Source organism: Simplicispira metamorpha (genome assembly GCF_004341365.1).
GTDB lineage: Bacteria > Pseudomonadota > Gammaproteobacteria > Burkholderiales > Burkholderiaceae_C > Simplicispira > Simplicispira metamorpha.
Genome location: NZ_SLXH01000025.1, coordinates 1 through 55,951 on the forward strand (window position 1 = coordinate 1; position 55,951 = coordinate 55,951).

Below are 55,951 nucleotides of genomic sequence, written 5' to 3' on the forward strand. Positions count from 1 at the left end.
GGTTGTTCCTTATCGACCAGCGCTTTCAGGAGCTTGGCCACGGCCAGGGGCTGCAGCTCGGCGTCGGTTTCGACCAGGATGGCGCGGTCGGCGCCGATGGCCATGGCCGTGCGCAGGGTTTCCTGGCATTTGGCGTCGCCGCACGAGACGGCGATGACCTCGGTGGCCACGCCTTTTTCTTTCAGGCGCACGGCCTCTTCGACGGCGATTTCGTCAAAGGGGTTCATGCTCATCTTGACGTTGGCGATGTCCACACCCGTGTTGTCCGATTTGACGCGGACCTTCACGTTGTAGTCCACCACGCGCTTGACGGGAACGAGAATTTTCATCAGAGGGTTTCCTTGTGGATAGCGAAAGTGAAACGGGGCACACGCGCCTGCATGGCAGGCGTTACTCGTTGGAGATGCCCTTGTCGCGGATCAGTTGGCCCCAGCCCGGCCAGGGTGGTGGTGCGGGAAAAAGGCATGGGGCGTACTGTCAGTGGATGGTGATGGGGGTGACGGCAGGGCAATCAGTCCAGCCGGGCGCCAGCGGCCTCGACCAGGTGTTTCCAGATCGGCAGGTCGCGCTGGTAGTTCTGCTGGAACTCCTGCGGGCTGTTCATCAGCGGCAGAAAGCCAGCGCCGGAGATGCGTTCCAGCACCTTGGGGTCTTTGGCCACTTCGCGCAGGTGGGCGTAGAGCTGGTCGATCACGTCTTTGGGCGTGCCTGCCGGTGCGCCCACGGCCACCCAGCCAAAGATGGAGTAGGCATCGTCCTGCACGCCCTGCTCAAAGATGGTGGGCACCTTGGGCAGGATGTCCATGCGCTGCGTGCCGGTCACGCCGATGGCCTTGACGCGGCCCGCGTCAATGAAGGGCTTGGTGTTGAGCGCGCTGGAAAAGCACAGCTGCAACTGGCCGCCGATCAGCTCCTGGATCATGGGCGCCTCGCCCTTGTAGGCGACGTGAACCATGTCGGCATCCATGGACTTGCTCATGTACGCGCCCGCCAGGTGGGCATACGAGCCCGTGCCCCAGGAGCCATACGAGAGCTTGCCCTTGTGGGATTTGGCATAGGCCAGCAGCTCTTTCATGTTGTTGGCGGGCACCGAGGGGTGTACCACCAGCGTCACCGGGGCGGCGGCAATCTGCGTCACCAACGCCAGGTCTTTTTGCGGGTTGTAGGGCAGCTTGGTGTACAGAAACTGGTTGATCAGCATCGAGGTGCTGAGCGACAGCAGCAGCGTGTGGCCGTCAGCGGGGGCCTTGGCCACGGCATCGGTGCCCAGAATGCCTGCGGCGCCGCCCTTGTTGTCCACCACCACGGGCTGGCCGATGCGCTTGGACAGGGCCTCGCCCACAGTGCGGGCGATGATGTCGGTGGCGCCACCGGCGTTGAAGGGCACCACCAGCCGGATCGGCTTGGTGGGCCAGGCGGTCTTGGCCGACTGGGCCAGGGCCGGGCCCAGCAAGTGGGCGCCGCCCAGTGCGGCCATGCCTTGCAGCAGGCTGCGGCGTTGGGGGGATGAAAAGCGCATGTGTGTCTCCTTTTTTATGCCAAAACAGGCCCTGACCCTTGCGTGGTGGGCGCGAGCAGCTATCAATTTTGAATGGCTTACAGCGGCGGCAGCGTCAGCACGCCCTTGTCGCGCAGGGCCTGCAACTCGCTCTCTGGCAGCTGCAAGAGCTGCTGCAACACCTCGCGCGTGGCCTCGCCCAACGTGGGCGGAGCGCGGCGAATCGGCAGGCGCTGGCCGTCCAGGCGGTAGGGCGGCGCAAACACATGGGTGGTGCCCGCCACCGGGTGGGGCATTTCTTGCAGCAGACCGCCCCGGCGGGTGCGCTCGCTGGTCAGGGCTTCGTGCAGACCGGCGACGCGGCCACAGGGAATGCCAGCCGCCGTGAGGCGCTGCAACAGCAGGTCGCGCGGAAAGCTGGCAATCAGCTCCTTGAGCATGGGCCCCAGCGCCAGGCGGTTTTTGGCGCGCTCGACGTTGGTGGCAAAGCGCGGGTCTTCCACGATGTCGGGGCGCTCGATGACCTGGCGGCAGAACTTGTCGAACTGGCTGTTGTTGCCCACGGCGATGATGAGCGGGCCATCAGCGGCGTCGTACATACCGTAGGGCACGATGGACGGGTGGGCGTTGCCGTAGCGCTGCGGGTCGTGGCCCAGCAGCATGGCGTCCAGGCCGTAGTAGCCGGTGATCATCAGGCCGCAGTCGTACAGCGCCATTTCGATGTGGCGGCCCTGGCCCGTGGTGCTGCGCCGGAACAGGGCGGCCAGCACGGCCTGGGCAGCGTACATGCCGGTCATCATGTCCACGGCGGCCACGCCAAATTTCAGCGGCGGCTGGCTGGCCTCGCCGTTGAGGGCCATCAGGCCCGCCTCGCCCTGGATCACCAGGTCGTAGCCGGGGCGCTTGGCCTCGGGGCCGGAGCTGTCGTAGCCCGCCACCGAGCAGTAAATCAAATCCGGCTTGATGGCCTTGAGCTGCGCGTAGCCCAGACCGAGTTTTTCGGCGCCGCCGGTCTTGAAGTTCTGTATCACCACGTCGCACTGGGGCAGCAGGTCGTGGATGATTTTCACGCCCTCGGGCGTTTGCAAATCCACCGTGATCGACCGCTTGTTGCGGTTCATGCTGTTGTAGTAGGTGGTTTCGGTGTGGCCTATGCGCATGCCCCAGTCGCGCGTGTCGTCGCCGCGCCCGGGGTGCTCGACCTTGATGACCTCGGCGCCAAAATCGGCCAGCACCATGCCGCACAGCGGCCCGGCAAACACGCGCGAGAGGTCGAGCACGCGCACGCCCTCCAGCGGAAAGTCCATGCCGCCGGGCGCTGCGGTGGGAGAGGTGGGGGAAGTGGTCATGGGGGGTGTCTCCTTGCCTGCGCGTTAGGCGCAGCGGTGGCGCAGGGGTGCGAAATCGGGCGAACGTTTTTCCAGAAAGGCGCCAATGCCCTCGCGGGACTCTTCGGTCTCTTGCGACTGCACCATGTACTGGGCTTCCTGCTCCAGCTGGGCGTCCAGCGGCTGCGCATAGGCGTTGCGGCACAGCGCCTTGATGCGGGCCATGGCCAGCTCGGGGCCAGAGGCCACCTGGGCGGCCAGCACCAGCGCCTGCGCCAAGGCATCGCCCGGCTCGGCCAAGCGATTCACAGCACCCAGCGCGTGCAGGCGCTCGCCCGAGATGCGTTCGCCCGTCAGGCACAGCTCGGTCAGCACCTGGCGCGAGACAAACTCGGCCAAAAACGCCGTGGCGCCGCCGTCGGGCGTCAGGCCCACTTTCACGTAGGCCACCGAGAACACGGCGTTTTTGGCGGCCACCAGCAGGTCGCAGGCCAGCGCCAGCGACAGGCCAGCGCCAGCGGCAGCGCCCTCCACCGCCGCAATCACCGGCTTGCGGCAATCGCGCACGGTGCGGATCAGGTCGTGCAGGCCTTCGAGCTTGGCGCGGCGCTCATCCACCGGCAGTTCACGGCGCTTGGCCAGCTGGCGCAGGTCGCCGCCCGAGCAAAAATGCCCGCCCTCGCCCGTCAGCACGATGGCGCCCACGCTGGGGTCATCCTGCGCAGCAGCCAGCGCCTGGGTCAGCGCGGCATAAAACGCGGGCGACAGCGCATTGCGCGCTGCCGGGTTGTTGTTGGACAGCACCAGCACCGCGCCCTCGCGGCGTTGCAGCAGCGGCTCGCTCATGGCTTCAGCCCTCGCCCAGCGCGATGTAGCGCGCCAGGTGGTGGTCTTCGTCGCCCAGCTCGTGATCGATCATGACCAGGCGCTTGGCGTAGTGCGACAGCGGCAGCTCCCAGGTCATGCCGATGCCGCCGTGCATCTGGATGCTTTCTTCCGACACCAGCGCGCCAATGCGGCCAATGGTGAACTTGGCTGCCGACAGCGCGCGTTCGCGCTCGGTGCGGTCGGTGCTGTCGATGGCGGCAGCGGCGTTGATGACTGCCGAGCGCGACTGCTCCACCTCCAGCAGCAAATCGGCCATGCGGTGTTGCAGTGCCTGGAAGCTGCCAATGGGCACGCCAAACTGCTTGCGCGTTTGCAGGTATTCGAGGGTGTCTTTTTTGGCCACTTCCATGGCGCCCAGCGCTTCGGCGCACAGCGCCAGCACGCCCCAGCCCACGGCCCGCTCCAGCGTGGCAAAGCCCTGGCCCTCGGTGCCCAGCAGCGCATCCATGCCTACCTGCACGTTGTCGAGGGTGATTTCGGCCACGCGGCCACCGTCGATGCGGCCCATGCCCCGGCGCGCCACGCCCGCGCTGTCGGCAGGCACCAGGAACAGCGAGATGCCGTCCTCGCTGTCCACATCGCCTGCGGTGCGGGCCGACACCAGCAAGAGCTGGGCGTTGTCGCCCTGCACCACCACGGCCTTGGCGCCGGTGAGCTGCCAGCCATCACCGCTGCGCACGGCGCGGGTGCTGACGCGGGCCATTTCGTAGTGGCTGCCGGGCTCGTCGTGCGCCAGTGCGGCCACGGTGCTGCCGTCGATCAGGCTGGCAATGCGCTCTTTTTGCGCGGCGGTGCCCGCTGCGGCCAGGGCACGCCCCACCACCAGCGCGCCCAAAAAGGGCTCGACCACCAGCCCCCGGCCCAGGGCCTCAAACACCACGGCCACGTCAAAGCCTGCGCCGCCAAAGCCGCCGTCCTCTTCGGTAAACAGCGCGCCAATGGCGCCCAGCTCGGCAAACTGCGCCCACAGCGCAGGCGCCATGCCCACGTCGCCATAGGCGATGGCGTTGCGGGTGTCAAAACCGTACTGCTCGGCCACAAAACGGTTCAGCGTGTCCGCCAGCATGCGGCGGTCTTCGGTGTGTTCAAAATTCATGGGGTCAACCTCACAGGCCCAGGATCATCTTGGAGATGATGTTTTTCTGGATTTCATTGGAGCCGCCAAAAATCGACAGCTTGCGGTAGTTGAAATAGCTGGCCGCTGCGGTAGCGGCCTCTTTGGGCCCCACGGGCGCATCGGCATAGCCTTCGTATTGCGCCGCTTCAATGAAGGGCAGCGCATACGGCCCCATGGCGCGGCGGATCAGCGACAAAATCTCCTGGCGGATTTCGGTGCCACGGATCTTGAGCATGGAGCTTTCAGCGCCCGGCACGCCGCCACCGGCCACGGCGGCAATCACGCGCAGGTTGGTGGTTTTCATGTTCTCCAGGTCGATTTCGACCTGGGCCATCCGGGCGGCAAACTGCGCGTCCTGGTTCAGGGGCTTGCCGTTGCGCTGCACCTTGGCGGCGATGACCTTGAGCTTTTCCAGCGCAGCCACCGAGAAGCCCACGCCCGCAATGCCGGTGCGCTCGTAGGTGAGCAAGAACTTGGCGTAGGTCCAGCCCTTGTTCTCTTCGCCCACCAGGTTCTCGGCGGGCACGCGCACATCGGTGAAGAACACTTCGTTGACTTCGCGGTCGCCGTCCAGCGTGCGGATGGGGCGAACCTCCACGCCGGGCGTGTTCATGTCCACCAGCAAGAAGCTGATGCCCGACTGGGGGCGCGCTTCGCGGTCGGTGCGCACCAGGCAGAAGATCATGTTGGCGTGCTGGCCCTGGGTCGTCCAGGTCTTTTGGCCGTTGACGATGTAGTGGTCGCCTTGCGCGTCCACGCCGCGCACCGCCGTGGTCTTGACCGAGGCCAAGTCCGAGCCCGAGCCTGGCTCGGAGTAGCCCTGGCACCACCAGTCGGCGCCGCTCAGAATGCGCGGCAGCCAGTACTGCTTTTGCGCCTCGTTGCCGTACTTGATGAGCACCGGGCCCAGCATGTTGACGCCAAAGGGCACGATGCGCGGGCCACCGGCCAGGGCACACTCGTTGTCAAAAATAAACTTCTGCACCGCGCCCCAGCCGGGGCCGCCGTACTGCTCGGGCCAGTGGTTGGCCAGCCAGCCGCGTTCGTTGAGGATGGCGTGCCACTCCTCCTGGTCGGCCTTGGTCAGGCGCTGCCCGGCCTTGACCTTGTTGGCAATGCGGGCGGGCAGTTTGTCGCGCAGAAAAGCCTGCACCTCGGCGCGGAAGGCTTCTTCTTCGGGGGTGAAATTCAGGTCCATATCGTTCCTTGGTAGTCAGAAGATCTCAAACAAGCCAGCGGCGCCCATGCCCCCGGCAATGCACATGGTGACCACGCCGTACTTGGCTTTGCGGCGGCGCCCTTCCAGCAGCAAATGGCCCACCAGGCGCGCACCGGTCATGCCAAACGGGTGGCCAATCGAGATGGCGCCGCCGTTGACGTTGAGCCGCTCGGTGGGGATGCCCAGCGTGCGCTGGCAGTACAGCGCCTGCGAGGCAAACGCTTCGTTCATCTCCCACAGGTCGATGTCCTGCACCGTCAGGCCGTGGCGCGCCAGCAGCTTCGGCACCGCAAACACCGGGCCAATGCCCATCTCATCGGGCTCGCAACCGGCCACGGCAAAGCCCCGGAAGGCGCCCAGCGGTGAGAGGCCCAGGCGCTCGGCCTGGGTGGCCTCCATCAGCACGCAGGCGCTGGAGCCGTCCGACAGCTGCGAGGCGTTGCCCGCCGTGACGAACTGGCCCGGGCCTTTGACGGGTTCGAGCTGCGCCAGCGCCTCCAGCGTGGTGCTGGGGCGGTTGCAGTTGTCGCGCGTGGCCACCACGTCGCGGTAAGTGACTTCGCCCGTCTCTTTGTTCTTTTCTGCCATGCGGGTGGCGCAGGGCACGATCTCGTCGGCAAACAGGCCCTGGGCCTGCGCGGCGGCGGTGCGCTGCTGGCTCAGCAGCGAGAAGGCGTCCTGGTCTTCGCGCGTGATGCCGTAGCGGTGGGCCACGGTGTCGGCGGTGTCGATCATGGCCATGTAGAGGTCGGGCTTGTGCGCTTTCAGCCAGGGGTCGATGTCGGCGGGCAGACCGGCGCGGATGGCCGAGATGCTCTCCACACCGCCCGCCACCATGGCGGGCACGCCTTCGGCCACGATGCGGTCGGCCGCCGTGGCAATGGCCTGCAAGCCCGAGGCGCAAAAGCGGCTCACGGCCACGCCCGCCACCGACAGCGGCAAACCGGCGCGCACCACGGTCTGGCGGCCAATGTTTTTGCCGGTGATGCCTTCGGGGTAGCCGCAGCCCATCACCAAATCTTCGATCAACGCGGGGTCGATGCCCGCGCGCTCCACGGCGGCCTTGACCGAGAAGGCGGCCAGTTGCGGCCCCGGCGTGGCGTTGAATTCACCCCGGTGGGATTTGGCCAGCGGCGTGCGGGCGGTAGAAACGATAACGGCTTGGCGCATGGTTTTGCTCCTTTTTTGCTAGCTGGTAGCGCTTACTGCACACGGTTTTGATGATAAAAAACCACTCAAACCCAGCGCAGGAAAGCGCTAGCAGCTATTGTTTTAATAGTTCTCGGTGGCCAGCCGCTCAGGCGCTGTGGTTCAGGCTGTCGAAGTTGCGCCCTTCCTGCACCAGCTTGAGCAACAGCGGCGAGGGCTTCCAGAACAGCGGGTCTTCTTTGGCAAACGCTTCGATGTCGGCCAGCAGCTGGGGCAGGCCGTACATGTCGGCCCACTTCATGGGGCCACCGCGAAAGCGCGGAAAGCCGTAGCCCGAGATAAAGGTCACGTCCACGTCCAGCGGGCGCAGGGCAATGCCTTCGTTGACCACGTTGGCGCCTTCGTTGGCCATGGCGGCCATGTAGCGGCGCATGATCTCGTCGGCGGTAAAGCTGCGCGGCGTGATGCCTTTTTTGGCGCGCTCGGCGTCCACGATGGCCAGCACTTCAGGGTCAGGCTGGCCCGTGCGGGCGCCTGCGGGGTAGAGGTAAAAACCGCGCTGGGTTTTCTGGCCAAACCAGCCGCGCTCGCAGATGCGGTCGGACACTTCAACGTAGCGCGCTTTGGGGTCGCGCGTGGCGGCGCGGCGCTTGCGCGTGGCCCAGCCGATGTCGCCACCGGCCAAATCCGTCACCTGGAACGGACCCATGGCAAAGCCAAAGCCGCGCACGGCCTCGTCGATCTCGTAGGGGCTGGCGCCGTCTTCCATCAAATAATCGGCCGCCTGGCGGTACACGGCCAGGATGCGGTTGCCGATGAAGCCATCGCACACGCCGGCGCGCACGGGCACTTTTTTCAGCTTGTTGGCCAGCTCGAAGGCGGTGGCCACCACGTCGGCGCTGACCTGCGCGGGCACCACAATTTCCAGCAGCTTCATGATGTTGGCCGGGCTGAAAAAGTGCAGGCCAATCACGTCTTGCGGGCGGCTGGTGGCAGCGGCAATGGCGTCAATGTCGAGGTACGAGGTGTTGGTGGCCAGCACGGCGCCGGGTTTGCACACGCGGTCCAGCTCCTTGAACACGGCTTTTTTCACTTCGAGGTCTTCAAACACGGCCTCGATCACCAAGTCCACGTTGGCCAGGTCGTCATACGAGGTGCTGCCGGTGTAGCGGGCCAGCACGGCGGCCTTGGCCTCCTCGGTCATGCGGCCTTTGGCGACCAGGCCGGTATAGACCTTTTCGACGTTGGCGCGGCCCCGGGCAATGGAGTCGGCGTCGCGCTCGACCATGGTCACGGGGTAGCCCGCATCCAGCGCCGAGACGGCAATGCCCGCGCCCATGGTGCCGCCGCCGATGATGGCGATGCTGGCAAACGCGCGCGGTGCGGCGGCCTTGGCCTCGGGCACCTTGACCACTTCGCGCTCGGCAAAAAAGGCGTGGATCAGGCCAGCGCGCTGCGGGCTGTCAATGCACTGCAAGAACAGCGAGCGCTCCAGCGCCATGCCCTCGTCAAACGGCAGCTGCACCGCCGCCTGCACGCATTCGATGATTTTCAGGGGCGAGAACAGGCCCCGGGTTTTCTTGGCGGTGTCTGCCTTGAGCGCATCCAGCTCGGCCAGCGCGGCGGCTGGGTCGGGGATAGCGATGTCGCGGGTGCGGCGCACGGGGGCGTTTTGCGCCAGCAGCGCGTTGGCGTAGGCCAGGCCAGCGGCCAGGGCGTCGTCACCTTCCACCAGTTGATCGACCAGACCCGCCGCCAGCGCGGCCTTGGCCGACAGGTGCTTGCCGCTGAGCATCAGCTCGGTGGCAGATTTCACACCCATCAGGCGCGGGGCGCGCTGCGTGCCGCCCGAGCCGGGCAGCAGGCCCAGCGTCACTTCGGGCAGGCCCAGCTTGGCGGCAGGCAGTGCCAGGCGGTAGTGGGCCGACAGCGCCACCTCCAGGCCACCGCCCAAGGCGGCGCCGTGCAGCACGGCCACCACGGGCTTGGTGCAGTCTTCGATGGCGCGGCACACCTCGGGCAGCGAGGGCGGCATGGCGGGCTTGCCAAACTCGCGGATGTCGGCACCGGCAATAAAGGCCTTGCCCGCGCCCACCAGCAGCACCCCCGCCACGGCGGCATCGGCCTGGGCCTGCGCGATGGCAGCGGCCAGACCCTGGCGCACGGCCACGCCCAGCGCGTTGACCGGCGGGTTGTCGATGGTGACCACCAGAATGGCGCCCGTGCGGGCAGTGGTGACAACGGAATCGGGAATAGCTGCGGCCATGCGGGAGTCTCCTGGTAGTTGGGAATGAGCCTGCTATTGTTGATGCGCCAAACAATCTTGACAATTACATTAACGATTGACAGACTGTCAAATATTCTTTGACACAAACGGCATATCAACGCCCCCTCCCATGGAAATCACGTCCCTGACCGTGCTGGTGGACATTCTGGACGCGGGCAACTTGAGCCAGGCCGCGCGCAACCTCAAGATGACGCGCGCCAACGTCAGCTACCACCTCAGCCAGCTGGAAAAATCAGTGGGCGTGCAGCTGGTGCGCCGCACCACGCGCCGCGTCGAGCCCACCGAGGTGGGCCTGCGCCTGTACCAGCATGGCCGCGCCATCCAGAACGAGATGCGGGCCGCGCGCGAAACCATCGCCACGCTGGGCCAGGGCCTGCAAGGCCGCGTGGGCCTGAGCGTGCCCAGCGGCTACGGGCAGATGGTGATGTCGGACTGGCTGATCGACTTCAAGCGCCTGTACCCCGGCATCGTGCTCGATGTGCGCTTTGAAAACCGCGTGGACGACCTGATCCGCGACGAGGTGGACATTGCCATCCGCGTCATGCCCGAGCCCCCGCCCACGCTGGTGGCGCGCGACATGGGGGCGGTGCGCTACACGGCCTGCGCCTCACGCGAGTACGCCCAGGCGCACGGCCTGCCCACCGGGCTGGAGGCGCTGCGCACCGCGCCGCTGATCACGGCGGGCGTGGTGGGGCGCCAGCTACGCCTGCGCGCCTACCAGGGCACGCAGCGCGAAGAGGTGACGCTGGAGCCAACGCTGATCTCCGAGCACTTTCCGTTTCTGCGCCAAGGCATTCTGGCCGGGCTGGGCGTGGGGCTGGTGCCCGACTACGTGGTGCAAGACGCCGTGGCCAGTGGCGAGGTGCTGACCACGCTGGACGAGTGGCGGCTGAGCATTTTCGGCACACAGATGTTCATGCTCTATATGCCCGACCGCCACCAGACGCGGGCGGTGCGCACCTGCATCGAGTATTTGCTGGGCCGTGCCCTGCCCGCAGGCACCTCCCCGGCCCCCACACCGGCCCCGCTGCCCTGCCCGGCCGCGCCCTGAGCGCATAAGCGCCTCTGGCCGGGCGCCCCGCTCAATCCAGCGCCAGCGCCAGCGCGATGGGCAAAAACACCACCGCCGCCACGTTGCCGATCAGCACCATGGAGGCCACCTTGTCGGGCTCTTGCTGGTAGCGCTCGGCAAACATGTAGTTCAGCACGGCGGGCGGCAGCGCGCCAAACACCAGCACCAGCGCCTGCTCGCGCGCGGGCAAGTCCAGCACCTGGAGCACCGCCCAGGCCAGGCCCAGACCGACGATGGGGCGCAGCGCCGCACCCAACAGGCCCACGCCCACGGCGGTGATTTTGGAATCGGCCAGGCGCGCGCCCAGGGCAAACAGCATCAAAGGGATGGAGATATCGCCCACCATCTTCACCGACATCAACAACGGCGGCCACACCGTAACGCCCGCCAGCCCCACCGCCAGACCTGCCAGCGTGGCCAGGATGACGGGCGAGCGCCACAGCGTCAGCAGCCGGGTGCGGTGGTCCAGCAGCCAGGCGCCAAACGAGAAATGCAGCAGGTTGGACACCAGAAACATCACCACCGCCGGGGCCAGCGCCGTCTCGCCAAACGCCAGCACGGCCAGCGGCAGGCCCAGGTTGCCGCAGTTGTTGAACATCATGGGCGGCACCAGGGTTTTGGGCTGCATGCCCAGGGCCTTGGCCGCCAGCCAACCCACCACGCCCGAGCCCAGCATCATGAACGCCGCCGCCCCGGCCAGCGGCAGGTACTCGGTCAGGCGGAAGTCTTTGCTGACCATGGCGGCAAACACCAGCGCGGGCACGAACACATCCATGTTCAGCTGGTTGGCGTGGCTCAGGTCGGGGCGGCTGCGCCGTCCCACCCAAAAACCCAGGGCGGTGATGGCGAACATGGGAAACAAAATGGCAACAATGCGCAGCAGCATGGGAAGCACCGAAGAATAAAAAAAGCCTGCGGTGGCAGGCAGGCTCCGATTGTCGGACTTTCAGGGGGCGGGCGTCGCCCCCAGCGGCCGCCCAGGCGCTCCGTCAGGGGCGGCCATAAGTGGCCGTGAAGCTGGCCTTGGCCAGCGTGTGGGCGTTGACCATGAAGCCCGCCAGCGCCGCCGTGGCATCGTCGGGAATCTCCAGCTTGGGCACCCCCAGGGCGTGTACGGTGAAGATGTAGCGGTGCGGCTTGTCGCCTGGCGGCGGGCACACGCCGCCCCAGGCAAAGCTGCCGTAGTCGTTGCGAATCTGGCGCGCACCCGCAGGCAACCCGGCGCTGCCCTGCGCGCCCGCGTTGGGCGCCAGCGCAGTGGTGGTGGCGGGCACATCCACCACAAACCAGTGCCACCAGCCCGAGCCGGTGGGCGCATCGGGGTCGTACACCGTCACGGCAAAGCTCTGCGTGCCCTCGGGCGCGCCGCTCCACTGCAACACGGGCGATTCGTTGCGGCCCGAGCAGCCAAAGCCGTCGAACTCGAAATGCTGCGGCACGGTGCCGCCGCTGGCGATGTCGGGGCTGGAGAGGGTGAATGTGGTCATGGGCAGGTTCCTTGGTAAAAAATCAGACAAAAAGTGGCTCCAGGGCTTACGTGGCGTGCGCAAGCAGCTATCAATAATGAAGCCATGTTGGATTGGGCGCAACCCAACCCACGAGGCTCAAGATGCCACACGGATACGCAGAGCTTCTTGGGCCAGCATGTTGATACTTTTACCTTCGGCTTGTGCAGCAATAGCCAATTGTTCATGCAACTCTGGCGGGATTCTGAGATTGAATTTTCCAGAGAAATGCTTTCTGGGTTCGATGCCTTTCTCGTTGCAAACCTCCAGAAAGACTTGCAAGGATTTCTTGAACTCGGTTCGCAAATCTTCTGGATTTTTGCCATAAAAGTCAGCGCCACCGTTTAACCCAAGAATCTCACCACGAAAGAGATCAAGCTCTTCGTCGCACTCAATCTTGGCGTGATAGCCGTCCACTGTCATTACGTTCATGGTTCTACTCCGTGCTGCTCAAGCCATTTGCGAGCGCTTGCGATGGCACCTTTATAGGTATTGAGCGAGGGATGCGGTCTGTGAAAGACACGTACTTCGCCAAACAGCACAACCGCCACACGGCAGCCTTCTCGCTCACTGACTGCGCACCCAGCTCCTCAAACAAGCCTTCGATGTCGCGCCACTGAACGTTTGGTCTGGCAAAGATGAGCTTCAGCGTGCGTTGGTGTTTTCGCTTCATCGCCTGATGGTGCCGTTATTTGGTACCTTTTCAAGAATGCAAGGAATCTTTGCCTTGTTGTCTAACGCCCTGAGTTCAGTCGCCGCCGTAGGCGGTCGGCTGCGACGAATAGTTAGAACTATTGCGAATCAATTATTCCTTTTGCTTTTTCAATTGCCTCTGCCGCATTGCCTGAGGCTAGATCTTTCAAGATTGCTCCCGCTCCGAGAAGAATAAGTCCGACAGCTGCAACTTTTTCTGTAGGAAGATCTTTGGCAGTTTCCAGCAACTCTTTGAGGCCGGCAGTGATTGAGTCAAGTGTGGACATTCAGTTTCTCTTTTTGGTGTGATGAAGCTTAATTTTCTAACGAATGACTTAAGCCGCCAGCCGAAGGCAGGTCGGCTTGACTGTATAGTTAGACCTATTAATTAGACACAAGTTTTAAACGAATATTTAAAATTATTCACCGCAAATGTAATCAATAAGTTCATTATATTTTTCATTTAACGCAGGAATATCTTTTTTGCCGTCATACAATGTAATCGAACTTAAACTAGGGAGCCACATGAATTTCACATAGCCAACATATGCACCATATGAATTTTTTGCATTCAATTCACCACACACATTTGTATTAATTTTTGTCTCATCTCTTTGTGCGGGTTTTGTAACAACACGGACATTGCGGAATTTCGCACTATCCGGATCTTTGAGATCGTATTTCGCTACCTCTTTTGCCTTCTCAATTAATTGTTTGTCTTTTTTGACTTCAGCGAATACAGGATTTAAAAACACAAAAGTAAAATATAAACATCCCAACAGAGAATGGACAATTTTTTTCATAGAAATTTCATAATTCTTAATAACGAACCAAAGTAACCGGCTGCGAAGCCGTCCGCGTTGACTGCCATGTTAGAGCTTGTTTAGCTTGTGACGATTTCATAAGCCATCACGATTTTCTCGATCTGTATAGATGCGCTCCTTCTGTCATCCGCGACGGCGGTAATTAACTTTATGTCCTTGTTGTTCGGAACTTCATCAGGGGTAAGTAGTTCGACATCCATCCACTTACCGTCATCGGAAATGGCAGATATTCTTCCAATGGCGATTGTGTGGCCGCTAGTGGTTACTAGCCCGAAATACCACTGGTCTTGCATCATTCGGCTTGTATACCAAGCAGGAAGTATTTCGGCTGCCTTTCCGGCGTTACTTAGCATGCCAATTTTGGCTTTGACCTTCTTCCACTGCTCATTAGAAATCCAGAGGCTGGCTAAGCCTGTCACAGCACCAATAATTGAAAGAACCATTTCCAAAATAGCTATCCTTGTACGGCAGTAAACTCTAACTAGAATTAGACGGCAGCCATCGTAAGCAAACTGGTCTGCCAAAAAATATTTATCTATTGGTACACAGGGATAGTATCGAGATAATTATTTTTGGGCAAACCTCAATTTTTCCGGATGACATCGTTTTCCAATCGTGCGGCACCCGCCGCAGCGGCCATGCCGGGGGCCGTCCCAGCGCCCCAGCTGTTGGATCGCAGAAAACCGGGGCAAGCTTCCAATTCAATGCCAAATCAGCCTCCAGCCCTTGCGCAGAAAGCGCGAGCAGCTCTTATTTCAGGAGCATTTACTGATGGCGGCGCGCCTCAAATCCGCCCCTCCTCCACCGCATGGCAGGCGATGCGGATGCCGCCCAGGCTCAGCAGCGCGGGGCGCTCGGTGCGGCAGCGCGCGTTGGCGTGCGGGCAGCGCGGGTTGAAGGCACAGCCCGGCGGTGGGTTGAGGGGGTTGGGCACCTCGCCCTGCACCGGGGTGCGCGCGCGGCCCGTGTCGTGCATCTTGGGGATGGCGTCGAGCAACATGCGCGTGTAGGGGTGGCGCGGGGTGTCGAACAGGGTGTGCTTGTCGGCCAGCTCCACCAGGCGGCCCAGGTACATCACGCCCACCTGGTCGCTCACGTGGCGCACCACGGCCAGGTTGTGGCTGATGAACAAATAGGTCAGCTGGCGCTGGCGTTGCAGGTCTTTCATGATGTTGAGCACCTGCGCCTGCACCGACACATCCAGCGCGCTGGTGGGCTCGTCGCAGACCAGAAACTCGGGCTCGGTGGCCAGCGCCCGCGCTATCGAGATGCGCTGGCGCTGCCCGCCCGAGAACTGGTGCGGAAACTTCACCCTGTCCAGCGGCGACAGGCCCACGCTGCTGAGCAGCTCGCCCACGCGCGCCTGCAATTGGGCCTTGCCGTGGATAAGGCCGTGCGTGCGCAGCGGCTCGGCCACGATGTCCTCGACCCGCCAGCGCGGGTTCAGGCTGGCGTAGGGGTCTTGAAAAATCATCTGGATGCGCCGGCGCATGGCTTTGGCGTTGCGGCCCTTGAAGGCGGCGTGCGCGTCCTGGCCATCAAACGTGAGGCCGCCGCGCGTGGGCTCGTACAGGCCCACCAGCAGGCGCGCCACGGTGCTTTTGCCGCAGCCCGATTCGCCCACCAGGGCCAGGGTTTTGCCCTTCTCGATCTCGAAACTGACGCCATCGACGGCGTGCAACAGCGCGCGCGGCTTGCCCTCCAGCACGCGGTTGAGCCAGGGCGCCGAGACATCAAACGTCTTGGCCAGATCGTGCGCCTGCACCAGCGGGGCGTTCATGCGCGCACCTCTGGCGGCGCGGCGTGCAGCCAGCAGGCGGCCTGGGTGGCGCCGGCACTGAGCAGGTCGGGGCGCTGCGCGGTGCAGCGGTCAAAGGCGCGCGGGCAGCGCGGGTGGAAGGCGCAGCCGGGGGGAATGGCGTTGAGGCGGGGCATGGCACCGTCGATCTGGTTCAGGCGCTCGCGGTCTTGCGCCATGTCGGGGATGGCGGCCATCAGACCCACCGTGTACGGGTGGGCGGGGTGGTTGATGACCTCGTGTACCGGGCCGATCTCGGCGATGCGCCCGGCGTACAGCACGGCCACGCGGTCGCAGGTTTCGGCAATCACGCCCATGTCGTGCGTGATGAGCATCACGGCGGCGCCGCGTGCGTGGCACACCGATTTCAGCAGCTGGATGATTTGTGCCTGGATAGACACGTCCAGCGCCGTGGTCGGCTCGTCGGCCACGATGAGCTGGGGTTCGGCGGCCAGCGCCAGGGCAATCACCACGCGCTGGCGCATCCCGCCCGAGAACTGGTGCGGGTAGTGGTCGATGCGCTGCGCGGGCGCGGGGATGCCGGTGTCGCCCAGCAAATCAATGGCCCGCTGGCGCGCCTGGGCAGCGCTGACGGGCAAGTGCGCCAGGATGGTTTCGATGAGCTGCTGGCCCACGGTGTAGAGCGGGTTCAGCGAGGTCAGCGGGTCTTGGAAGATGGCGCCAATGCGCCGCCCGCGAATGTGGCGCATCTGCGCGTGATCGAGGTGGTCAATGCGCTGGCCGCCCAGCAGAATCTGCCCGCCCGCCACGCGCCCCGGTGGCTCCAGCAGGCCGATGATGGCCGCGCCCGTGAGCGATTTGCCCGCGCCCGACTCGCCCACCACGCCCAGAATCTCGCCCGGCGCGATGGCAAAAGAGATGTCGTCCAGCGCGCGCAGCGTGCCCCGGCGGCTGGGAAACTCAACGACCAGGTTCTTGACTTCGAGCAGGGGCGGGGTGGGTGAATTCATCGTTCAATTGCTACTTTTTTGATAGCTTCTTGCGCTGATTGTGCAAGGGCTAGAGGCTGATTTGGCTCAAAATTTCAGCGCAGGCGCGGGTTCAGCGCATCGCGCAGCCAGTCGCCCAGCAGGTTCACGCTCAGGGCGATGAGCACCAGCATCAGGCCGGGGAACACCGTGATCCACCACTCGCCCGAGAACAAATAGTCGTTGCCCACCCGGATCAGCGTGCCCAGCGAGGGCGAGGTGGGCGGCGCGCCCACGCCCAGAAACGACAGCGTGGCCTCGGTGATGATGGCCGTGGCCACCTGGATGGTGGCCAGCACCAGCACCGGCCCCATCACGTTGGGCAGCACGTGGCGGCGCATGATGGTCAGCGGCGCCACGCCGGTGACGCGCGCGGCCTGCACGTATTCCTTGTTGCGCTCGACCAGCGTGGAGCCGCGCACCGTGCGCGCGTACTGCACCCAGCCGGTGAGCGAAATCGACACGATGAGCACGCCAAAGGCCAGTGACTCGTGCGCGTTGGGCAGCAGCGCCCGGCCCACGCCCGCAATCAGCAGCGCCACCAAAATGGCCGGAAACGACAGCATCACATCGCACAGGCGCATGAGCAGGCCGTCAATCCAGCCGCCGGTAAAGCCCGCCAGCAGCCCCAGCGCCACACCCACCACCACCGACAGCAGCACCGAGGCGATGCCCACCACCAGCGAGATGCGCGCGCCGTAGATCAGCGCCGAGAGGATGTCGCGGCCCTGGTCATCGGTGCCCAGCAGGTATTTGGCGCTGCCGTGCTCGCTCCAGGCGGGGGGCAGGCGCGCGTCGCTCAGCTCCAGCGTGGCCAGGTCAAACGGGTTGTACGGCGCCACCCAGGGCGCAAACAGCGCGCAGAACACGCACACCAGCGCCACGGCGGCAGCCACCAACGCCATGGGCGAGGTGCGCAGGCTGTAGCCCACATCGCTGTCCCACCAGCGCAGCAAGGTTGCCTTCATGGCGCGGGTGCCTTGCAGGGGTGGGGCACAGCGCTCTTCGCTACTGAAAAAATAGCTGATCGCGCTTGACTGGCGTGGCTTGGAGCCGTTTTTTGCTTGAATTTCATGGTGCGATGGTGGTGTGCCACTGGTGCTGCTGCGGGGGCCTTACGGCGTGGCCAGGGGCATGGCCTGCTCGACCAGGCTGGCGTGCAAGGCGGCGCCCAGCGGCAGGATGTCGTCGTTGAAGTCGTAGCGGCTGTTGTGCAACGCACAGGCGCTGGGGCCACCGCCCTGGCCCAGGCGCAGGTAGGCGCCTGGCTTGCTTTGCAGCATGAAAGAGAAGTCTTCTGCGCCCATGCTGGGTTCGAGGTCGCGCACCACGTTGTCGGCGCCCACCAGGCGCTCGGCCACATCGCCCGCAAACAGCGCTTCGCTTTCGGTGTTGATGGTGGCGGGGTAAATGCGCTCGTACTGCACCGTGGCCGTGGCGCCAAAGCCCAGGGCGATGGCGCTGCACAGCTCTTTCAGGCGCTGCTCCACCATGGCCTGCACGGCGGGGTCAAAACTGCGCACCGTGCCCACCAGGGTGGCGGTGCCCGGCAGCACGCTGAAGGCGCCCAGGTCGCCCGCCTGCACTGCGCACAGGCTGATGACGGCGCTATCGAGTGGCCGCACGTTGCGCGCCACGATGCCTTGCACGGCGGTGATGATGTGCGCGGCCACCAGCACCACATCCACCGTCTGGTAAGCGTGGGCGCCGTGGCCGCCGCGCCCGGCAATGTGGATGGTGACGCGGTCAGCAGCGGCCATCATGGCGCCGCTGTTGATGCCCACGGTGCCCGGTTGCATGGCGGGCCAGTTGTGCATGGCGTAGATGGACTGCACCGGAAAGCGCTCGAACAGGCCGTCTTCCATCATCACGCGGGCACCGGCAAAGCCTTCTTCGCCGGGCTGAAAAATCAGCACCGCTGTGCCATCAAACTGGCGCGTGGCCGCCAGGTAGCGCGCAGCACCCACCAGCATGGCGGTGTGGCCGTCGTGGCCGCAGCCATGCATAAGGCCGGGCTTGCCCGACTTCCAGGCAAAGTCGTTGTGCTCGGCCATGGGCAGCGCGTCCATGTCGGCGCGCAGGCCCACCATGGCGCCGCTCGATTGCCCGCACCCCCGGATCACCCCGACCACGCCGGTGCGGCCAATGCCGGTATGCACTTCATCGACGCCGCACACCTTGAGCGCCTCGACCACGCGGGCCGCCGTGTAGACCTCTTCAAAACCCAGCTCCGGGTGGGCGTGCAGGTCGCGGCGCAGCGCGGTCAGCTCCGGGTGGTACTGGGCGATATGGGCAAAGGCCCGGCCCCCGATTTTCCAACGCGAGAACGCCATCAGTGCCCCCCTGCCTGGCCCACGCGCAGGCGCGGGTCCACAACGAAATACAACAAATCCACCACCAGGTTGATGACCACAAAAATCAGCGCAATCAGACACAAATAGGCGGCCATGACGGGAATATCGGCAAACGTCACCGCCTGGATGAACAACAGGCCCATGCCGGGCCACTGGAACACCGTCTCGGTGATGATGGCAAAGGCAATCAGCCCGCCCAATTGCAGGCCGGTGATGGTCATCACCGGCACCAAGGTGTTTTTCAGGGCATGGCCGAAGTGGATGGCCCGGTCAGACAGGCCGCGCGCCCGGGCAAACTTGATGTAGTCGGTGCGCAGCACTTCCAGCATTTCAGCGCGCACCAGCCGCATGATCAGCGTGAGCTGAAAAATCGCCAGCGTGATGGCCGGCAGCGTGATGTGGTGCCAGCCCTTGAGCGTGAGCAGCCCCGTGCTCCACCAGCCCAGTTGCACCACCTCACCCCGGCCAAAGCTGGGAAACCAGCCCAGCGTCACGGAAAACACCAGAATCAACAGGATGCCGATCAGGAACGTGGGCAGCGATACGCCCAGCAACGAGAGCGTCATGAACAACTGGCTGGTGAAGGTGCCCCGCTTGAGCGCGGCATAGACCCCCATGGGCACGCCCACGGCCAGCGCCAGAAAAGCGGCCACCAGGGCCAACTCCAGCGTGGCCGGAAAACGCTCTGCCATCAGGCTGGACACCTTGGCGCCCTGGCGCAGGCTCAGGCCAAACTCCCCCTGCGCCGCATTGAGCAGAAAGTGCCAGAACTGCACGATGAAAGGCTGGTCCAGCCCCAGATCGGCGCGCAGGGCACGGATCTGCTCGGGCGTGGCGTCCTGCCCGAGCAAGAACACCACGGGGTCGCCCACATACTGGAACAGCATGAACGACACCAGGGCCACCGTGACCATGACCATCACCGCCTGGATCAGGCGGCGCAGTATGAAAGCAAGCATCAAAAAAGGTGGTGTGTGTGGTCGATAACGCCGCAGACGGGCTGCGGCGACAAAGCGGACAAGGATAAAGCAGTTCCACCGCACTGGCAGCCGCAGGGGCAGGCACAGCATGGAACGAAAACGAGGATGCTTGTGCGCCCACCAATGCAAAGGCCCCGGTACTTCGGAGCCTTTACAGCGTGCGGGCAATGGCCTGCGTCAGAACCGGTGGCGGATACCGATGGTAAAGCCCGTGCGCGACTTGGCACCGTTGGCGCCAGTCGGGTTGGTGGCAGAAACGGCAGCCGCGCTGCTCAGGCTGACGGCGCCTTTGAGCTTGGTGTGATCCACCTCCAGGTAAGCGTCCGTGCGCTTGGAGAATGCGTAGTCTGCCGCCATGGTGAAGAAGTTGGCCTTGGCATCTGCCATGGCCACGGGGCCAGTTTGCTTGGCATGGAAATAGTGGGCGGCCACGTTGAGTTGGGGCGTCACCTGGTAGCCCACACCCAGTTTGTAAATCGTGCGCTTGTTGGCGGCCAGGAATGCGGGGCCCCCAAAGCCACCGTTGATCGTGCCCTGCCACATGGCGCTGAGCACGGCAAAGTCCACCGGGCTGGTCAGTTGATCGACCTTGTTCTCGCCGTAGCCCAGGTTGATGTACCAGGGGCCGGTGCGGTAGGAGCCGCCCAGCGTCCAGGCTTTGACTTTCTTGCCCGAAGCAAACTCATAGTTCTGGTAGCCCATGCCAGCGGCCAGGCCATCTGCGGCATAGCGCAGGTAGCCGCCCACGGTCTTGCCGCCTGTCGGGCTGTTGGCGTCAAAGGAATACTGCAAAGCGCCCCGCACAGGCCCCACCTCGGCCATGTACTTGATCATCTCGTTCTGGCGCGCGCCCAGCGCAAAGCCGATTTCCGGCTTGTAAATCTCCATGTAGGGCGAATAAGGGTAAGACGCATAGGTGCTGGTCACCAGATCAAACAGGATGTTGTATTGGCGGCCAAAAGTGACACGCCCGAAGCCCCCCTGCAAACCCAGCCAGGACTGCTGGAACGCTGGCGAGGTATTGGCACCGTTGTTGGCGGTAAAACGGTTTTCCATATTGACCAGCGCTTTGAGGCCACCGCCCAGGTCTTCCGTAACGTTGATACCCCAGCGGCTTTGCGACATGCCGCCACCCACCATCTGGCTCAATGACTCGCCAGGGTTGGTCGCTGGGCCTTCGTTGGTAGTGCGGCGATACGCCAGATCGACGATGCCGTACAGCTGCACACTGCTGCTTTGTTCAGCACTGCCTTGCGCACAGGCCGTTGCCGACGCCAAGGCCACGACCCCCAGAACACCCACCTGCTTGAACGTGTTTTTCTTCATGTCGTTGTCTCTCTTTCTGTAGTTGGTTACGACCAATTCAGTGTAGTAAGAGCATTACTGACAAAAACCGCTTGTTGCAAATGGCCTACACGTGATAGCGCTGATTAGAGCCCTCACTCCATTTTTGACCCCGAAAAAACCAAAGCCGCCAACCCGAAGGTTGGCGGCTTTTTCTATATCACGACTGGCTTATGCCAGCGGGTGATTAGAAGTTGTGGCGAATGCCCAGGCCCAGGTGGTTCTTGGCGCCAGTAGTCAGCTTCTTTTCGCCGTCTTTGTAGTAAGCGGCGTAAGCGAAGGTGCGCTTGGACAGGGCGTACTTGCCTTCGACGACCACGTCGGTGTCCTTAGCCTTGGTGTCGCGAGCGATGTCCAGGGTCACAGAGAAAGCACCGACTGGAACAGTACCGCCAATGGTGAAGCCGCTTTGCTTTTGTTCGCCAGCAATGCCCTTGCCGCCCTTGTAGCCGTCTTGCCACGAAGCAGCGATCTTGGCCACGCCGAAGTCGTAAGAACCGCCCAAGGAAGCATTGCCCTTGAAGTCCTTGACCTTGTTGTACGACAGAGCAGCAGCGATGGGGCCGTTTGCGTAGATGACGTTCAGGTCATACTTGGCATTGCCACCGTTGTCGGGCTTCATGATGTAGCCCACGGTTGCGCTGAAACCACCGAAATTGGGGGTGGTGTAGGCGAATTGGCTGTCGTTACGCGAACCAGCGGCCACGAAACCGAATTGGTTGGCAGCAGCCGAGTAGTTGGCGGCGCCAGTCAGTTCCCAGGCAGCCATGCCGTAGTAGCTAGGAGTCAGCGAACGGCCCAGACGCACGGAGCCGAAGTTGCCCGACAGACCCAACCATGCAGCGCGTTGGAATGTGTTGGCATCGGTCTTGCCGGATTCAGCGTTGATGCCTTGCTCGAAGTTGAAGGAAGCCTTCAGGCCGCCACCCAGGTCTTCCACGCCGCGCACGCCCAGACGGCTGTTGCCGTTGTTCATGGTGCCATTGCCGGTCATTTGAGCGGAAATGCCGTTGGATTTGACCAAGCCGAGGTCAGCCACGCCGTACAGAGTGACGGAAGATTGAGCCATGGCGACGCCGGAAGCAGCCAGCACGGCCAGGGCAATCAGGGATTTTTTCATTGCGAGTTACTCCAAGGTTAAACATAGGGCGCCGGTACGGGGGGTCTTGGGTGTTGTGGCACCTGCTCAGTCCCGCCGGTTCCCCGGGCCAACCTCCTGGTGGGGAAGTTGTATCTATTGCACCAGACACGGGACAGTTTCGCAAAGGAATTCACCCACAATGGGCGCCAAAGCCAAAATTCGTTGCACGCCTGCAACATAGCGGGGGAGATGGCACTGACCAATCCGTCTGGAGACCACGTCAAGTCCAAAAACCTGCTTTTTTGTATCCGAATGAAAATTTCGCAGCAAACAAATCTCAGGAGAAACCGATGGATCAATTACTCACCGCTGCCGATGCAGCCCTGCGCACGCTCTTTGCCACACCACGCGCCAATGAAGAATCGCCCGGAAAGCAACATCCCGTTGGTGATCTCGACGCCGCAGAGCAGCGCTTGTCGGGGGCATTGATGCGCGTCAACCATGTGGGCGAAGTGTGCGCACAGGCGCTGTATACCGCCCAGGCCGCTGTCACCAAAGACCCGCAATTGCGCGCCCACCTGCTGGAGGCCGCCCGAGAAGAGGGCGACCACCTAGCTTGGACGCGCGAGCGCCTGCAAGAGCTGGGCACGCGCCCCAGCCTGCTCAACCCGCTGTGGTACGCGGGCGCATTTGCGCTGGGGGTGGTGGCCTCCAAAGTGAGTGACGCCATGAGCCTGGGCTTTGTGGTGGAAACCGAAACCCAGGTGGCCGCGCACCTGCAAAGCCACCTTGATCGGTTGCCGGAACAAGATTTGGCCTCGCGCGCCATCGTCGAGCGCATGAAGGACGACGAAGAGCGCCATGCGGCCAACGCGCTGGCCGCAGGCGCCGTGGACATTCCACTGCCCGCGCGGGCGCTGATGCAGGCAGCAGCCAAGGTCATGACCACCACAGCGCATTACATCTGAACTGAATGCGCTGCACTTTGCTGGGGGCCATACCGTTTGTCAGGCCTCCAGCACCTCAAAGCTGGTGGTGATGGCCGCTGTCTTGCCCAGCATGATGCTGGCCGAGCAGTATTTGTCATGGCTCATGGCAATGGCGCGCTCCACGACGGGCGCAGCCAGGCCTTTGCCGGTCACGGTGAAGTGCATGTGGATGGCGGTGAACACCTTGGGATCGGTGGCGGCGCGCTCGGTGGTCAGCTTGACGCTGCAACCGCGCACATCATGGCGCCCGCGCTTCAGGATCAAGACCACGTCATAGGCAGTGCAACCGCCCGTGCCGGCCAGCACCGTTTCCATGGGCCGGGGCGCCAGGTTCTGGCCACCGTTGGCGGGGTTGGCAGCGTCGGGCGCACCATCCATGGTCAGCACATGGCCGCTGCCCGTCTCTGCCACAAAACCCATGCCTGAGCGCGTGCCCGCGCCACCTGTCCAACTCACTGTGCATTCCATGCCGATGACCTTTGTTATGTGAAATGATTTTTGCCTGAGCGCCTTGCCCACCCCCACGTGCAGCCACATGGAACAGGGCAAAGATTGCTTTAACCCCTGAATTGTCCCGGATTTTGTTGCGACGCAACATTCACACGGCAATTAGGGTAAACTCCCATCCAGCGCTGCCAGTTGATTGCAACAGGCACCGGCAAAGTGGCTATGCCACCTGCCCTCGCAACGTTTGTCTCCTCCATCTCCTCAAAGGATGGATTCAGCCCCAAGCCTCACGGCCTGGGGCTTTTTTTTGGTCTTTTCCTGGAGGCAGTGCCTGGATGCGGGCGCCTATGATTGCTGCGAACTTTCCTGGCACCCCCACCATGACCCAGCAACTCACTCCCCTCGATTACCTGAAAAAGATCCTGACCGCGCGCGTGTACGACGTGGCCACCGAAACCCACCTGGAGCTGGCCAAAAACCTGAGCCAGCGCCTGCACAACAAGGTGCTGCTCAAGCGCGAAGACCAGCAGCCCGTGTTCAGCTTCAAGCTGCGCGGCGCCTACAACAAGATGGCCCACCTCACGCCGGGCCAGCTCGAGCGCGGCGTGATCTGCGCATCCGCGGGCAACCACGCCCAGGGCGTGGCCATGAGCGCGCAAAAGCTGGGTACGCGCGCCATCATCGTCATGCCGACCACCACGCCGCAGCTCAAGATCGACGCCGTGCGCGCCCTGGGCGGCGAGGTGGTGCTGGCTGGCGAGAGCTACTCCGATGCCTACGCCCATTCCGTCAAGCTCGAAAAAGAGCTGGGCCTGACCTTCGTCCACCCCTTTGACGACCCTGACGTGATCGCGGGCCAGGGCACCATCGCCATGGAAATCCTGCGCCAGCTGCCCCAGCTGGGCAGCCACCGGCTGGATGCGGTGTTCGTGGCCATTGGCGGCGGCGGCCTGATCTCCGGCGTGGCCAACTACATCAAGGCCGTGCGCCCCGAGATCAAGGTGATCGGCGTGCAGATGAACGACTCCGACGCCATGGCGCAGTCGGTGGCCCACGGCGAGCGCGTCACGCTGCCCGATGTGGGACTGTTCTCGGACGGCACCGCCGTCAAGCTGGTGGGCGAAGAAACCTTCCGCATCGCCCAGGGGCTGGTCGATGGGTTCATCACCGTCGATACCGATGCCGTCTGCGCGGCCATCAAGGACGTGTTTGTCGATACGCGCAGCATCGTCGAACCCGCCGGTGCGCTGGCGGTGGCCGCCATCAAGCAGTACGTGGCCCAGCACCAGACGCAGGGCGAAACCTACGCCGCCATTTTGTGCGGCGCCAACATGAACTTTGACCGCCTGCGCTTTGTGGCCGAGCGCGCCGAAGTGGGCGAGGAGCGCGAGGCCCTGCTGGCCGTCACCATCCCCGAAGAGCGCGGCAGCTTTCGGCGCTTTTGCGAGGTGATTGGCGGCCTGCCCGGCGGCCCGCGCAACGTCACCGAGTTCACCTACCGCATCAGCGATGCCCACCGCGCCCACGTGTTTGTCGGGCTGACCACACAGGGCAAGGGCGAGTCGGCGCAACTGGCGCAAACCTTCAGCCAGCACGGCTTTGGTGCGCTGGACTTGACGCACGACGAGCTGGCCAAAGAGCACCTGCGCCACCTGGTGGGTGGCCACTCGGCGCTGGCGCAGGACGAGCGGCTGCTGCGCTTTGTCTTTCCCGAGCGGCCCGGCGCACTGCTCAAGTTCTTGAGCCTGATGCAGCCGACGTGGAACATCTCGCTGTTCCACTACCGCAACCAGGGCGCCGACTATGGCCGCATCCTGGTGGGTTTGCAGGTGCCCCCCGAAGACGCCGATGCTTTTGCCGCCTTTTTGGCCACGCTGGGCTATCCGTATGTCGAGGAAACGCTCAACCCGGCCTACCGGCTGTTCTTGCAGACGCCGCAAGCCTGAGGGCAGAGATAACAGTCAAAATGGCTGCCTGTGCTTATGCAGTAAGCGCTGGCAGCTATCAATTTTGAATCTCTGTACCTGACCCGGTTTTTCAGCAACGCCGCCTCGATCGCCAGAGTGCCACGGCACACGCACGCCATGCTTTCCAAAATTCGCATCCCTGGCTCGCTCAAGGCCCGCATCACGTTGTTCATGCTGGTGATTTTTGTCGCCAGCCTGTGGTCGCTGACCTTGTATGCCAGCCGGATGTTGCGCCAGGACATGCAGCAGCAGCTGAGCGAGCAGCAGTTGGCGGTGGTGTCCTTCATCGCCCGGGCTGCCGACGCCCATCTGCACGAGCGCATCCAGGCACTGACGCTGCTGGCCAACAGCATCGGGCCAGAAGCGATGGCCGACAGCGCCGGGCTACAGCACCTTCTGGACAGCCAGCCCCTGCTGCCCAGCCTGTTCAGCGGGGGCGTGCTCATTACCCGCGCCGATGGCATGGCGGTGGCCGAAACACCCCGCGCCCTGGGGCGCACTGGCGTCAACTTCATAGACCGCGCCGCCGTGGCCATGGCGATGAAGGACGGTCAGACCGTGGTCGGCACCCCGGTCATGGACAAAAGAATGGCGGTGCCGGTGATTGGCATCGCCGCACCGATCCGGGATGCCACGGGGCGCAGCATCGGGACGCTGGCTGGCGTCATTGCGCTGCGAAACGCTGACTTCCTCGACCAGCTGACGCAGAGCCCTTACGGCAAGACAGGCAGTTATTTTCTGGTGGCACGGCAAGAGCGCCTGATCATTGCCGCGACCAAAAAAGAGCGCATCATGCAGCCCCTGCCACCGCGCGGCACCACGGCGGCCATCGACCGTTTTATCGACGGCTTTGAGGGCTCGCAGGTGTACATCAACCCCAAAGGCATTGAGGTGATGGGCTCGGCCAGGCGCATGACGGCGGTGGATTGGGGGGTGGCTGCATCCATCTCTGCCACCGAAGCGTTTGCACCCATCCATGCCATGCAGCAGCGTGTGGTCACAGCTGCCCTGCTGCTGACGGTGCTGGCGGGCGCGCTGACCTGGTGGATGCTGCGGCGCGAACTCTGGCCGCTGCTGGACACCGCCCAGATGCTGGCGCACATGTCCCCAACCGAAGTGCCAGCCCAGCCCCTGCCAGTGGCGCGCCAGGACGAGATTGGAACGCTGATCATGGGCTTCAATCACCTGGTGGGCAGCCTGGAGGCGCAGAAATCAGCCCTGGAAAAGCAGCTGCGGCTGTTTTCCGCCTTCATTGACGCCCTGCCCAATCCAATTTTCATCAAGAACGCACACACCGTTTTCACGGCCTGCAACACCGCCTACGAGGAGGCGTTCGGCATCCGGCGCGAAGTGTTTGTCGGCAAGACGGTGCTGGAGCTGGACTACCTTCCCCTGGCCGCACGGGAAGCTTTCCAGGCCGCCGATCTGGCGCTGCTCAGCCAAGGCGGCCAGACCAGCGAGGAGATCGAAATCGCTTTTGCCGATGGCATCGTGCGCACCGCCCTGTACCAGCGGCGTGCGTTTGATCTGGGTGGCGGCCAGGGCAGCGCCATGCTGGGCCTGATCGTGGATATTTCCGACCGCAAACGCATGGAGCAAGACCTCAAAACCAGCGAGGAGCGCTACCGCCTGCTGGCCGAAAACGCCAACGATGTGATCTGGACGCTGGATATGCAGGGGCGCTTCACCTACGTCAGCCCGTCGGTGCGCAAGCTGCTGGGCTACACCAGCGTCGAGGCCATGCAGCAGACGCTGCACGATTCACTGATGCCCCAAGCCAGGCTCCTGATTGACGAGGCCATCCGAGGCAACGCAGCGGCCATCCGGGCAGGCTTGCCCATACCGCAATTCCACGCCGAGCTGGAGCACACCCGCAAAGACGGCAGCCCCGTCTGGACAGAGGTCACGGCCAATGGCGTGCTCAACGCCGAGGGGCGGTATGTAGGGCTGCTGGGCATCACCCGCGACATCTCCGAGCGCAAACAGCGCGACGACTACAAACACTTTTACAGCCACATCCTGGAAATGCTGGCCACAGGCCACGGGCTGGCAACGATTTTGCAAGCCATCGTCCAAGGCATCGAGGCACTGCACCCAGACAAGCTGTGCAGCATTTTGCTGCTCGACGAGGCAGGCCAGCGCGTGCAGCGCTGCATTGCACCCAGCCTGCCAGAGGCCTACAACGCCGCCCTGGAAGGGCTGGAAATCGGCATGGGGGTGGGCTCTTGCGGCACTGCCGCCTTCACCAGCGAGCGCGTGGTGGTCGAGGACATCGCCTCGCACCCTTACTGGGCCGACTTCAAGGATTTGGCAGCGCAGGCCGGGCTGGGGGCATGCTGGTCGCAACCCATTCGCTCAGGCACCCACCGGGTTCTGGGCACTTTTGGGATTTACCACCGTGGCACCTACCACCCCAGCGCGACCGACATTGCCCTGATCGAACAAACCGCCAGGCTGGCCAGCATCACCATTGAAAAAACGCTGGCCGAGGAGCGCCTGCACGAGAGCCAGGCCTTTGCACAGGCCGTGCTCAATTCGGTGGCCAACGAGATTGTGGTGATTGACCAGCGCGGGTGCATCGTCGGGGTCAATGAAGCGTGGCGCCAGTTCTCGGTACAAAACAGCAGCATTCCTGGGCAAATGGCGCCCCACACCGAGCTGGGCGCGAACTACCTGGGCGCCTGCCTCACCGACCAGGGCCATACCGACACGGCGCGCAGTGCACTGGAGGGCATCCAGGCCGTGCTGGACGGGAAACTGCCCTCTTTTCACCAGGAATACGCCTGCCACTCACCGACAGAGCAGCGCTGGTTTTTCATGACCGTCTCGCCGCTGGCCGAAGGCCGACTGGGCGCCGTCATAGTCCACACCAACATCACCGAGCGCAAACAGGCCGAGGAGCAAATCCGCAACCTGGCCTATTACGACAGCCTGACACGCTTGCCCAACCGGCGCATGCTGGACGAGCGGCTGCTGCAAGCCCTGGCCAGCAGCCAGCGCACCAGGCAGTACGGTGCGCTGATGCTGCTGGATCTGGACAACTTCAAACCGCTCAATGACACGCATGGCCATGGCGTGGGCGATCTGCTGCTGATCGAGGTGGCCGCGCGGCTGGTGGCCAGCATCCGTGAAGTCGATACGGTGGCGCGTTTGGGCGGCGATGAGTTTGTGGTGGTGCTGGGGGGCCTGAGCGCCCACACCCACCTGGCCCAGCCGCAGGCCATCGCCGTGGCAGAGAAAATACGCTTGGCGCTGGCCCGCCCCTACCACCTGAAGGCCCCCCAGCCAGACGCGCCTGCGCGCACCATCGAGCACCACTGCGCCGCCAGCATCGGCGTTACTTTGTGGGCGGGCTGGGGCAGCGCCAGCCCCCAAGAGATCCTCAAGCAGGCAGACGATGCGATGTACCAGGCCAAAGAGTCGGGCCGCAACACTATCCATTTCTCGTCGCCCGGTATGTTCCCCCCTGAGAGCGCGCCCCTGGCGGGCACGCCCTGACCACCAGCTCACGCCCGGCCACACGGGCCTTTTTTCAAGGTTTTTTCTGGATGCAAGCCCTTCGCCACTACCTGCTGGCCGTGCAGTTTTTTACGCGCATTCCCGTCACCGGGCGGCTGGCCGACTGGGTGGGCTTCAGCCCCGCCATGCTGCGTGCCAGCAGCGCGCACTTTCCGGGCGTGGGCTGGCTGGTGGCGGCGGCAGCGGCGCTGGCGTATGGCGCGCTGCACTGGGCGCTGGCGCCCAACCCGCTGGCGCCAGCGGTGGCTGCCGTGGGCTGCACCATCGCCACCGTGCTGCTCACCGGCGGTTTTCACGAAGACGGTCTGGCCGATGTGGCCGACGGCCTGGGCGGCAGCTACGACCGCGAGCGCGCACTGGACATCATGAAAGACTCGCGCATCGGCGCTTTTGGCGCCATGGCACTGGTGCTGGCGCTGCTGGCCAAGGTCAGCCTGCTGGCCCTGCTGGGCGCGCACAGCCTGAGCGCCGCGCTGGCCGCGCTGGTGGGCGGCCATGTGCTCTCGCGCTGGTGGCCGCTGTGGCTGGTGCGGTGGCTGCCGCATGTGGGTGATACGGCCCGCTCCAAAAGCAAGCCGCTGGCCGACCAGATCAGCGCCCAGGCCCTGGCAGCGGCTGGTTTATGGTGTTTTTTGCCTCTGGCCCTTGTCTGGAAAGCGCAAGCAGCTCTGTTTTTAATAGCAGCCGTGGTGTGCAGCGCCCTGGCTGCGGGGCACATGGCGCGGCGCCTGGCGCGGCGCTTGCAGGGCTTCACGGGTGACGGCCTGGGTGCCGTGCAGCAGGTCAGCGAAGTGGGCTTTTACCTGGGCGCGGCGCTGGCGCTGGGGCCGCTGGCGCTTTGGGTGGCCGCATGACAGCGCCCCAACGCCAGCTCTGGCTGGTGCGCCACGCACAACCGCTGATGGCCCCCGGCCACTGCTACGGCGCGTTGGACGTGCCCGCCGACCCCGCCGCCACCACCCACAGCGCCCGCCAACTGGCTGGCTGCCTGCCCCAGGGCCTGATCGCCCACCACTCGCCGCTACAAAGATGTGAGCTGCTCGCGCATACTCTGCAAGGCTTGCGGCCCGATTTGGTATCAAAACCCGATGCCAGACTGGCCGAAATGGACTTTGGCGCCTGGGAGGGCCGCCCCTGGGACGACATCGGCCACACCGCCCTGGACGCCTGGACCGCCGACTTTGCCGCGCACCGCCCCGGCGGCGGCGAAAACCTGGTCGCCGTGCTGGCGCGTGTGGCGGCAGCGCTGCAAGCGGCCCGCCAGACTGCCCGGCGCCAGCAGCGCGATGTGCTCTGGATCACCCACGCCGGTGTGGCGCGCTGCGTGCAGTGGCTGGTGCAGACAGCGCCCGGCCCCAGCACGCCCCCGCGCGCCGACCAGTGGCCGCTGGCCGCGCCCGCGTTTGGCGCCTGGAGCACCATCGCGCTCGATTGAGCAGGGCACGGGGCAGGTGCGCCCACGGGAGCCCCGCGCCCACACGCCTCACAACCCGTAGGTCAGCGTGCGCGCCTTGCCCCAGAACACCCGGTACATGAAGATGGTGTAGACGATGATGACCGGCAGCGTCAGCGCCACGCCCAGCGCAATCACCACCAGCGACTCGGTCGCGCTGGCGGCCTGCCAGACGGTGATGCGGTCGATCACGATGTAGGGGTACAGGCTGTAGGCCAGACCGAAAAAGGCCAGCACAAAAATCAGCACCATGCCGCCAAAGACGATCCAGCCATAGCCCGCTTCCACCACGCGCGGCGTGCGCAGCACATGGCGGATGGCCCAAAACGCCGCCGCACAGGCCAGCGGGATGGGCAGCAGCACAAACAACTCGGGCAGCACAAACCACTTGGCCCGCACCGTGGCGCTGACCAGCGGCGTGGCCACAGAAATCGCCACCAGTGCCAGCCCCATGGGCCACAGCACCCGGCGCCCCCAGGCCGCAGCTTTGCGCTGCAAGTCGCCTTCGGCCTTCATCAGCAGCCAGCCAGCTCCCAGCAGAGCGTAGGCAGCGGGCAGCGTCAGGGCGATGCCTGCGGCAAACAGCCAGCCCCACAGGTCGTCCTGAAAGCCCGTCACGTAAGCGCCCAGCATCCAGCCCTGTGCCAGCGCCGTGACCAGAGAGCCGCCCGCAAAAATGCGGTTCCAGGTGGCCTTGTGGGCGTCGCGGGCCTTGACGCGAAAGTCAAACGCCACGCCGCGCAGCACCAGGCCCAGCAGCATCACCGTCACCGGCAGGTACAGCGCCGACAGCACCACGCCCTGCGCCATCGGAAACGCCACCAGCAGCACGCCCACGCCCAGCACCAGCCAGGTCTCGTTGGCATCCCAAAAGGGGCCGATGCTCGACACCATCACGTCTTTTTCTGCATCGGTGGCAAAGGGCAGCAAGATGCCCACGCCCAGGTCGTAGCCGTCCAGCACCACGTAAGCCAGCAGCGCCAGGCCCATGATGGCCATGAAAGCCAGCGGCAGCGCCGTGGCCAGAGTCAGTTGTTCCATGGGGTACTCCTCACAGCGTTTGGATTTGGGGCTGCGGGGCCGGGGGGCGCACCGCCGGGGTCGGCATGGTGGAGTGCTCGGCCATGTACTTGATGACGCCGATGTAGGCGGCCAGCAACAACACATACACCGTCAGGTAGGCCACCAACGTGCCCATCAGCATGGCCGGGGGGTGTGGCGCCACGGCGTCCGCCGTCTTGAGCAGGCCATACACCAAATACGGCTGGCGGCCAATTTCCGTCACGTACCAGCCCGCCAGCGTGGCCACCCAGCCGGAAAAGGTCATGCCCACCAAAGTCCACAACAGGGGCCGGGGCCAGGTGCTGGCGTCGCGGCCACGGCGGCGGTACAGCGTGAAGGCGCCCCACCAGGCCACGGCCAGCATCAGCATGCCCATCCCCACCATCACGCGAAAGCCCCAGAACACCGGCGCCACGGGCGGGTGCGCACCGGGAAACTCGTTCAGGCCCTTGAGTTCGGCGTTGGCGTCGTGCGCCAGCACCAGGCTGGCGGCCTTGGGAATTTGCAGGGCGTAGTCGGTGCGGCCCTCTTTTTCGTTGGGCAGGCCAAACAACGTCAGGGGTGCGCCCCGTTCGGTGTGCCAGATGCCTTCAATGGCAGCGATCTTGGCGGGCTGGTGCTCCAGCGTGTTCAGGCCGTGCAAGTCGCCCATGAAGATTTGCAGCGGAATCACCACCGCCACCGCTGTCACGGCCGTGCGCAGCGCCTTGCGCGTGCCTTCGGTGGCCGTGCCCTTGAGCAGCTGCCAGGCGCTGACGCCCGCAATCAGAAAGCCTGCCGTCAAAGCCGAGGCCAGCAGCTTGTGGCCCAAACGGTAGGGGAACGACGGGTTGAACACGATGGCCCACCAGTCCACCGCGTGGAATTGGCCATCAATGATTTCGTAGCCCGCAGGCGTCTGCATCCACGAGTTCAGGCTCAGTATCCAGAAGGCCGACAGCGTGGTGCCCAGGGCCACCATCAACGTGGCAACCAAGTGCACCCGCTCAGACACGCGGCCCCGGCCAAACAGCATGATGCCCAGGAAGGTGGCCTCCAGAAAGAACGCCGTGAGCACCTCGTAGCCCAGCAGCGGCCCGGCAATGTTGCCCGCCCGCTCCATGTAGCCCGGCCAGTTGGTGCCGAACTGAAAGCTCATGGTGATGCCCGAAACCACGCCCAGCGCAAAGGTCAGCGCAAACACTTTTGTCCAGAAGTAATACGCCTGCTCCCAGCCTGCGGCCTGCGGCGTGCCCCGGGTGGCACTGTGGCGCAGGTGAAAAAACACCAGGAACCAGCACAGCGCGATGGTGATGGTGGGGAACAGGATGTGAAAACTGATGTTGGCCGCAAACTGCAGCCGTGCCAGCATGAAGGTGTCCATGGTTACAACCCCTTGTCTTTGGCCGGGCCACCCTTGCCGGTCAGTCGGTCTTTGAGTTCCAGCACGCGGGTGACAGCGGTGCCCATGCCCATCAGTTGCAAGGCGGTTTCGGGCGCCAGCCGCTGCACGTCATCAAACCAGGTCATGAGCCGGTCAATCAGCTCGTGCATGTCGCGCATGCGCTCTTGCGCGTAGCGCTCTTCCTCGGTGGCGGGCGCCTCCAGCAAGGCCATGCGCAGCATGGACAGCGTGGGCTCGATCTCGCGGCGGCGGCGCTCTTCGGCCAGCACCCGGAAAATCTCCCACACATCCTGCGGCGCCTCGAAATACTCACGCCGGTCACCCGGCTGGTGACGCAGTTTGACCAGGCGCCAGGCTTGCAGTTCCTTCAGTCCCATGCTGACGTTGGAGCGCGAAAACTCCAGCGCCTCAGCGATTTCATCGGCATTGACAGCGCGCTGGGACAAAAAAATCAGTGCATAAATCTGGCCCACAGTGCGGTTAATGCCCCAACGGCTGCCCATTTCACCAAAATGGGCCACGAACTGGCGGTTCAGAGGAGGAAGTGGATTGATGTAGGTCATGGACAGAATTGTGCCTTGCGATTATTGAATTTTCAGTAATTACTGAAAATTCACAACGAAGACAACATGGGAATGGCGTTAGCCGCACCACCCCAGCCCGCAGGCAAGTGCATAAAACGGGTTCGCGATGCTTCAGGTGCAGCGCAGCACCGCAGGAGGTCTTTTGCGGGCAGGCCCTGGTTTGGTGGGAGGCTGCCGCGTGTGTTGCCCTAGCGGCGCTGCGGCATTTCCAGCGTCAGCGCAGCCTGGCCGTTGAGCGCGGCCCCCAAGCGGGCCTGGCGCGGCCCGAGAGACTGCAACACCCAACCTGCATCGACCTGCGCGCCGACACGGTACGGCTTGGGTGGCTGGCCATCCAGCGCGATCAGGGCGACGCCGCCACCGCTGTCGCGCCCGGCCAGTACCCCCACCAGCGCAAAGCGGCTCGACGCCGATGGTGCGGGCGCTGCGGCCGGTGCTGCCACTGGCCCGGCACCCAACAAACGGGCCATGGCCTGCACATCGGGCGCGGGCGGCGCCACTGCCACAGCCGCCTCGGGCAGCGTGGCTGCCGGAGCCGACAGGCGCAAACCCCAATAGGCCACACTGGCCGCTGCCAACGCTGCCAGTGCAAAGGTTGCCAGGCGCACGCCCCAGCTGTGGTCAAGATTTGTCACCATCGCAGGATTATCATTCAGCCGATTTGCGCGGCGCCTGTGCCGCACCTGCCGCGCTGTGCCCCGCACCGCACCCTGTTTCCCCCACCCGATTGCCCTTGCCATGACACGCTCTTTCCCCTTGGTGCGCACCGCGCGCCGCCGCCTGGCCGCTGGTTTCACGCTGATCGAGTTGATGGTGGTACTGGTCATCATCGGCGTACTGGCAGCGCTGGTCGTGCCCAACGTGCTCGATCGCGCCGATGACGCCCGCACCACCGCCGCGCGCACCGATGTCACCAACCTGATGCAGGCGCTCAAGCTCTACCGCCTGGACAACCAGCGCTACCCCACCGCCGAGCAGGGTCTGCAAGCGCTGATTGCCAAGCCCACCACCGGCCCGCAGCCGATGAACTGGAAGCCCTACCTCGAAAAGTTGCCCAACGATCCCTGGGGCCGCCCCTACCAGTACCTCAACCCCGGTGTGAAGGGCGAGATCGATGTGATGTCCTTCGGCGCCGACGGCCAATCGGGTGGCGAGGGCAAGGATGCGGATATCGGCAGTTGGCAGTGACTTTGCGGCGCGCGCGGGGCTTCACGCTGCTGGAGCTGCTGGTGGTCGTCAGCATCATGGCGCTGGCTACCGCCGGTGTGGGGCTGGCGCTGCGCGATGGCAGCCAGCAGTCGCTGGAGCGCGAGGGTGAGCGGCTGGCGGCGCTGCTGGAGTCGGCGCGGGCGCAATCGCGTGCCAGCGGGGTGCTGGTGCGCTGGCGGGCGGTGGAGGGGGGCTTTCGTTTCGATGGCCTGCGCGCAGGCACCCTTCCCACGCAGTGGCTGGACAACAGCACCCGCGTGCGCGGCCCGGGCAGCCTGGTGCTGGGCCCCGAGCCACTGATCGGCCCCCAGCAAGTCATCCTGGTGCAGCCCCAGCACCCTGAGCACGCCCTGCGCGTGGCCACCGACGGCCTGCGCCCCTTCACCACCGGGCCAGCCCCATGACACAGCGCGGCTTCACCCTGATCGAGGTGCTGGTAGCACTGGCCATTGTGGCGATTGCACTCATGGCGGGTCTGCAAGCCACCACTGCCTTGGCGCGCAACGCCCAGCGCCAATCTGACATCCTGCTGGCCCACCTGTGCGCAGAGAACGAACTGGTCAAAACCCGCCTGTCGCGCCAAATGCCCGCCGTGGGCGACAGTGCCCAGCCCTGCGAACAGGCAGGCCGCAGCTTTACCGTGAACCTGGTGGTGCGGCCCACGCCCAACCCCAGCTTCCGGCGCGTAGATGCCCAGGTGACAGACGATGGCGCCAGCCCGGTGCTGCGCCTTTCCACCATCGTGGGGCGGCGCTGAGATGACCATCTCCCTGCACACGCGCAGGCAGCGCAGATCCCAGGCACAGCACCGACCGCAGCCGCCACGCTCCCCGCCAGCACACCGGCCACGCGGCTTCACGCTGGTGGAGCTGCTGGTGGCGCTGGCGGTGATGGCGCTGCTAGCCATCGTCAGCTGGCGCGGCCTTGATGGCATGGTGCGTGCGCAAGAACAGACCCGCCAGCGCGGCAACGAACTGCTGGTGCTGCAAGCCGCGCTGGCGCAGTGGGGCAACGACCTTGACGCCCTGCTGCCCCTGCCGCACACCGTGCCCCTCGATTGGGACGGCCAGGTGCTGCGCCTGACGCGCCGCAGCAGCGCCGTGCCCGACGAGGGCGCGCTGGTGGTGGCCTGGACACGGCGCAATGTGCAGGGCACCGACCAATGGCTGCGCTGGCAATCGCCCCCCGTGCGCACCCGCGCCGACTGGCAGCAGGCCTGGCAAGAAGCCGCCGTGTGGGCACGCACCCCCGGCGAGGCACAAAGGCGCTATGAAGTCGTGCTCATGCCGCTGGCCGACTGGCAAATCTTTTATTACCGCAGCGACGCCTGGACCAACCCCCTCTCCAGCGGCAACACCACCGCCGACAACGCCGACACAGCCAACGTGATGGTGCCCGATGGCGTGCGGCTGCAACTGCAACTGCCCCCGGGCCAGGCGCTGGCCGGGCTGTTGCGGCGCGACTGGGTCAACCCGCTCAAGAGCGCAGGCAAAACATGAACACCCCGCACCCCAGCCTGGGCCACCGGCTGCGCCAGCGCGGCGCCGCGCTGCTGGCGGCCATGCTCACCGTGACGCTGGTGGCCACCTTTGCCTCCGCCGCCATGTGGCAGCAGTGGCGCGCCATCGAGATTGAAACCGCCGAGCGCGCGCGCGTGCAATCAGCCTGGATACTGATCGGGGCGCTGGACTGGTCGCGCCTGATCCTGTACGAAGACCTGCGCTCGGGCAGCAACAGTTACCTGGACAGCAACGACCACCTGGCCGAACCCTGGGCCGTGCCACTGGAAGAAGCGCGCCTGTCGAGCTTTCTGGCGGCCGACCGGGGCGTGACGCAGCAAGAAGACGCCAGCACCGACACCACCGACGCGTTCTTGTCCGGCCAGATCCTCGACCTGCAAGCGCGCCTGAACCTGGCCAACCTGGTGGACAAAGCCACCGTCAACGCCGAGGCCAAAGCGCAGTTTGCGCGCCTGTTTGCGCGCCTGGGCCTGGCCCCTGGCGAACTCGACACCCTCACCGAGGCCCTGCGCCAAGCCCAGGACAGCGACAACCCCAACGCCCCTTTGGCGCCACCCACCCTGGCCCAGCTGACCTGGCTGGGCGTGGCGCCAGCCACCGTGGCGGCGCTGGCGCCCCATGTGGTGGTGCTGCCCCAGCGCAGCACACTCAACCTGAACACCGCCGACGCCGAGGCACTGATGGCCAGCATCGAGGGGCTGGACGCGGCCGGCGCCAACAAGCTGCAAGCCGTGCGCCAGATGCAGCACTTTCGCAGCCTGGACGATGTGCGCGCCCTGTTGGGCCAGAACGTGCAGCTCAATCCCAACTGGCACGACGTGAAGTCCAATTACTTCGAGGTGCGCGGGCGCCTGCGCCTGGGCGATACCACGGTACAAGAGCGCTCCTGGGTACGGCGCCAGAACCAGACCGTGACCACCTTCTGGCGCGAGCGCGGCGCCAGCGCACAGGCAGACGGCCTGCCCCGGCAAAGCCCCGACGGCGCCAGCGCACCCTGAGCACCGTCAAAACCGCCCCCTACAATGGCCCGCGAAATTTCTCCATGAGCACCCTGATCATCCACCTGCCCCTGACGCACCCGGGGCCCCACACCGAATACCGCTACACGCTGAGCACCGATGGCCACAGCGCCACCGGTCATGCCAGCGCGCGCGCGGCGCTGCTGCCTGCACCCGGGCGCGCTGCTGGCGAGATCGTGGCCGTGGTGCCCGCGCGCGCGCTGTCGTGGCAGCGTGTGCAGCTGCCCCAGGGCGTAGGCAGTGCATCGCCGCGCCTGCGTGCCGTGCTCGAAGGGCTGCTGGAAGATCGCCTGCTGGACGACCCCGCGCAACTGCACTTTGCCCTGCAAAGCGGCGCTCGGGCGGGCAGCACCGTGTGGGTAGCGGTATGCGATCGCGCCTGGCTGCGCGCCTGCCTGCAAGCGCTGGAAGCGGCAGGCCGCCCGCCCGCCCGCGTGGTGCCCGAATTTGCCCCGGTCGATGGCACCGACAACAGCACCCACCACAGCGCTACCGACCCGCACGCGCCCGGCGCCTGCTACGTGCAAGGCACCCCGGAAGACGCCCACCTGGTCATCACCCACTACGGCAGCGACCACGGTGTGGCCGTACTGCCGCTTGGCGCCGCCGCGCTGGCGTTGGGCCAGCTGGCCGGGGCCGATCACGCAGCCACACCGCTGTACGCCGAGCCCGCCGTGGCCGCGCTGGCCGAACGCCTGCTGGGCCGCCCGGTGCAACTGCACACCAGCAGCGATCGTGCCGTACTGGCCGCGCGCAGCCGCTGGGACTTGGCGCAGTTCGATCTGTCCAGCTCGGGCCGCACCCGCGCCCTGCGCAAAGTGGGCACGCTGGCCGGTGCCATGCTGCAAGCGCCCCAGTGGCGCGCTGCGCGCTGGAGCGCCGCCGCGCTGGTGCTGGCACACCTGGTCGGCCTGAACGTCTGGGCCTGGCAAGAGCGGCAGGCGCTGGCCACCAAACAGGCCGCCGTGCGCAACGCACTGACCGATACCTTTACACAGGTGAAAGTGGTGGTTGACGCACCGGTGCAAATGGAGCGCGAGCTGGCCCTGCTGCGCCAAAGTGCTGGCAGCCTGTCGCCGCGTGACCTGGAACCCTTGCTGGCTGCTGCCGCCGGCGCCTTGCCCCCCACCTGGCAAGCCAGCAGCATCGACTACACCCCTGGCGAGCTGCGCCTGGGCGGCCCGCCCCTGAGCGAGCAAGAACACACCGCCGCCCACAGCAACGCCCGCGCCAGCGGCTATACCCTGCACACCGAAGGCAACACCCTGGTGCTGCGCCCCGGAGCCACGCCATGAACACCGCTGCCCCATCCACCCACGCCTCCGCACTGCGCGCACGCTGGCAAGCCCTGGCGCCGCGTGAACAGCGCCTGATGCTGGCTGCCAGCGCCCTGGTCGCACTGGCCCTGCTGTGGTGGCTGGCGCTGGCACCGGCACTGCACACGCTGCGCACGGCCCCCGCACGCCACGCCAGCCTGGATGCCCAACTGCACACCATGCAGGCCCTGCGTGCCGAAGCCCAGCAGCTGCAAAACGCCACGCGCATCCACCCCGACACCGCCCTGCGCGCATTGCAAACTTCGGTCACCGAGCGCTTTGGCACCAGCGCCCGCCTGGGCCTGGGCGGCGACCGTGCCACCCTCACGCTGCAAGGCACTGCCGCCGATGCCCTGCTGCCTTGGCTGGCACAGGCCCGCAGCAATGCCCGCGCACTGCCCCAGGAAGTCCACCTGGTACGCGCCAGCGTGGCCGAGCGCACTGCGGCCACCGGCGCAGCCCGGCCCCCTGCCACGCCCACCACCCTCTCCACCGCCACGCCGCTGCCTGGCGCACGCAGCCTCTCCAGCGCCAATGGCACCGCATCGGCGCGCCCCACCAGCGCGCCAGACCACCACGCCAGCGCCGCCGTGCGCTGGAGCGGAACGCTGGTGCTGGCCCTGCCCGCGCGCTGAGCGCACTGCTGGCCCGTGCCGCCCCTGCCTGCCGTGACTGCCTCCCCCCGCCCCACATCCCGCCACACCGCACGCAGCGCTGTGCCTGCACCGCGCTGGTCACGCACAGCCACACCCCATCGCGCCCGGCGTGCGCCCTGGGGCTGGGCACTGGCGGGCGTGCTGGCCGGGGCCATCCCAGCGGTGCTGGCATTTGCCCCGGCACAGTGGCTGGCGGCGGGCGTGGCCCAGGCCAGTGCAGAGCGGGTGCTGCTGATTCAACCGCGCGGCACGGTCTGGACGGGTTCGGCCCAGCTCGTGCTGACGGGCGGGGCAGCCAGCCAGGATCGCGCGGCCCTGCCCGGGCGCATCAGTTGGCGCCTGCGCCCCACGCTGGACGGGCTGCGCGCGCAGCTCCATGCCAGTTGCTGCACCAGCGCCCCCCTGCAAGCGCAGGTGCAACTGCGCTGGGGCGGTGCCCGCCTCACCGTGGCCGACGGCCACAGCCAATGGCCCGCCGCCGCGCTGACCGGGCTGGGCACCCCCTGGAATACCGTGCAGCCCCAGGGCCAGCTGCTGCTGCGCACCCAGGGCCTGCAAGCCGACTGGGCCAGTGGCCGCCTGCAGCTGGGCGGCCAGGTGCAGCTTGATGCGCTGGCGCTGTCGTCGCGCCTGTCCACGCTCAAACCCATGGGCAGCTACCGCCTGGTGCTGCAAGGCGCCAGCGTGCCCACCCTCACCCTGCAAACCCTGGAAGGCGCGCTGCAACTGAGCGGCAGCGGCCAATGGGTGGGCCAGCGCCTGCGCTTTTCTGGCGAGGCCCGCGCCTCCCCCGAGCGCGAGGCCGCGCTGTCCAACCTCCTGAACATCATTGGGCGGCGCAGCGGCGCGCGCTCGCTTATCACCCTGGGTTAACCGTCCACACCATGCACCACCTGACCAAGCACCCTTTGCAAATTGCTATTCAAATGATAGCTGCTGGCGCTTTACTGGTAAGCGCTAGCGGCCATATTCATGCACAAACCGCCATCGATACCGGCACCGCCAGCGTGCGCCCGGGCGAACCCGTCACGCTGAACTTTGCCAACGCCGACATCGAGGCCGTGGCCCGCACCATGGCCACCATCACCGGGCGCAACGTGGTGGTTGACCCGCGCGTCAAAGGCCAGCTCAATCTGGTGACCGAGCGCGCCGTGACGCCCGCCGCCGCCTTCCAGCAGTTTCTGGCGGCGCTGCGCTTGCAGGGTTACACGGTGGTGGAGGCTGCGGGCCTTTACAAAGTGGTGCCCGAGGCCGATGCCAAACTGCAAGGCGGCAGCGTCAGCGTGGCCCAGCCGGGCAGCAGCGGCCCGGCGGGTGGGCAAATCGTCACGCAAATCTTCAAGCTCAACTACGAAAGCGCGGGCAACCTGGTGCCGGTGCTGCGCCCGCTCATCAGCCCGAACAACACCATCAACGTCAACCCCGGCACCAACGCGCTGGTGATCACGGACTACGCCGACAACCTGCAACGCCTGGGCAAGATCATTGCGGCCATGGATGTGTCCAATGCCAGCGACGTGGAAGTGATTGCGCTGCAACACGCCATTGCCGCCGACCTGGCGCCGCTGGTGGCGCGGCTGATCGACTCGGGCAGCGGCACAGGCAGCGCGGGCACAGGCGCAGGTGCGCAGGGCCAGACCGACACCTCGTTCAAAACCACGCTGCTGGCCGAGCCGCGCAGCAACTCGCTGGTGCTGCGCGCGGCCAACCCCGCGCGCGTGGCCCAGGTGCGGGCGCTGGTGGCCAAGCTCGACCAGGCGCCCGCGCCCGGCAGCAGCGCTGCCCACGGCAACATCCACGTCGTCTATCTGAAAAACGCCGACGCCACCAAGCTGGCCATCACGTTGCGCGCGGCCATGTCGGCCATAGCGGGCAACGCCAGTGCCGCCACGGGCAGTGCTGGCGGCAGTGCCTCTGCGGCCAGCGCGTCCAGCAGCGCCAGCACGAACGCCGGCATGGGCAACACCAGCAGCATGGGCGCCGGTGGCGGTCTGGGCGCAAGCGGCCCCATGGGCAATGCCAACGCCAACCAGCCCTCCACGGGCGGACAAATCCAGGCCGACCCGAGCACCAACTCGCTCATCATCACCGCGCCCGAGCCGCAGTACCGCCAGCTGCGCGCCGTCATCGACAAGCTCGATGGCCGCCGCGCCCAGGTGCTGGTCGAGAGCCTGATCGTCGAGGTCAACGCCAACAAGCTGGCCGAGTTCGGTATCCAGTGGCAAAGCGTTCTGGGCAACAAGGGCGATGGCACCGTGGGCCTGATTGGCACCAACTCCAACAAATCCGGCGCCAACATCATTGGGGTCATGGCAGGCATTGCGCAGGGTGCCACCAAACTGGGCGAAACCGCAGGCACGCTGGGCCGTGGCCTGAACCTGGCGCTGGCACCGCGCATCAATGGCCAGTATTACCTGGGCGCGCTGGCCAACTTTTTGCAAAACAGTGGCGACTCCAACGTGCTGTCCACCCCCAACCTGATGACGCTGGACAACGAAGAGGCAAAAATCGTCATCGGCAAGAACGTGCCCTTTCCCACCGGCTCCTACACCAACACCGGCGGCAACAACGGCGCGGTCAATCCCTTCACCACCGTCGAACGCAAAGACGTGGGCCTGATGCTGCGCGTGCGCCCGCAGATCAACGAAAACGGCACCGTGAAGATGTCGATTTACCAGGAAGTCTCGAACATCGACACCGCCACGCTCGGCGACAAAAACGGCCCCACCACCAGCAAGCGCTCCATCGAATCGAACGTGCTGGTGGAAGACGGCAGCATCATCGTCATTGGCGGCCTGCTCGAAGACAGCTACTCGCAGGCCGAAGACAAGGTGCCGGTGATGGGCGACATCCCCGTGCTGGGCAACCTGTTCCGCAGCGAAAACCGCGAACGCAAAAAAACCAATCTGATGGTGTTCCTGCGCCCCGTGGTGGTGCGCGACGCGGCCACCAGCGACTCGTTGATGGTGGACCGCTACGACGCCATCCGCGCCATGCAACAGGTGGTGCAACCCCAGCCCAGCGTGGTGCTGGGCACCGTCTCGGGCGCGCCTTTGCTGCCTGCGCTGCCCGCACCAGCCGCCACCCCGGCGCCCGCTGCGGCGCCCTCGGCCCCACCCGCCAGCGCTCTGTAAGCCGCCATGCGCTACCCCCTGCCCTACGCCTTTGCACGCACCGCCCAGCTGCTGCTGGAGGACGACGGCCAGCAACTCGTGCTCTGCCACGGCCCGGCGCCCGAGGCCACCGCCCTGTCCGAAGTGCTGCGCAAACACCGCGTACACCAACTGCAAGCCCTGGACGCGCACAGCCTGGCCCAGCGCATCAGCGCCGCCTACGCACAGGGCGAATCGAGCGCTGCCACCGTGGTCAGCGAAGTGGAAGAAGGCGCCGATCTCTCGCGCATGATGCAAGAGCTGCCAGCGGTAGAAGACTTGCTGGAGGCCGCCGACGACGCCCCCATCATCCGCATGCTCAATGCCCTGCTCACGCAGGCCGCGCGCGACGGCGCCAGCGACATCCACATCGAGCCCTACGAGCGCCACAGCAGCGTGCGTTTTCGCGTCGATGGCTCGCTGCGCGAGGTGGTGCAGCCCAACCGCGCACTGCACGCCGCCCTGATCTCGCGCCTGAAAATCATGGCCGACCTGGATATTTCCGAAAAGCGCCTGCCACAAGATGGCCGCATCAGCCTGCGCCTGGGCACCCGTGCGATTGACGTGCGCGTCTCCACCCTGCCCAGCGCCCACGGCGAACGCGCCGTGCTGCGCCTGCTGGACAAAAGCAGCGGCACCCTGAGCCTGGAATCGGTGGGCATGCAGGGCGACACCTTGCAGCGCTTTACCAGCCTGATTGCCCAGCCACACGGCATCGTGCTGGTCACCGGCCCCACCGGCTCAGGCAAGACGACCACGCTGTACGCTGCCCTCTCGCGCCTGGACGCCACGCAGAGCAACATCATGACGGTGGAAGACCCGATCGAGTACGAGTTGCCGGGTGTGGGGCAAACGCAGGTCAATAGCAAGATCGACCTGACCTTTGCCAAGGCCCTGCGCGCCATCCTGCGCCAGGACCCGGACGTGATCATGATTGGTGAAATCCGCGACTTCGAGACCGCGCAGATCGCCATCCAGGCCAGCCTGACGGGCCACCTGGTGCTGGCCACGCTGCACACCAACGACGCCGCCAGCGCCGTCACGCGCCTGACGGACATGGGCGTGGAGCCGTTTTTGCTCAGCTCATCGCTCTTGGGCGTGCTGGCCCAGCGGCTGGTGCGCAAATACTGCGGCCACTGCCACGGCAAGGGCTGCGAGCACTGTGGCCACACGGGCTACGCGGGCCGCACTGGCGTGTTCGAGCTGCTGACCACCACCGACGCCATCCGGGCGCAAATCCACAACCAGGCATCGGAAGCCGACATCCGCGCCGCCGCGCTGACCGATGGCATGCAACTGATGCGCGACGACGGCGAGCGCCTGATTGCCGCAGGCATCACCAGCCGCGAAGAAGTGCTGCGGGTCACGCGCGACTGAGGGCCGCGCCACACACGCCGCAGCCGTGCGCCCGCCAGGCGCCATATAACCAAGACACGCACAAAACAGCGTCGTATGATGCGCCGAGGGGGTGAGGGGCTGAAACACGGCGGCGGGTGTTTTTATTTTGACGACCCATATCAATCCCATTTTTCCGGCACATCCCACCCGAAACACTTTCACCATTGCAGGTAATCACCGCTCCATCCAACCCGCCAGAAAGGACTTTTATGAGCAACGCGCAAAACGACCATGAGAAATTCATTCGAATGGCCATTGAGCTTTCTGCCAGAGCCGCACTGGAATACGCCACGGGCGGGGCTTTTGGCTCCGTGATTGTCAAAGATGGCAAAGTGATTTCTACCGGCATGAACCGGGTGGTTGCCAGCCATGATCCCACCTGGCACGGTGAGATGGAAGCCATACGGTTGGCCTGCATTACGCTGCAAAGCTTCAAATTGCCAGGTTGCATTCTGTACACATCGGCTGAACCCTGCCCCATGTGCATGGCCACCTGCTACTGGGCAGGTATTGATCAGGTTTTTTATGCCGCCACCGTAGAAGACGCTTTGGAATATGGCAACTTTGATGACCGGCCCATTTATGAGCAACTGGCCCTACCCAAAGAACAGCGCTCCATCAAAATGACGCAAATGCTGCAAAAAGAAGCGGTAGATGTGTGGAAAGAATACAAAGCCAAGCCTGACAAAATACCGTATTAATCCGCCCACGGCCACCCTATTGGCAAAAGCAGGCATTCTCAAAACACTGCATCCAGTACAAAATGAGCTCTATTGCTGTGCTTGTCCTTTCTGCCAAGGTACGCCCAGAAAAAATCAGAGATTTTTTTGAGTGGCAGCTCCAATACAGCAAGGCTGTCACGGTATTTCCGGGATTTTCCAGCAGCGATGTCATTCCTCCCGCAGAGGAAAAAGGCACCGACTGGACGATGATTCTGAATTTTCGCTCCGACAAAGAACTGGCAGCCTGGAAAGAAAATCCCCAATCCCACCAGCTGGCTGACGCTGCCCGCATTTTTCTTGACAACAGCCGCCTGGAAGAAAAGGTGCCCGCCAGTGCCCCTGGCGATGCGCCGGGCACCTATGTCACGGAGGCTATTTTTTCGTCTATCAAACCTGGGATGGAAAACACCTACCGCGAGTGGACATTCCGGATTCAGGCGGCCCAGGCCAAATACCCAGGGTATCGCGGCATGTATTTACAAGCGCCCGCCTCCAGCCAGGGGCACCACTGGACTACCCTTTTGCGCTATGCCAGCGCCCAGGAGCTTGAAGCCTGGATGACCTCGGCAGAGCGGGCTGAACTGCTGAAAGAATCCAAGGGCTTTATCGACAATGAAGAGTCCATGCGCTTCGGCACCGCATTTCCCGGCTGGATACCTGTGCCCTCCCACCATGGCAAGAGCGCACCGCCCTGGAAAATAGCGCTTCTGGTGCTTTTGGGCTTGTTCCCCGTGGTGATGCTGGAGATCAAGTTTCTTTCCCCCTTGCTGGCCCCGTTGGGCTGGGGCGTGTCGGCCACCACTTTTATCGGCAATGCCCTCAGCGTTGCAGTTACCAGTTTTTATACGGTGCCCGCGTCCATTCGGTGGTTTAACTGGTGGCTTTTCCCGGATCAGCAAAAAGCAGGCGCTGTCTCTTTGCAAGGCCTTGCGGTTCTGGCCGTTTTGTTTGCCCTTGAAATCGTGTTTTTTTCCTGGCTATTGAGCGGCGCCTGAAGCAGGCCAAGGCATGTAAACACCCGCCTGCCCCGACACGCCAAGGTTTTTCAATGCTTTTTATGGCTCCAAGCCTTATGGAGTGGGCGCGAGCAGCTATCAAATTTGGGGTTTAACCGCGTGCCCCGCTCCCCGCGTTGGAGCGAAACTGCTCCAGGGCGCGGTGCGTGACCACCAGCCGCTCGCGTTCCAGGCAATGCTTGATGAACTCGTTGGCCGTGGTTTCGTGCATTCCCTCCAGGGCGCGCTGCTGGCGCTCTTGTAGCCAACGAGAGAACTCTTCCAGCGTCAGTGGTGTGGTCTCAGTGCTCATTTTTTCTTGGCGGGGCAAAAGTGCAATGCAGAAAATGGTGTGTCGGTGGGCATGGGCTGGCGACAGGGATGGTGCCCCACCCATGGGATGGATGAATGGCACATATTGCCGCACCGGTCACAAAGAGTAACGCATTACGCCCCCAGCATGGCTGGGGAAAAGCCGGGATTTCAGGCTTTTTTTGCGCGTTTCATCACGGTAGTGCATCGGCCGCCGCCCCACGTCCCTCCGAGGCGCTGGGGTGTTTTTACCGCAACAGATGCTTCTGGATTTTGCCGCTGGTGGTTTTGGGCAGTGCCTGGACAAAGTGGTAGCGGCGCGGGCGCTTGTAGTGCGCCAGCCGGTCGCCGTGCAGCAAAAAGCCGTCCAGCACCTCTGGGCTCAGTGGCACGCCCGGCTTGGCCACCACATGGGCAGCGACGATGTGGCCCCAGGTCGGGTCGGGCTCGCCCACCACGGCCACTTCCAGGATGCCGGGGTGCTCGATCAGGGCGTCTTCGACTTCGCGTGGATAGACGTTCTCGGCGCCGGAATTGATCATGTGGTCGATGCGGTCGCGAATCCACAGGTAGCCCTGGACATCAAGGCTGCCCAGGTCGCCGGTGTGGTACCAGCCAAACGCCAGCGCCTTGGCATTGGCTTCGGGGCGGTTGAGGTAGCCGCGCATCATGCAGGGGCCGCGCACCAAAATTTCTCCGACCTCGTCGGGCGCGCACAGGTCGGCAGGGTCAGAGGGGCTGCCATCGGGCGGCACGCGGGCAATGCACAGGTCGTGGTTGAGCGATGGCAGGCCGCCCGAACCGGCGTGGCTCAGTTGCTCGTGCGGATAAAGCACGGCCATGCACGGGCCCATTTCGGTGGTGCCGTACACCTGCACCAGGCCCGCGCCCACCTGCTTGTCCCATTCACGGATGAGATGCGGCGCCATGGAGGCGCCGCCGTATTCCACCAGGCGCAGGCTGGCCAGGTTGCGCCGCGCCACGTCCGGGTGGTGCAGCAGCAAAGTGACCATGGTCGGGGCGGCAAAGAAGTGGCTGACTTGCTCGGCCTCGACCAGGCGCCAGGCTTCCCCGGCGTCAAAGCGGCGCAGCAGCACCTGCGTAGCGCCCAGTTGCAGCCGGGGCAGAAAGCTGGTGTGCAACTCGGCGGTGTGGTTCAGGGGCGCCACCGACAGGCCCACGTCTTCGCGCGTCAGCCCCATCGCCTGGTGCATCAGGGCGTTGTGCGCCAGCTTGCTGCGGTGGCTGTGGATGACGCCTTTGGGCCGCCCGGTGGTGCCGCTGGTGTACATCAGGATGCACGGGTCTTGCTCGTCCACGCACACGGGCGGCGCGCTGTCGCTCTGGTGCTGCACCAGCGCGGGCAGGCGGGCGCTGGCAAAGGCGGGCGCGGCATCCGCGTCGGCGTACACCCAGTGCTGGGTGGGCGTGCCGTGCTCGCGGGCTTTTTCCACTACGTCGCTGCCTTCGCGCTCGAACAGCAGCACCTTGGCGCCGCCGTCGTTCAGGATGAAGGCCAGCTCCTGGGGCGCCAGCCGGTAGTTGATGGGGTTGAAGATGGCACCCACGCGCGCCGCCGCCAGCAGGGCAAAGACAAACGCGGGCGTGTTGTACAGAAAGGCGGCCACCACGTCGCCCTTTTGCACCCCCAGGCCCAGCAGGGCGTGGGCGTGGCGGTTGACCTCGGCGTCGAGCTGGGCAAACGTCCAGACGTGGCGCTGGGCGCCAGCGCCCTCGGCATCCCAGGCGATCAGCGCGGGCTTGTGCGGAAAGTAGCGGGCGGGCCAGGCAAGCGTGTCCCCCAGGGTCAGTCCGCGGCCCAAAGCGTGCGCAGCGCAGGCGTGGTCGTTCATGGCAATGCAATCGGGAAGTTTTGGAGGCGCAAGAGCATAAGTGCGCCGCTGCGCAGCGCGAAATACAGATTTCTTCTTTGCTCAAGCCTGCCGCGCACCCCCACCGGGGCAGGGCCAGCCCCGGCCCCTTAGCGCCCCAGACCGCGCTGCAACTCGTGCAGCAGCAGCGTGATCTGGCTACCGGCATGGCGGCATGCCTTGTGTACCTGCGCGGCCTGTGCCAGGTCGCCCGCCTGCACCAGGGCGACCATCTCGGCCGCCTGCGCATGGAAGTAACGGTGGCGGCGCACCAGCATGTGGTAGGCCGGGTAGTGCTCCAGTGGCGCGCGCCCGGCGCCGTGCAACCATTGGCCCAGATGGCAGCAGGTGTCGTCGTGGGCCATGGCGGGCTGCATGGCTGCGTCGGGGGTACCTTCCAGCACGTCTTGCAGGCGCTGGCTCCAGGCCTGGTGGCTGGCGATGGCGTCGTCAATGTCCAGTTGCAGCATCAGCGTGGCGGCATCGTCACCAAACAGCACCAGTTCGCTGGCGTTGTCCTCGGGCAACACCGTCCACTCGTCCGAGATGGGCTTGCCATCGGCGCGTGGCGGAAACAAGCGGCTGAAAAATCCCATGGTTCCCTCCTGAAAACACCAGCCGTGTCGCCCGATAGCGCAAAGCCTGCTTTTTTTGATCGGGCCCATTATGGTGACGCCCCCGGTGTGCGTGAAGCCGTGAAGTGCCAACGCCATCACCAACGCCACCACCCAAGTGGCTAATCCTGTAGCCAGCACGGGTTGGCGCGGCGCGCCCACAATGGGCGCCATGACATCCATTCAACGCCCTGTTCTTTCCATGCTGGATCTGGTGGCCGTGCGCGAAGGCGGCACGGTGGCCGACGCCCTGCACATTGCCCTGCGCACCGCCCAACACGCCGAATCGCTGGGCTTTACCCGCTACTGGCTGGCCGAGCACCACAACATGCCCGGCATTGCCAGCTCGGCCACGGCGGTGCTGGTGGGCCACATTGCCGGGGGCACGCAGCGCATCCGCGTGGGCTCGGGCGGCATCATGCTGCCCAACCACGCGCCGCTGGTGGTGGCCGAGGCCTTTGGCACGCTGGCCGAGCTGTACCCGGGCCGCATCGACCTGGGCCTGGGCCGCGCCCCCGGCACCGATGGCCCCACCATGCGCGCCCTGCGCCGCGACCGCGTCGAAACCGAAGAAGACTTTCCGCGCGATGTGGCCGAACTGCAACGCCTGCTGGGCCCGGCGCAGCCCGGCCAGCGCATCACCGCCGTACCGGGCGCGGGCACCCATGTGCCGATCTGGCTGCTGGGGTCCAGCCTGTTCTCGGCGCAGCTGGCGGCGCACATGGGGCTGCCGTATGCGTTTGCCTCGCACTTTGCGCCGCGCATGCTGCTGCAAGCGCTGGCGCTGTACCGGCAGTTGTTCCGCCCCTCGGCCACGCTGGCCAAGCCGTATGTGGTGGTGGGCGTGCCCGTGGTGGCCGCACCCACCGACGCCGAAGCCGAGTTTCTGGCCAGCAGCACCTACCAGCGCGTGCTGGGCATCCTGACCGGGCGGCGCGGCCAGCTGCCAGCGCCTGTGGAGAACTTCATGGCCACGCTGGGCCCGCAAGAGCGCGCGGGCATTGCCGACTTCCTGGCCGCAGCGGTCATCGGCGGCCCCGACACGGTGCGCGCCGGTTTTGCCGCGCTGGCCCAGGCCACGCAGGCCGACGAGTTCATGCTGGTGAGCGATGTGTTCGACCCGGCGCTGCGCCTGCGCTCGCTGGACATCGCCGCCGCCGCGCAGGCCACGCTCTGAAGCACGGCTGCATCGCCTCCAATTTGCTCCTGAAATAGGAGCTTATAGCGCACGACTGGCGCGGCTTGGAGGCAGTTTTTGCTTCATTTTTACCCGCAGCCGCATCCGGCTCAACGCGCCAGGTAGCCGCCATCGACGGGGTAATACGCCCCCGTGACGAACGAGGCACGGTCTGAACTGAGCCAGGCCACCAGCTCGGCCACCTCTTCGGGCTTGCCCAGGCGGCCCAAGGGGTGGGCCTTGACCAGCGCGGCGTGGGTGGCGGCGTCTTGCTCCAGGGTGCTGATCATGGGTGTGTGGATGAAGGCCGGGCCCACGGCGTTGATGCGCACCCCGCGCGCGCCGTACTCCAGTGCGGCCGCCTGCGTCAGCCCGACCACGCCGTGCTTGGCCGCCGTGTATGCCGGGGCGTTGGCAAAGCCCACCGCGCCCAGAATGGACGCCACGTTCACGATGGAGCCACCGCCGCTCTCCAGCATGGCCGCAATCTGCTGCTGCATGCCGTAAAACACCCCCGACAGGTTGATGCGGATGACCTGCTCCCACGCCTGCACGGGGTAGTCGGCGGTGGGGGCCTGCACGCCGCCAATGCCAGCGTTGTTGCAGGCCACATCCAGCCGCCCAAAATGCGCCACCGTGCGCTGCACCAGGGCGGCGGCGTCGGCGCTCTGGCCCACATCGGCGGGCACGAACAGTGCCTGGGCCCCATGAACACGCACCAGGGCCGCGGTTTCCTCGCCCCCATCGACGTTGGTATCGGACACCACCACCGAGGCGCCTTCCCGGGCCCACACCAGGGCGATGGCGCGCCCGATGCCCGATGCACCCCCCGTCACCAATGCCACCTTGTTTTTCAGCATGCAAACCTCCTGAACCACCTTTTGCCTGGCCCCCTGCGCTGCGGCACTGCGGCAGCTCACCGCCACGCGCCGACCGCAGACTGAGCCAACATCATGCCGCAACCACTGCACGCGCACCATCTGCCGCCAGCCGCCCGCCACAGTCAACCGCTACCATGGCGCCCTGACTTTTCTGCCCTTGCACACCCGCCAAGCCACCTTCCATGCCTGCTTTTTCTTTTGAAGCCCTCGACGCCCAGGGCCAGACCCGCAAAGGCGTGCTGGAGGCCGACACCGCCAAGGCCGCGCGCGGCCAACTGCGCGCACAGGCGCTGGTGCCGCTGGCCGTGCAGCCTGTGGATGCGGGCCAGGCCGCAGGCGCCAGCGCGCACTGGAGCCAGCGCCTGTTCACGCGCGCGGCCTTCAGCGCCACCGCTCTGGCGGTGTGGACGCGCCAGCTCGCCGGTCTGGTGGCCTCGGGCCTGCCGCTGGAGCGCGCGCTCACCGCCCTGGCCGAAGAGGCCGACGACGAGCGCCAGCACCACCTGGTGGCCGTGCTGCGCGCCGAGGTCAACGCGGGCTCCACCTTTGCCCGTGCGCTGCAACAGCACCCGCGCGAGTTCTCGGACATTTACTGCGCCGTCATCGGTGCGGGCGAGGCCAGCGGCAGCCTGGGCCTGGTGCTGGAGCGCCTGGCCGATGACCTGGAAGAGCGCCAGGCGCTGCAAGCCAAGCTGGTGGGCGCGGCGCTGTACCCGGCCATCGTCACGCTGGTGGCCATCACCATCGTGCTGTTTCTGGTCACTTACGTGGTGCCGCAGGTGGCCAGCGTGTTTGCGGGCACCAAACGCGCCCTGCCCTTCCTCACCGTGGCCATGCTGGGCCTGAGCAGCGGCGTGCGCAACTATGGCTGGCTGATGCTATCCACTCTTGTTTTGATAGCTGTTGGCGCACGTCTGGCCTTGTCAAAAGCCGATTTTCGTGAAAAATTTGACGCCGCCTGGCTCACGCTGCCGCTGGTCGGGCGGCTGGCGCGCGGCTACAACGCGGCGCGTTTTGCCAGCACGCTGGCGATGCTGGCGGGTGCGGGCGTGCCCATCCTGAAAGCGCTGCAAGCCGCCGCCGAAACGCTGAACAACCGCGCCATGCGCGCCGATGCCCTGGACGCCCTGGTGCTGGTGCGCGAGGGCGCGCCCCTGGCCTCGGCGCTGGCGCAGAAAAAGCGCTTTCCGGGTCTGGTCGCCATGTTTGCCCGGCTGGGCGAACAAACCGGCCAGCTGCCCGTGATGCTGCAACGCGCCGCCACCCAGCTGTCTGCCGAGGTACAGCGCCGCGCCCTGCAACTGGCCACCATCCTGGAGCCGCTGCTGATCGTGGCCATGGGGCTGATCGTCATGCTCATCGTGCTGGCGGTGCTGCTGCCCATCATCCAGCTCAACCAGTTCGTCAAATGAGTACCCCCCTGCGGCGCTGCGCGCCATCCCCCCCAAGGGGACGCCACCAGCGCGGCGGGGCGGCCCTTGCGCGGTGGCCGCTGGCTGGGGCCACGCCATTGCGTGCGCTGCGCATGGTGCGAGCGCACAGTGAAGCCCACTACGGAGATACCCGATGGCTTTGAACCTGCATGACCAACTGGTGGTTGCCATCTCCTCGCGCGCCCTGTTCGACTTTGAGGAAGAGAACAACGTCTTCGAGCACGGCAACGATGCGGCCTACGTCGCCCTGCAACGCCAGCGGCTGGAGCTGCCCGCCGCGCCCGGCGTAGCGTTTTCGCTGGTGCGCAAGCTCCTGGCCTTCAACAGCGCCGAGCACCAGCGCGTGGAGGTGGTGTTGCTGTCGCGCAACGACCCGGTCAGCGGCATGCGGGTGTTCCGCTCCTGCCGCGCCCACGGCCTGCCCAGCGTGCAGCGCGGCGTGTTCACCCAGGGGCGCGACCCGTTTGGCTACCTGCGGCCCTTGGGCGCGCACCTGTTCTTGTCGGCCAACGAAGCCGATGTGCGCCAGGCCCTGCACCTGGGCTACCCGGCCGCGCGCGTGCTGACCGAATCGGTGCAGGCCGGCGACGCCCACCCGCACGAGGTGCGCATTGCCTTTGACGGCGACGCGGTGCTGTTCTCCGACGAGGCCGAGCGCGTGTTCCAGGCCCAGGGCTTAGCGGCCTTTCAGCAGCACGAAACCGACAAGGCCGCGCAGCCATTGCCCGAGGGCCCGTTCAAGCCGCTGCTGGTGGCGCTGCACCGCCTGCAACAGGCCGCCGACACCGGCATGCGCGTGCGCACCGCGCTGGTCACGGCGCGCAGCGCGCCCGCGCACGAGCGCGCCATCCGCACGCTGATGGACTGGAACATTGCGGTGGATGAAGCCATGTTTCTGGGCGGCCTGCCCAAGGGGGAGTTTCTGCGCGAATTCGAGCCCGATTTTTTCTTTGACGACCAGACCGGCCACGTCACCTCAGCGGCGCAGCATGTGCCCTCGGGCCACGTCAGCAGCGGCATCGCCAACCCACCCCCAGTGGGCACAGCACAGAAAAATATGGGTTAAATCGGCACCAAACGCTTGCACAGCAAGCGCTAATAGCTATCAAATGAATAGCAATCAAACCCCATTGCAGGGCCTGCAACCAGACTACAAACCGCCGGTGCGCTTGACCTTGGGGTCAGAGTAGGTGATGGGCTCGTCGTTCTTGACCTGCTGGGCCATGCGCTCTTGCAGGGTGGTCTTGTTGATTTCCTGCGCCATCTCGATGGCGGTGCCGCTGGCACGCCACATCGACTGGATGAACTCCAGCAGTTGCTTGTAAATAGGCTCTTTGGGGGGCTCGGGCGGGGTTTCTTCAACCTCTTTCTTTTCTTCTGACAGCGTCCAGTCGCGGTTGGGCGTGTCGGGGTCAGAAGGCTTCTCGGGGGTCTTGACGATGGCGCCCTCGCCCAGCCTGTCCATGGACTCGACCGGATTGGCCGCATGGATGGGGCGCACCGGAACCGCACCCGAGGCTCCGGTGGAATACAAGTCAGCGCCCTGGGGACGCCACAGCGGCGATCGGTCAACAGGTGGCAGTTGCATGGCAATAGTCCGCAAAGTAAGAAGGGAGCGACAGCCTCTTACCGCCGTCTCGTACCTTTATTACGGCAAAAAGCGGGGCAAATTAAGCCCTTTTTCACCAATCAGACCGCCCGGCCTTTTGACTACAGCCCCTCCCGCACAGCCTCGGAGGCTACAAAAAGCGCTCCAGCAGACGGCGTGAATGGCGGTCCAGTGCCAGGGTGTCGGGCACCTTGTATTGCAGGCCATCGCTGCCGGTGATGAGCAAGCGGGTGCGGCCGCTGAGGCGGCGGATATCTTCCTCGGCCTTGAGCACCAGCTGCGTGGCGCCCCGGTCGGTCTGCACCGTCCAGGTGCTGGGCGTGGAGAACCCGGACACGGCGATGATTTTCTCGATGGTGGGCACAAACTCGCGCACGGCCAGTTCTTCTTCGATCAGGGTGCGTGCGGAGGCAGGCACATCGGCCAGACGCTCAATCCAGAGCAGCTCGTGGCCATCGCTGCCGACCAGGGAGAGCCCTTCGCCGGGCGCAGCAATCGGGAAGGCGCGTACCGGCAGCACGCCCGCGTGCTCGGTGCCGTCAGGCAGGGTAAGCACCAGACGGCCATGGGCGTTGCGGTGCAGTGGCAGGGAGAAAGACGTATCGGACATGGTGGGGTGCCTTGCGGGTTTCAGGGGTTGCCTGCGGGATGGGCCGAGTGCAGCAAGCCGCTGTCCACCAAAATCCCGGCGGCCTGTGCGTCTTCTTCGGCGCGGCGCGCCTGGGCTTCGTACAGCCGCCAGTAGGCGCCCTGTTTTTCCATCAGTTCGTCGTGCGGACCCACTTCAACGACTTCACCACGGTCCATCACCACCAGGCGGTCGGCCTTGCGCAGTGTGGACAGGCGGTGGGCAATGGCGATGGTGGTGCGGCCCTGCACCAGGTTGTCCAGCGCTTTCTGGATTTCTTTCTCGGTCTCGGTATCGACAGCGGAGGTGGCCTCGTCCAGGATCAGGATGCGCGGGTCAATCAAGAGCGCGCGGGCAATGCTGATGCGCTGGCGCTCGCCGCCCGACAGGCCCTGGCCGCGCTCGCCCACCAGACTGTCGTAGCCGTGCGGCAGGCGCAGGATGAACTCGTGCGCGTGGGCCGCGCGGGCGGCTGCCACGATCTCGGCGCGCGTGGCCTCGGGTTTGCCATAGGCGATGTTTTCGGCGATGGTGCCAAAGAACAGAAATGGCTCTTGCAGCACCAGGCCAATGTGGCGCCGGTAGTCGCTCACGGCCATGCGGCGGATGTCGATGCCATCGACCTGGATGGAGCCCTCGCTCACATCGTAAAAACGGCAGATCAGGTTCACCAGCGTGCTTTTGCCCGAGCCGCTGTGGCCCACCAGGCCGATCATCTCGCCGGGGCGAATGTCCAGCTCCAGCCCCTTGATGACCGAGCGGCTGCCGTAGCGAAAGCCCAGATTGCGCAGGCCGATGGCGCCCTGCACCTTGTCCACCTTCACGGGCTGGGCCGGGTCGGGCACGTTGCTGACGTGGTCGAGGATGTCAAAAATGCGCTTGGCCCCGGCAGCGGCCTTTTGCGTGACCGACACGATGCGGCTCATCGAGTCGAGTCGGCCATAAAAGCGCCCGATGTAGGCGATGAAGGCCGTGAGCACGCCCACCGTGATCTGGCTCTTGGACACCAGCCAGATGCCAAAGCCCCAGACCACCAGCAGGCCGATTTCGGTCAGCAGCGAGACGGTGGGCGTGAACAGGCTCCAGGTGCGGTTGAGCTTGTCGTTGACCTCCAGGTTGTGCTGGTTGGCGTCGTGGAAACGCTGGGCCTCGCGCTTTTCCTGGGCAAAGGCCTTGACCACGCGGATGCCGGGGATGGTGTCGGCCAGCACGTTGGTCACTTCCGACCAGACGCGGTCGATTTTTTCAAAACCGGTGCGCAGGCGGTCGCGCACGGTGTGGATCATCCAGCCGATGAAGGGCAACGGCACCAGCGTGACCAGCGCCAGCCAGGGGTTGATGCTGAACAAAATGGCCGCCGTCATGCAGATCATCAGCACGTCGGTGATGAAGTCGAGGGCGTGCAGCGACAGGAATACGTTGATGCGGTCGGTCTCGGAGCCTATGCGCGCCATCAGGTCGCCGGTGCGCTTGCCGCCAAAGTAGTCCAGTGACAGCTTGAGCAAATGCTCGTAGGTGGTGGTGCGCAAATCGGCACCAATGCGCTCGGACACCAGCGCCAGGATGTAGGTGCGCGCCCAGCCCAAGCCCCAGGCGGCCAGCGCCGACAGCAGCAGCCCGCCCAGGTACATCAGCACCAGAGCCGGGTCAATCTGCTGGCCGTTCTGGAACGGGATCAGGATGTCGTCCATCAGCGGAATGGTCAGGTACGGCGGCACCAGCGTAGCCGCCGTGGAAGCCAGCGTGAGGCCAAACCCGGCAGCCAGCTGCCAACGGTAAGGGTGGGCAAAACGCCACAGGCGCAGCAGCACCCAGGTCGAGGTTTGGGGCCGCTGGGCGCGGGCGCAGGCCGGGCACTCGTCGCTGTCCGGGGGCAGCGGGGTGTGGCAGCTGGGGCACAGGGGCGCT

Annotated in this window: 54 protein-coding genes (1 of these 54 cut by a window edge); 21 read left to right on the forward strand and 33 right to left on the reverse strand. The window is 65.0% G+C overall.

The window, feature by feature from the left end:
• The 8 genes from EV674_RS12965 to EV674_RS13000 all read right to left on the reverse strand — a co-directional run.
• On the reverse strand, positions 1-329 hold a 329-nt coding region (locus EV674_RS12965; protein ID WP_424540837.1), incomplete at its 3' end, for an electron transfer flavoprotein subunit beta/FixA family protein.
• A gap of 182 nt (positions 330-511) precedes the next feature.
• Complete coding sequence (locus EV674_RS12970; protein ID WP_119013802.1) at positions 512-1,519, reverse strand: Bug family tripartite tricarboxylate transporter substrate binding protein; 1,008 nt, start codon at positions 1,517-1,519, stop codon at positions 512-514.
• A 77-nt stretch (positions 1,520-1,596) separates the two neighbouring features.
• The gene (locus EV674_RS12975) at positions 1,597-2,847 is read right to left on the reverse strand and encodes a CaiB/BaiF CoA transferase family protein (RefSeq protein WP_193552701.1); all 1,251 of its coding nucleotides are present in this window, start codon (positions 2,845-2,847) and stop codon (positions 1,597-1,599) included.
• Between the two features lie 24 nt (positions 2,848-2,871).
• Positions 2,872-3,672, reverse strand: a complete 801-nt coding sequence (locus tag EV674_RS12980) for an oxepin-CoA hydrolase, alternative type (protein WP_119013800.1) — start codon at positions 3,670-3,672, stop codon at positions 2,872-2,874.
• A gap of 4 nt (positions 3,673-3,676) precedes the next feature.
• Positions 3,677-4,810 carry an acyl-CoA dehydrogenase family protein gene (locus tag EV674_RS12985; RefSeq protein ID WP_119013799.1) on the reverse strand — a complete coding sequence of 378 codons (1,134 nt, stop codon included), beginning with the start codon at positions 4,808-4,810 and terminating at the stop codon, positions 3,677-3,679.
• Between the two features lie 10 nt (positions 4,811-4,820).
• Positions 4,821-6,029: an acyl-CoA dehydrogenase family protein gene (locus tag EV674_RS12990; protein WP_119013798.1), complete on the reverse strand. Its 1,209-nt coding sequence runs from the start codon at positions 6,027-6,029 to the stop codon at positions 4,821-4,823.
• Positions 6,030-6,044: 15 nt separating this feature from the next.
• Complete coding sequence (locus EV674_RS12995) at positions 6,045-7,220, reverse strand: acetyl-CoA C-acyltransferase (protein WP_119013797.1); 1,176 nt, start codon at positions 7,218-7,220, stop codon at positions 6,045-6,047.
• Between the two features lie 127 nt (positions 7,221-7,347).
• The gene (locus tag EV674_RS13000; protein ID WP_119013796.1) at positions 7,348-9,465 is read right to left on the reverse strand and encodes a 3-hydroxyacyl-CoA dehydrogenase NAD-binding domain-containing protein; all 2,118 of its coding nucleotides are present in this window, start codon (positions 9,463-9,465) and stop codon (positions 7,348-7,350) included.
• Positions 9,466-9,595: 130 nt separating this feature from the next.
• On the opposite strand from EV674_RS13000, the gene EV674_RS13005 reads away from it, so the two are divergent.
• Positions 9,596-10,537, forward strand: a complete 942-nt coding sequence (locus tag EV674_RS13005) for a LysR family transcriptional regulator (RefSeq protein WP_119013795.1) — start codon at positions 9,596-9,598, stop codon at positions 10,535-10,537.
• 31 nt (positions 10,538-10,568) lie between these two features.
• Here the strand turns inward: EV674_RS13005 and EV674_RS13010 are convergent, their stop codons facing one another.
• The 13 genes from EV674_RS13010 to EV674_RS13075 all read right to left on the reverse strand — a co-directional run bounded on the left by EV674_RS13010 (position 10,569) and on the right by EV674_RS13075 (position 22,165).
• Complete coding sequence (locus tag EV674_RS13010; RefSeq protein WP_119013794.1) at positions 10,569-11,444, reverse strand: AEC family transporter; 876 nt, start codon at positions 11,442-11,444, stop codon at positions 10,569-10,571.
• Between the two features lie 103 nt (positions 11,445-11,547).
• Positions 11,548-12,045, reverse strand: a complete 498-nt coding sequence (locus EV674_RS13015) for a YbhB/YbcL family Raf kinase inhibitor-like protein (protein ID WP_119013793.1) — start codon at positions 12,043-12,045, stop codon at positions 11,548-11,550.
• 117 nt (positions 12,046-12,162) lie between these two features.
• Positions 12,163-12,495, reverse strand: coding sequence for a type II toxin-antitoxin system HicB family antitoxin (locus tag EV674_RS13020; protein WP_119013792.1), 333 nt, complete (start codon positions 12,493-12,495; stop codon positions 12,163-12,165).
• A gap of 359 nt (positions 12,496-12,854) precedes the next feature.
• Entirely contained in the window at positions 12,855-13,043 is a 189-nt protein-coding gene (locus tag EV674_RS13030; RefSeq protein WP_132750449.1) for a hypothetical protein, read from the reverse strand.
• Between the two features lie 132 nt (positions 13,044-13,175).
• Positions 13,176-13,559, reverse strand: coding sequence for a hypothetical protein (locus EV674_RS13035; RefSeq protein ID WP_132750450.1), 384 nt, complete (start codon positions 13,557-13,559; stop codon positions 13,176-13,178).
• A gap of 80 nt (positions 13,560-13,639) precedes the next feature.
• A complete protein-coding gene (locus tag EV674_RS13040; RefSeq protein ID WP_132750451.1) occupies positions 13,640-14,029 on the reverse strand; it encodes a hypothetical protein in 390 nt (129 codons plus the stop codon).
• Between the two features lie 335 nt (positions 14,030-14,364).
• Positions 14,365-15,360: an ABC transporter ATP-binding protein gene (locus tag EV674_RS13045; protein ID WP_119013790.1), complete on the reverse strand. Its 996-nt coding sequence runs from the start codon at positions 15,358-15,360 to the stop codon at positions 14,365-14,367.
• Positions 15,357-16,349 carry an ABC transporter ATP-binding protein gene (locus tag EV674_RS13050; RefSeq protein WP_119013789.1) on the reverse strand — a complete coding sequence of 331 codons (993 nt, stop codon included), beginning with the start codon at positions 16,347-16,349 and terminating at the stop codon, positions 15,357-15,359. Before EV674_RS13050 ends, EV674_RS13045 begins: the two co-directional genes overlap by 4 nt.
• Positions 16,350-16,423: 74 nt before the next feature.
• Positions 16,424-17,335 (reverse strand): ABC transporter permease, encoded by a 912-nt coding sequence (locus tag EV674_RS13055; RefSeq protein ID WP_119013788.1) that lies wholly within the window; start codon positions 17,333-17,335, stop codon positions 16,424-16,426.
• 147 nt (positions 17,336-17,482) lie between these two features.
• Positions 17,483-18,700, reverse strand: a complete 1,218-nt coding sequence (locus tag EV674_RS13060; RefSeq protein ID WP_119013787.1) for a M20 aminoacylase family protein — start codon at positions 18,698-18,700, stop codon at positions 17,483-17,485.
• Positions 18,700-19,680 (reverse strand): ABC transporter permease, encoded by a 981-nt coding sequence (locus EV674_RS13065; RefSeq protein WP_119013786.1) that lies wholly within the window; start codon positions 19,678-19,680, stop codon positions 18,700-18,702. The genes EV674_RS13060 and EV674_RS13065 overlap by 1 nt, the downstream gene beginning before the upstream one ends.
• 198 nt (positions 19,681-19,878) lie before the next feature.
• Positions 19,879-21,027: a porin gene (locus tag EV674_RS13070; protein ID WP_119013785.1), complete on the reverse strand. Its 1,149-nt coding sequence runs from the start codon at positions 21,025-21,027 to the stop codon at positions 19,879-19,881.
• A 205-nt stretch (positions 21,028-21,232) separates the two neighbouring features.
• Positions 21,233-22,165 (reverse strand): porin, encoded by a 933-nt coding sequence (locus tag EV674_RS13075; RefSeq protein WP_119013784.1) that lies wholly within the window; start codon positions 22,163-22,165, stop codon positions 21,233-21,235.
• A 311-nt stretch (positions 22,166-22,476) separates the two neighbouring features.
• Here EV674_RS13075 and coq7 point away from each other — a divergent pair, with 311 nt between their 5' ends.
• Positions 22,477-23,094, forward strand: coding sequence for a 2-polyprenyl-3-methyl-6-methoxy-1,4-benzoquinone monooxygenase (gene coq7, locus EV674_RS13080; RefSeq protein ID WP_119013783.1), 618 nt, complete (start codon positions 22,477-22,479; stop codon positions 23,092-23,094).
• A 39-nt stretch (positions 23,095-23,133) separates the two neighbouring features.
• Here coq7 and EV674_RS13085 read toward each other — a convergent pair whose 3' ends face one another.
• Positions 23,134-23,583: an OsmC family protein gene (locus EV674_RS13085; protein ID WP_119013809.1), complete on the reverse strand. Its 450-nt coding sequence runs from the start codon at positions 23,581-23,583 to the stop codon at positions 23,134-23,136.
• 359 nt (positions 23,584-23,942) lie between these two features.
• On the opposite strand from EV674_RS13085, the gene ilvA reads away from it, so the two are divergent.
• From ilvA to EV674_RS13105, 4 genes are all read left to right on the forward strand, one after another.
• Entirely contained in the window at positions 23,943-25,508 is a 1,566-nt protein-coding gene (gene ilvA, locus EV674_RS13090) for a threonine ammonia-lyase, biosynthetic (RefSeq protein ID WP_119013808.1), read from the forward strand.
• A gap of 138 nt (positions 25,509-25,646) precedes the next feature.
• Positions 25,647-29,027, forward strand: coding sequence for a sensor domain-containing diguanylate cyclase (locus EV674_RS13095; RefSeq protein ID WP_132750452.1), 3,381 nt, complete (start codon positions 25,647-25,649; stop codon positions 29,025-29,027).
• Positions 29,028-29,077: 50 nt separating this feature from the next.
• Positions 29,078-29,902 carry an adenosylcobinamide-GDP ribazoletransferase gene (locus EV674_RS13100; RefSeq protein WP_119013781.1) on the forward strand — a complete coding sequence of 275 codons (825 nt, stop codon included), beginning with the start codon at positions 29,078-29,080 and terminating at the stop codon, positions 29,900-29,902.
• Positions 29,899-30,483 (forward strand): histidine phosphatase family protein, encoded by a 585-nt coding sequence (locus tag EV674_RS13105; protein ID WP_119013780.1) that lies wholly within the window; start codon positions 29,899-29,901, stop codon positions 30,481-30,483. Before EV674_RS13100 ends, EV674_RS13105 begins: the two co-directional genes overlap by 4 nt.
• A gap of 48 nt (positions 30,484-30,531) precedes the next feature.
• On the opposite strand, the gene EV674_RS13110 is transcribed toward EV674_RS13105, so the two are convergent.
• The 4 genes from EV674_RS13110 to EV674_RS13125 all read right to left on the reverse strand — a co-directional run bounded on the left by EV674_RS13110 (position 30,532) and on the right by EV674_RS13125 (position 34,169).
• On the reverse strand, positions 30,532-31,542 hold the full coding sequence (locus tag EV674_RS13110; RefSeq protein WP_119013779.1) for a cytochrome d ubiquinol oxidase subunit II: 1,011 nt from the start codon (positions 31,540-31,542) through the stop codon (positions 30,532-30,534).
• Positions 31,543-31,552: 10 nt separating this feature from the next.
• Complete coding sequence (locus EV674_RS13115; protein ID WP_119013778.1) at positions 31,553-32,926, reverse strand: cytochrome ubiquinol oxidase subunit I; 1,374 nt, start codon at positions 32,924-32,926, stop codon at positions 31,553-31,555.
• A gap of 2 nt (positions 32,927-32,928) precedes the next feature.
• Positions 32,929-33,510, reverse strand: coding sequence for a GbsR/MarR family transcriptional regulator (locus tag EV674_RS13120; RefSeq protein WP_193552700.1), 582 nt, complete (start codon positions 33,508-33,510; stop codon positions 32,929-32,931).
• Between the two features lie 209 nt (positions 33,511-33,719).
• Positions 33,720-34,169, reverse strand: a complete 450-nt coding sequence (locus tag EV674_RS13125; protein ID WP_119013776.1) for a type II secretion system protein N — start codon at positions 34,167-34,169, stop codon at positions 33,720-33,722.
• 100 nt (positions 34,170-34,269) lie between these two features.
• Between EV674_RS13125 and gspG the strand changes: the two genes are divergently transcribed.
• The 12 genes from gspG to EV674_RS13185 all read left to right on the forward strand — a co-directional run bounded on the left by gspG (position 34,270) and on the right by EV674_RS13185 (position 45,518).
• On the forward strand, positions 34,270-34,719 hold the full coding sequence (gene gspG / locus EV674_RS13130; protein ID WP_119013775.1) for a type II secretion system major pseudopilin GspG: 450 nt from the start codon (positions 34,270-34,272) through the stop codon (positions 34,717-34,719).
• A complete protein-coding gene (locus EV674_RS13135) occupies positions 34,710-35,144 on the forward strand; it encodes a prepilin-type N-terminal cleavage/methylation domain-containing protein (RefSeq protein WP_241524968.1) in 435 nt (144 codons plus the stop codon). Before gspG ends, EV674_RS13135 begins: the two co-directional genes overlap by 10 nt.
• Positions 35,141-35,497, forward strand: a complete 357-nt coding sequence (gene gspI / locus EV674_RS13140; RefSeq protein ID WP_119013773.1) for a type II secretion system minor pseudopilin GspI — start codon at positions 35,141-35,143, stop codon at positions 35,495-35,497. The genes EV674_RS13135 and gspI overlap by 4 nt, the downstream gene beginning before the upstream one ends.
• A 1-nt stretch (position 35,498) precedes the next feature.
• On the forward strand, positions 35,499-36,239 hold the full coding sequence (locus EV674_RS13145) for a prepilin-type N-terminal cleavage/methylation domain-containing protein (RefSeq protein WP_119013772.1): 741 nt from the start codon (positions 35,499-35,501) through the stop codon (positions 36,237-36,239).
• Complete coding sequence (gene gspK / locus EV674_RS13150) at positions 36,236-37,258, forward strand: type II secretion system minor pseudopilin GspK (protein ID WP_157983694.1); 1,023 nt, start codon at positions 36,236-36,238, stop codon at positions 37,256-37,258. The genes EV674_RS13145 and gspK overlap by 4 nt, the downstream gene beginning before the upstream one ends.
• A 44-nt stretch (positions 37,259-37,302) precedes the next feature.
• A complete protein-coding gene (gene gspL / locus EV674_RS13155; RefSeq protein ID WP_119013771.1) occupies positions 37,303-38,574 on the forward strand; it encodes a type II secretion system protein GspL in 1,272 nt (423 codons plus the stop codon).
• Positions 38,571-39,230 (forward strand): type II secretion system protein GspM, encoded by a 660-nt coding sequence (gspM, locus tag EV674_RS13160; protein ID WP_119013770.1) that lies wholly within the window; start codon positions 38,571-38,573, stop codon positions 39,228-39,230. Before gspL ends, gspM begins: the two co-directional genes overlap by 4 nt.
• A 150-nt stretch (positions 39,231-39,380) precedes the next feature.
• Positions 39,381-40,124: a type II secretion system protein N gene (gspN, locus tag EV674_RS13165; protein WP_157983695.1), complete on the forward strand. Its 744-nt coding sequence runs from the start codon at positions 39,381-39,383 to the stop codon at positions 40,122-40,124.
• Positions 40,125-40,135: 11 nt separating this feature from the next.
• Positions 40,136-42,385, forward strand: a complete 2,250-nt coding sequence (gene gspD / locus EV674_RS13170) for a type II secretion system secretin GspD (protein ID WP_119013769.1) — start codon at positions 40,136-40,138, stop codon at positions 42,383-42,385.
• A gap of 6 nt (positions 42,386-42,391) precedes the next feature.
• Entirely contained in the window at positions 42,392-43,780 is a 1,389-nt protein-coding gene (locus EV674_RS13175) for a GspE/PulE family protein (RefSeq protein WP_119013768.1), read from the forward strand.
• A gap of 230 nt (positions 43,781-44,010) precedes the next feature.
• The gene (locus EV674_RS13180) at positions 44,011-44,502 is read left to right on the forward strand and encodes a nucleoside deaminase (RefSeq protein ID WP_119013767.1); all 492 of its coding nucleotides are present in this window, start codon (positions 44,011-44,013) and stop codon (positions 44,500-44,502) included.
• A 62-nt stretch (positions 44,503-44,564) separates the two neighbouring features.
• On the forward strand, positions 44,565-45,518 hold the full coding sequence (locus EV674_RS13185) for an antibiotic biosynthesis monooxygenase (protein WP_119013766.1): 954 nt from the start codon (positions 44,565-44,567) through the stop codon (positions 45,516-45,518).
• A gap of 112 nt (positions 45,519-45,630) precedes the next feature.
• Here the strand turns inward: EV674_RS13185 and EV674_RS13190 are convergent, their stop codons facing one another.
• The 3 genes from EV674_RS13190 to EV674_RS13200 all read right to left on the reverse strand — a co-directional run bounded on the left by EV674_RS13190 (position 45,631) and on the right by EV674_RS13200 (position 48,297).
• Positions 45,631-45,831: a hypothetical protein gene (locus EV674_RS13190; RefSeq protein ID WP_132750453.1), complete on the reverse strand. Its 201-nt coding sequence runs from the start codon at positions 45,829-45,831 to the stop codon at positions 45,631-45,633.
• A 247-nt stretch (positions 45,832-46,078) separates the two neighbouring features.
• Positions 46,079-47,683, reverse strand: a complete 1,605-nt coding sequence (locus EV674_RS13195; protein ID WP_119013764.1) for a long-chain-fatty-acid--CoA ligase — start codon at positions 47,681-47,683, stop codon at positions 46,079-46,081.
• Between the two features lie 128 nt (positions 47,684-47,811).
• Complete coding sequence (locus EV674_RS13200; protein WP_119013763.1) at positions 47,812-48,297, reverse strand: CZB domain-containing protein; 486 nt, start codon at positions 48,295-48,297, stop codon at positions 47,812-47,814.
• A 190-nt stretch (positions 48,298-48,487) separates the two neighbouring features.
• Here EV674_RS13200 and EV674_RS13205 point away from each other — a divergent pair, with 190 nt between their 5' ends.
• On the forward strand, positions 48,488-49,492 hold the full coding sequence (locus EV674_RS13205; protein ID WP_119013805.1) for an LLM class flavin-dependent oxidoreductase: 1,005 nt from the start codon (positions 48,488-48,490) through the stop codon (positions 49,490-49,492).
• Between the two features lie 110 nt (positions 49,493-49,602).
• Here EV674_RS13205 and EV674_RS13210 read toward each other — a convergent pair whose 3' ends face one another.
• On the reverse strand, positions 49,603-50,352 hold the full coding sequence (locus tag EV674_RS13210) for an SDR family NAD(P)-dependent oxidoreductase (RefSeq protein ID WP_119013762.1): 750 nt from the start codon (positions 50,350-50,352) through the stop codon (positions 49,603-49,605).
• A 203-nt stretch (positions 50,353-50,555) separates the two neighbouring features.
• On the opposite strand from EV674_RS13210, the gene gspF reads away from it, so the two are divergent.
• Together gspF and EV674_RS13220 are read left to right on the forward strand one after the other, a co-directional pair.
• Positions 50,556-51,785 carry a type II secretion system inner membrane protein GspF gene (gspF, locus tag EV674_RS13215; protein WP_119013761.1) on the forward strand — a complete coding sequence of 410 codons (1,230 nt, stop codon included), beginning with the start codon at positions 50,556-50,558 and terminating at the stop codon, positions 51,783-51,785.
• A gap of 154 nt (positions 51,786-51,939) precedes the next feature.
• Positions 51,940-52,872, forward strand: coding sequence for a 5'-nucleotidase (locus tag EV674_RS13220; protein WP_119013760.1), 933 nt, complete (start codon positions 51,940-51,942; stop codon positions 52,870-52,872).
• A gap of 84 nt (positions 52,873-52,956) precedes the next feature.
• On the opposite strand, the gene EV674_RS13225 is transcribed toward EV674_RS13220, so the two are convergent.
• The 3 genes from EV674_RS13225 to EV674_RS13235 all read right to left on the reverse strand — a co-directional run.
• Positions 52,957-53,394: a hypothetical protein gene (locus EV674_RS13225; protein WP_119013759.1), complete on the reverse strand. Its 438-nt coding sequence runs from the start codon at positions 53,392-53,394 to the stop codon at positions 52,957-52,959.
• A 151-nt stretch (positions 53,395-53,545) separates the two neighbouring features.
• On the reverse strand, positions 53,546-54,025 hold the full coding sequence (locus tag EV674_RS13230) for a cyanophycin metabolism-associated DUF1854 family protein (RefSeq protein ID WP_119013758.1): 480 nt from the start codon (positions 54,023-54,025) through the stop codon (positions 53,546-53,548).
• A 20-nt stretch (positions 54,026-54,045) separates the two neighbouring features.
• Positions 54,046-55,951, reverse strand: partial view of a cyanophycin metabolism-associated ABC transporter gene (locus EV674_RS13235; protein WP_119013804.1) — the 3' portion only. Its footprint extends 416 nt past the window's final position; only the last 1,906 of its 2,322 coding nucleotides appear in the window; its start codon lies beyond the right edge, outside the window; it ends in the stop codon at positions 54,046-54,048.

What these genes read in the sequence shown, in the direction of transcription:
- EV674_RS12995 (WP_119013797.1), bottom strand. Translation starts at nt 7,220, where the DNA reads ATGCGCCAAGCCGTTATCGTTTCTACCGCCCGCACGCCGCTGGCCAAA.
- EV674_RS13185 (WP_119013766.1), top strand. Translation starts at nt 44,565, where the DNA reads ATGAGCTCTATTGCTGTGCTTGTCCTTTCTGCCAAGGTACGCCCAGAA.
- EV674_RS12985 (WP_119013799.1), bottom strand. Translation starts at nt 4,810, where the DNA reads ATGAATTTTGAACACACCGAAGACCGCCGCATGCTGGCGGACACGCTG.
- EV674_RS13180 (WP_119013767.1), top strand. Translation starts at nt 44,011, where the DNA reads ATGAGCAACGCGCAAAACGACCATGAGAAATTCATTCGAATGGCCATT.
- coq7 (WP_119013783.1), top strand. Translation starts at nt 22,477, where the DNA reads ATGGATCAATTACTCACCGCTGCCGATGCAGCCCTGCGCACGCTCTTT.
- EV674_RS13175 (WP_119013768.1), top strand. Translation starts at nt 42,392, where the DNA reads ATGCGCTACCCCCTGCCCTACGCCTTTGCACGCACCGCCCAGCTGCTG.
- gspI (WP_119013773.1), top strand. Translation starts at nt 35,141, where the DNA reads ATGACACAGCGCGGCTTCACCCTGATCGAGGTGCTGGTAGCACTGGCC.
- EV674_RS13145 (WP_119013772.1), top strand. Translation starts at nt 35,499, where the DNA reads ATGACCATCTCCCTGCACACGCGCAGGCAGCGCAGATCCCAGGCACAG.
- EV674_RS13075 (WP_119013784.1), bottom strand. Translation starts at nt 22,165, where the DNA reads ATGAAAAAATCCCTGATTGCCCTGGCCGTGCTGGCTGCTTCCGGCGTC.
- EV674_RS13225 (WP_119013759.1), bottom strand. Translation starts at nt 53,394, where the DNA reads ATGCAACTGCCACCTGTTGACCGATCGCCGCTGTGGCGTCCCCAGGGC.
- gspM (WP_119013770.1), top strand. Translation starts at nt 38,571, where the DNA reads ATGAACACCGCTGCCCCATCCACCCACGCCTCCGCACTGCGCGCACGC.
- EV674_RS13205 (WP_119013805.1), top strand. Translation starts at nt 48,488, where the DNA reads ATGACATCCATTCAACGCCCTGTTCTTTCCATGCTGGATCTGGTGGCC.
- EV674_RS13010 (WP_119013794.1), bottom strand. Translation starts at nt 11,444, where the DNA reads ATGCTGCTGCGCATTGTTGCCATTTTGTTTCCCATGTTCGCCATCACC.
- EV674_RS13085 (WP_119013809.1), bottom strand. Translation starts at nt 23,583, where the DNA reads ATGGAATGCACAGTGAGTTGGACAGGTGGCGCGGGCACGCGCTCAGGC.
- EV674_RS13055 (WP_119013788.1), bottom strand. Translation starts at nt 17,335, where the DNA reads ATGAAGGCAACCTTGCTGCGCTGGTGGGACAGCGATGTGGGCTACAGC.
- EV674_RS13200 (WP_119013763.1), bottom strand. Translation starts at nt 48,297, where the DNA reads ATGGGATTTTTCAGCCGCTTGTTTCCGCCACGCGCCGATGGCAAGCCC.
- EV674_RS13005 (WP_119013795.1), top strand. Translation starts at nt 9,596, where the DNA reads ATGGAAATCACGTCCCTGACCGTGCTGGTGGACATTCTGGACGCGGGC.
- EV674_RS12970 (WP_119013802.1), bottom strand. Translation starts at nt 1,519, where the DNA reads ATGCGCTTTTCATCCCCCCAACGCCGCAGCCTGCTGCAAGGCATGGCC.
- EV674_RS13050 (WP_119013789.1), bottom strand. Translation starts at nt 16,349, where the DNA reads ATGAATTCACCCACCCCGCCCCTGCTCGAAGTCAAGAACCTGGTCGTT.
- gspL (WP_119013771.1), top strand. Translation starts at nt 37,303, where the DNA reads ATGAGCACCCTGATCATCCACCTGCCCCTGACGCACCCGGGGCCCCAC.
- gspD (WP_119013769.1), top strand. Translation starts at nt 40,136, where the DNA reads ATGCACCACCTGACCAAGCACCCTTTGCAAATTGCTATTCAAATGATA.
- EV674_RS13190 (WP_132750453.1), bottom strand. Translation starts at nt 45,831, where the DNA reads ATGAGCACTGAGACCACACCACTGACGCTGGAAGAGTTCTCTCGTTGG.
- EV674_RS13060 (WP_119013787.1), bottom strand. Translation starts at nt 18,700, where the DNA reads ATGGCGTTCTCGCGTTGGAAAATCGGGGGCCGGGCCTTTGCCCATATC.
- EV674_RS12975 (WP_193552701.1), bottom strand. Translation starts at nt 2,847, where the DNA reads ATGACCACTTCCCCCACCTCTCCCACCGCAGCGCCCGGCGGCATGGAC.
- gspG (WP_119013775.1), top strand. Translation starts at nt 34,270, where the DNA reads ATGACACGCTCTTTCCCCTTGGTGCGCACCGCGCGCCGCCGCCTGGCC.
- EV674_RS13210 (WP_119013762.1), bottom strand. Translation starts at nt 50,352, where the DNA reads ATGCTGAAAAACAAGGTGGCATTGGTGACGGGGGGTGCATCGGGCATC.
- EV674_RS13125 (WP_119013776.1), bottom strand. Translation starts at nt 34,169, where the DNA reads ATGGTGACAAATCTTGACCACAGCTGGGGCGTGCGCCTGGCAACCTTT.
- EV674_RS13115 (WP_119013778.1), bottom strand. Translation starts at nt 32,926, where the DNA reads ATGGACACCTTCATGCTGGCACGGCTGCAGTTTGCGGCCAACATCAGT.
- EV674_RS13100 (WP_119013781.1), top strand. Translation starts at nt 29,078, where the DNA reads ATGCAAGCCCTTCGCCACTACCTGCTGGCCGTGCAGTTTTTTACGCGC.
- EV674_RS13045 (WP_119013790.1), bottom strand. Translation starts at nt 15,360, where the DNA reads ATGAACGCCCCGCTGGTGCAGGCGCACGATCTGGCCAAGACGTTTGAT.
- EV674_RS13110 (WP_119013779.1), bottom strand. Translation starts at nt 31,542, where the DNA reads ATGGAACAACTGACTCTGGCCACGGCGCTGCCGCTGGCTTTCATGGCC.
- EV674_RS13195 (WP_119013764.1), bottom strand. Translation starts at nt 47,683, where the DNA reads ATGAACGACCACGCCTGCGCTGCGCACGCTTTGGGCCGCGGACTGACC.
- EV674_RS12980 (WP_119013800.1), bottom strand. Translation starts at nt 3,672, where the DNA reads ATGAGCGAGCCGCTGCTGCAACGCCGCGAGGGCGCGGTGCTGGTGCTG.
- EV674_RS13000 (WP_119013796.1), bottom strand. Translation starts at nt 9,465, where the DNA reads ATGGCCGCAGCTATTCCCGATTCCGTTGTCACCACTGCCCGCACGGGC.
- EV674_RS13220 (WP_119013760.1), top strand. Translation starts at nt 51,940, where the DNA reads ATGGCTTTGAACCTGCATGACCAACTGGTGGTTGCCATCTCCTCGCGC.
- EV674_RS13015 (WP_119013793.1), bottom strand. Translation starts at nt 12,045, where the DNA reads ATGACCACATTCACCCTCTCCAGCCCCGACATCGCCAGCGGCGGCACC.
- EV674_RS13230 (WP_119013758.1), bottom strand. Translation starts at nt 54,025, where the DNA reads ATGTCCGATACGTCTTTCTCCCTGCCACTGCACCGCAACGCCCATGGC.
- EV674_RS13095 (WP_132750452.1), top strand. Translation starts at nt 25,647, where the DNA reads ATGCTTTCCAAAATTCGCATCCCTGGCTCGCTCAAGGCCCGCATCACG.
- EV674_RS12990 (WP_119013798.1), bottom strand. Translation starts at nt 6,029, where the DNA reads ATGGACCTGAATTTCACCCCCGAAGAAGAAGCCTTCCGCGCCGAGGTG.
- EV674_RS13065 (WP_119013786.1), bottom strand. Translation starts at nt 19,680, where the DNA reads ATGCTTGCTTTCATACTGCGCCGCCTGATCCAGGCGGTGATGGTCATG.
- ilvA (WP_119013808.1), top strand. Translation starts at nt 23,943, where the DNA reads ATGACCCAGCAACTCACTCCCCTCGATTACCTGAAAAAGATCCTGACC.
- EV674_RS13120 (WP_193552700.1), bottom strand. Translation starts at nt 33,510, where the DNA reads ATGACCTACATCAATCCACTTCCTCCTCTGAACCGCCAGTTCGTGGCC.
- EV674_RS13035 (WP_132750450.1), bottom strand. Translation starts at nt 13,559, where the DNA reads ATGAAAAAAATTGTCCATTCTCTGTTGGGATGTTTATATTTTACTTTT.
- EV674_RS13070 (WP_119013785.1), bottom strand. Translation starts at nt 21,027, where the DNA reads ATGAAGAAAAACACGTTCAAGCAGGTGGGTGTTCTGGGGGTCGTGGCC.
- EV674_RS13020 (WP_119013792.1), bottom strand. Translation starts at nt 12,495, where the DNA reads ATGAACGTAATGACAGTGGACGGCTATCACGCCAAGATTGAGTGCGAC.
- gspF (WP_119013761.1), top strand. Translation starts at nt 50,556, where the DNA reads ATGCCTGCTTTTTCTTTTGAAGCCCTCGACGCCCAGGGCCAGACCCGC.
- EV674_RS13030 (WP_132750449.1), bottom strand. Translation starts at nt 13,043, where the DNA reads ATGTCCACACTTGACTCAATCACTGCCGGCCTCAAAGAGTTGCTGGAA.
- EV674_RS13105 (WP_119013780.1), top strand. Translation starts at nt 29,899, where the DNA reads ATGACAGCGCCCCAACGCCAGCTCTGGCTGGTGCGCCACGCACAACCG.
- gspK (WP_157983694.1), top strand. Translation starts at nt 36,236, where the DNA reads ATGAACACCCCGCACCCCAGCCTGGGCCACCGGCTGCGCCAGCGCGGC.